General features: G+C 28.3%; 40 protein-coding genes, 3 tRNA genes and 1 pseudogene (1 of these 44 running past the window's edge). 9 read left to right on the top strand and 35 right to left on the bottom strand.

What is annotated here, in order from left to right; all coding sequences use genetic code 11:
• Nucleotides 1-825, bottom strand: the 5' portion of a protein-coding gene (locus FD727_RS00220) for a porin (RefSeq protein ID WP_159938169.1). 315 nt of this gene lie to the left of the window's left edge; only the first 825 of its 1,140 coding nucleotides appear in the window; its start codon is at nucleotides 823-825; its stop codon lies beyond the left edge, outside the window.
• A gap of 388 nt (nucleotides 826-1,213) precedes the next feature.
• The gene (gyrA, locus tag FD727_RS00215) at nucleotides 1,214-3,793 is read right to left on the bottom strand and encodes a DNA topoisomerase (ATP-hydrolyzing) subunit A (protein ID WP_159938168.1); all 2,580 of its coding nucleotides are present in this window, start codon (nucleotides 3,791-3,793) and stop codon (nucleotides 1,214-1,216) included.
• A 740-nt stretch (nucleotides 3,794-4,533) separates the two neighbouring features.
• On the opposite strand from gyrA, the gene nrdA reads away from it, so the two are divergent.
• From nrdA to elaB, 3 genes are all read left to right on the top strand, one after another.
• The gene (nrdA, locus tag FD727_RS00210) at nucleotides 4,534-6,816 is read left to right on the top strand and encodes a class 1a ribonucleoside-diphosphate reductase subunit alpha (protein ID WP_159938167.1); all 2,283 of its coding nucleotides are present in this window, start codon (nucleotides 4,534-4,536) and stop codon (nucleotides 6,814-6,816) included.
• Between the two features lie 91 nt (nucleotides 6,817-6,907).
• Nucleotides 6,908-8,038: a class Ia ribonucleoside-diphosphate reductase subunit beta gene (nrdB, locus tag FD727_RS00205; RefSeq protein WP_159938166.1), complete on the top strand. Its 1,131-nt coding sequence runs from the start codon at nucleotides 6,908-6,910 to the stop codon at nucleotides 8,036-8,038.
• A gap of 288 nt (nucleotides 8,039-8,326) precedes the next feature.
• Nucleotides 8,327-8,647: a stress response protein ElaB gene (gene elaB, locus FD727_RS00200; protein ID WP_159938165.1), complete on the top strand. Its 321-nt coding sequence runs from the start codon at nucleotides 8,327-8,329 to the stop codon at nucleotides 8,645-8,647.
• A gap of 176 nt (nucleotides 8,648-8,823) precedes the next feature.
• Here the strand turns inward: elaB and nuoN are convergent, their stop codons facing one another.
• From nuoN to FD727_RS00080, 24 genes and pseudogenes are all read right to left on the bottom strand, one after another.
• Nucleotides 8,824-10,272: an NADH-quinone oxidoreductase subunit NuoN gene (gene nuoN, locus FD727_RS00195; protein WP_159938164.1), complete on the bottom strand. Its 1,449-nt coding sequence runs from the start codon at nucleotides 10,270-10,272 to the stop codon at nucleotides 8,824-8,826.
• A 22-nt stretch (nucleotides 10,273-10,294) separates the two neighbouring features.
• The gene (gene nuoM, locus FD727_RS00190) at nucleotides 10,295-11,806 is read right to left on the bottom strand and encodes an NADH-quinone oxidoreductase subunit M (RefSeq protein ID WP_159938163.1); all 1,512 of its coding nucleotides are present in this window, start codon (nucleotides 11,804-11,806) and stop codon (nucleotides 10,295-10,297) included.
• 144 nt (nucleotides 11,807-11,950) lie between these two features.
• Nucleotides 11,951-13,807 carry an NADH-quinone oxidoreductase subunit L gene (gene nuoL / locus FD727_RS00185; protein WP_159938162.1) on the bottom strand — a complete coding sequence of 619 codons (1,857 nt, stop codon included), beginning with the start codon at nucleotides 13,805-13,807 and terminating at the stop codon, nucleotides 11,951-11,953.
• Complete coding sequence (gene nuoK, locus FD727_RS00180) at nucleotides 13,804-14,106, bottom strand: NADH-quinone oxidoreductase subunit NuoK (protein ID WP_159938161.1); 303 nt, start codon at nucleotides 14,104-14,106, stop codon at nucleotides 13,804-13,806. The genes nuoL and nuoK overlap by 4 nt, the downstream gene beginning before the upstream one ends.
• 49 nt (nucleotides 14,107-14,155) lie before the next feature.
• Nucleotides 14,156-14,656 carry an NADH-quinone oxidoreductase subunit J gene (nuoJ, locus tag FD727_RS00175; protein WP_159938160.1) on the bottom strand — a complete coding sequence of 167 codons (501 nt, stop codon included), beginning with the start codon at nucleotides 14,654-14,656 and terminating at the stop codon, nucleotides 14,156-14,158.
• A 10-nt stretch (nucleotides 14,657-14,666) separates the two neighbouring features.
• Entirely contained in the window at nucleotides 14,667-15,209 is a 543-nt protein-coding gene (nuoI, locus tag FD727_RS00170; RefSeq protein ID WP_159938159.1) for an NADH-quinone oxidoreductase subunit NuoI, read from the bottom strand.
• Between the two features lie 9 nt (nucleotides 15,210-15,218).
• A complete protein-coding gene (gene nuoH / locus FD727_RS00165) occupies nucleotides 15,219-16,163 on the bottom strand; it encodes an NADH-quinone oxidoreductase subunit NuoH (RefSeq protein WP_159938158.1) in 945 nt (314 codons plus the stop codon).
• 34 nt (nucleotides 16,164-16,197) lie between these two features.
• A complete protein-coding gene (gene nuoG, locus FD727_RS00160; protein WP_159938157.1) occupies nucleotides 16,198-18,912 on the bottom strand; it encodes an NADH-quinone oxidoreductase subunit NuoG in 2,715 nt (904 codons plus the stop codon).
• Between the two features lie 64 nt (nucleotides 18,913-18,976).
• The gene (gene nuoF / locus FD727_RS00155) at nucleotides 18,977-20,335 is read right to left on the bottom strand and encodes an NADH-quinone oxidoreductase subunit NuoF (RefSeq protein WP_370515946.1); all 1,359 of its coding nucleotides are present in this window, start codon (nucleotides 20,333-20,335) and stop codon (nucleotides 18,977-18,979) included.
• The gene (gene nuoE, locus FD727_RS00150) at nucleotides 20,332-20,853 is read right to left on the bottom strand and encodes an NADH-quinone oxidoreductase subunit NuoE (RefSeq protein WP_159938156.1); all 522 of its coding nucleotides are present in this window, start codon (nucleotides 20,851-20,853) and stop codon (nucleotides 20,332-20,334) included. Before nuoE ends, nuoF begins: the two co-directional genes overlap by 4 nt.
• A 2-nt stretch (nucleotides 20,854-20,855) precedes the next feature.
• The gene (nuoC, locus tag FD727_RS00145; RefSeq protein ID WP_159938155.1) at nucleotides 20,856-22,655 is read right to left on the bottom strand and encodes an NADH-quinone oxidoreductase subunit C/D; all 1,800 of its coding nucleotides are present in this window, start codon (nucleotides 22,653-22,655) and stop codon (nucleotides 20,856-20,858) included.
• Between the two features lie 143 nt (nucleotides 22,656-22,798).
• Nucleotides 22,799-23,341, bottom strand: a pseudogene (locus FD727_RS00140) (NADH-quinone oxidoreductase subunit B); the annotation flags it as partial.
• 160 nt (nucleotides 23,342-23,501) lie between these two features.
• Nucleotides 23,502-23,948, bottom strand: coding sequence for an NADH-quinone oxidoreductase subunit A (ndhC, locus tag FD727_RS00135; protein WP_159938153.1), 447 nt, complete (start codon nucleotides 23,946-23,948; stop codon nucleotides 23,502-23,504).
• 752 nt (nucleotides 23,949-24,700) lie between these two features.
• A complete protein-coding gene (locus FD727_RS00130) occupies nucleotides 24,701-25,264 on the bottom strand; it encodes a UbiX family flavin prenyltransferase (protein ID WP_159938152.1) in 564 nt (187 codons plus the stop codon).
• A gap of 150 nt (nucleotides 25,265-25,414) precedes the next feature.
• A complete protein-coding gene (purF, locus tag FD727_RS00125; RefSeq protein ID WP_159938151.1) occupies nucleotides 25,415-26,932 on the bottom strand; it encodes an amidophosphoribosyltransferase in 1,518 nt (505 codons plus the stop codon).
• Between the two features lie 58 nt (nucleotides 26,933-26,990).
• Nucleotides 26,991-27,452: a CvpA family protein gene (locus tag FD727_RS00120; RefSeq protein ID WP_159938150.1), complete on the bottom strand. Its 462-nt coding sequence runs from the start codon at nucleotides 27,450-27,452 to the stop codon at nucleotides 26,991-26,993.
• A 671-nt stretch (nucleotides 27,453-28,123) separates the two neighbouring features.
• Nucleotides 28,124-29,386, bottom strand: coding sequence for a bifunctional tetrahydrofolate synthase/dihydrofolate synthase (folC, locus tag FD727_RS00115; RefSeq protein WP_159938149.1), 1,263 nt, complete (start codon nucleotides 29,384-29,386; stop codon nucleotides 28,124-28,126).
• A gap of 52 nt (nucleotides 29,387-29,438) precedes the next feature.
• Nucleotides 29,439-30,380 carry an acetyl-CoA carboxylase, carboxyltransferase subunit beta gene (gene accD, locus FD727_RS00110; protein ID WP_159938148.1) on the bottom strand — a complete coding sequence of 314 codons (942 nt, stop codon included), beginning with the start codon at nucleotides 30,378-30,380 and terminating at the stop codon, nucleotides 29,439-29,441.
• Nucleotides 30,381-30,581: 201 nt separating this feature from the next.
• The gene (truA, locus tag FD727_RS00105) at nucleotides 30,582-31,391 is read right to left on the bottom strand and encodes a tRNA pseudouridine(38-40) synthase TruA (protein ID WP_159938147.1); all 810 of its coding nucleotides are present in this window, start codon (nucleotides 31,389-31,391) and stop codon (nucleotides 30,582-30,584) included.
• A gap of 247 nt (nucleotides 31,392-31,638) precedes the next feature.
• Nucleotides 31,639-32,778, bottom strand: a complete 1,140-nt coding sequence (locus FD727_RS00100; protein WP_159938146.1) for a DUF3410 domain-containing protein — start codon at nucleotides 32,776-32,778, stop codon at nucleotides 31,639-31,641.
• 464 nt (nucleotides 32,779-33,242) lie between these two features.
• Nucleotides 33,243-34,463 (bottom strand): beta-ketoacyl-ACP synthase I, encoded by a 1,221-nt coding sequence (fabB, locus tag FD727_RS00095; protein ID WP_159938145.1) that lies wholly within the window; start codon nucleotides 34,461-34,463, stop codon nucleotides 33,243-33,245.
• 488 nt (nucleotides 34,464-34,951) lie between these two features.
• On the bottom strand, nucleotides 34,952-36,022 hold the full coding sequence (aroC, locus tag FD727_RS00090; protein ID WP_159938144.1) for a chorismate synthase: 1,071 nt from the start codon (nucleotides 36,020-36,022) through the stop codon (nucleotides 34,952-34,954).
• Nucleotides 36,023-36,083: 61 nt separating this feature from the next.
• The gene (gene prmB / locus FD727_RS00085) at nucleotides 36,084-37,016 is read right to left on the bottom strand and encodes a 50S ribosomal protein L3 N(5)-glutamine methyltransferase (RefSeq protein ID WP_159938143.1); all 933 of its coding nucleotides are present in this window, start codon (nucleotides 37,014-37,016) and stop codon (nucleotides 36,084-36,086) included.
• Between the two features lie 274 nt (nucleotides 37,017-37,290).
• Nucleotides 37,291-38,061, bottom strand: coding sequence for an MlaA family lipoprotein (locus tag FD727_RS00080; protein ID WP_159938142.1), 771 nt, complete (start codon nucleotides 38,059-38,061; stop codon nucleotides 37,291-37,293).
• A 589-nt stretch (nucleotides 38,062-38,650) separates the two neighbouring features.
• On the opposite strand from FD727_RS00080, the gene FD727_RS00075 reads away from it, so the two are divergent.
• Nucleotides 38,651-38,722, top strand: a tRNA-Arg gene (locus tag FD727_RS00075).
• Nucleotides 38,723-38,952: 230 nt separating this feature from the next.
• Here FD727_RS00075 and glk read toward each other — a convergent pair.
• The 4 genes from glk to gltX all read right to left on the bottom strand — a co-directional run bounded on the left by glk (nucleotide 38,953) and on the right by gltX (nucleotide 43,845).
• Nucleotides 38,953-39,918 carry a glucokinase gene (gene glk / locus FD727_RS00070; RefSeq protein WP_159938141.1) on the bottom strand — a complete coding sequence of 322 codons (966 nt, stop codon included), beginning with the start codon at nucleotides 39,916-39,918 and terminating at the stop codon, nucleotides 38,953-38,955.
• Between the two features lie 545 nt (nucleotides 39,919-40,463).
• Nucleotides 40,464-41,705, bottom strand: coding sequence for an Nramp family divalent metal transporter (locus tag FD727_RS00065; protein ID WP_159938140.1), 1,242 nt, complete (start codon nucleotides 41,703-41,705; stop codon nucleotides 40,464-40,466).
• 366 nt (nucleotides 41,706-42,071) lie between these two features.
• A tRNA-Ala gene (locus FD727_RS00060) sits at nucleotides 42,072-42,144 on the bottom strand.
• Between the two features lie 291 nt (nucleotides 42,145-42,435).
• A complete protein-coding gene (gene gltX, locus FD727_RS00055) occupies nucleotides 42,436-43,845 on the bottom strand; it encodes a glutamate--tRNA ligase (protein ID WP_159938139.1) in 1,410 nt (469 codons plus the stop codon).
• Nucleotides 43,846-44,127: 282 nt separating this feature from the next.
• Between gltX and FD727_RS00050 the strand changes: the two genes are divergently transcribed.
• Nucleotides 44,128-44,200, top strand: a tRNA-Val gene (locus FD727_RS00050).
• Between the two features lie 1,281 nt (nucleotides 44,201-45,481).
• Here the strand turns inward: FD727_RS00050 and ligA are convergent.
• On the bottom strand, nucleotides 45,482-47,515 hold the full coding sequence (ligA, locus tag FD727_RS00045) for an NAD-dependent DNA ligase LigA (RefSeq protein ID WP_159938273.1): 2,034 nt from the start codon (nucleotides 47,513-47,515) through the stop codon (nucleotides 45,482-45,484).
• Between the two features lie 1,002 nt (nucleotides 47,516-48,517).
• Here ligA and cysK point away from each other — a divergent pair.
• The 4 genes from cysK (at nucleotide 48,518) to crr (ending at nucleotide 52,443) form a co-directional block, all read left to right on the top strand.
• Nucleotides 48,518-49,471 (top strand): cysteine synthase A, encoded by a 954-nt coding sequence (gene cysK, locus FD727_RS00040; protein WP_159938138.1) that lies wholly within the window; start codon nucleotides 48,518-48,520, stop codon nucleotides 49,469-49,471.
• A gap of 374 nt (nucleotides 49,472-49,845) precedes the next feature.
• Nucleotides 49,846-50,103: an HPr family phosphocarrier protein gene (locus tag FD727_RS00035; RefSeq protein WP_159938137.1), complete on the top strand. Its 258-nt coding sequence runs from the start codon at nucleotides 49,846-49,848 to the stop codon at nucleotides 50,101-50,103.
• Nucleotides 50,104-50,172: 69 nt separating this feature from the next.
• Nucleotides 50,173-51,894, top strand: coding sequence for a phosphoenolpyruvate-protein phosphotransferase PtsI (gene ptsI / locus FD727_RS00030; RefSeq protein ID WP_159938136.1), 1,722 nt, complete (start codon nucleotides 50,173-50,175; stop codon nucleotides 51,892-51,894).
• Nucleotides 51,895-51,939: 45 nt separating this feature from the next.
• Nucleotides 51,940-52,443: a PTS glucose transporter subunit IIA gene (crr, locus tag FD727_RS00025; RefSeq protein WP_159938135.1), complete on the top strand. Its 504-nt coding sequence runs from the start codon at nucleotides 51,940-51,942 to the stop codon at nucleotides 52,441-52,443.
• Nucleotides 52,444-52,792: 349 nt separating this feature from the next.
• Here the strand turns inward: crr and cysA are convergent, their stop codons facing one another.
• Genes cysA through cysP form a run of 4 tightly spaced genes read right to left on the bottom strand, consistent with a single transcriptional unit; the run spans nucleotide 52,793 to nucleotide 56,620 of the window.
• Entirely contained in the window at nucleotides 52,793-53,881 is a 1,089-nt protein-coding gene (gene cysA / locus FD727_RS00020) for a sulfate/thiosulfate ABC transporter ATP-binding protein CysA (RefSeq protein WP_159938134.1), read from the bottom strand.
• A 17-nt stretch (nucleotides 53,882-53,898) separates the two neighbouring features.
• Nucleotides 53,899-54,753 (bottom strand): sulfate/thiosulfate ABC transporter permease CysW, encoded by an 855-nt coding sequence (cysW, locus tag FD727_RS00015; RefSeq protein ID WP_159938133.1) that lies wholly within the window; start codon nucleotides 54,751-54,753, stop codon nucleotides 53,899-53,901.
• Complete coding sequence (gene cysT, locus FD727_RS00010; RefSeq protein WP_159938132.1) at nucleotides 54,753-55,589, bottom strand: sulfate/thiosulfate ABC transporter permease CysT; 837 nt, start codon at nucleotides 55,587-55,589, stop codon at nucleotides 54,753-54,755. The genes cysW and cysT overlap by 1 nt, the downstream gene beginning before the upstream one ends.
• Complete coding sequence (gene cysP, locus FD727_RS00005; protein WP_159938131.1) at nucleotides 55,589-56,620, bottom strand: thiosulfate ABC transporter substrate-binding protein CysP; 1,032 nt, start codon at nucleotides 56,618-56,620, stop codon at nucleotides 55,589-55,591. Before cysP ends, cysT begins: the two co-directional genes overlap by 1 nt.
• Between the last annotated feature and the right edge of the window lie 1,051 nt (nucleotides 56,621-57,671).

Raw genomic sequence — 57,671 nt, 5'->3', positions numbered from 1 at the left:
ACCAAATCTCGTAGCGTTGTAGGAACGAGTATACATGGCGGCTAAATATATATTATTAGCATTATATCTCAGACCTCCTGTATAAGCTTCTGCGCTACTATCATGTCCTACTATTTCTATAGTACGTGGATTATCTCCATTTTGATTATTAGTGCGTTTTGAATGAAACATAGCTGCACCAATTTCAATTCCTGAATCTAGCTTATAAGTAGTACTAAAACCCCAACCATTTCCATTCTCACTTAATACATCACGTCCAGCACTAGAAATTTCACTATAATTAGTATTCTGTCCTTGATGCTGAAAAGCGAAATTCAATCCATTTAATAAACCAAAAAAGTTATTACTACGGTAAGTTGTCATTCTACTTCCACGATGAAACATAAAGTTATCTGCTCCATACGTGTCACCACCGAACCCTGGTAATACATCTGTCCAAGCTGCTATATCATAAGCTATACCATAATTACGTCCATAGTCCAACGAGCTACCATTATTAAATTTAATGCCAGCAAATCCTAAATCCATATGACTATCTTTTGTACTTTCATTTTCAGACGTATTCAGAAGTGCTTTATACTCCCACTGACCATAACCAGTTAATTGATCATTTATTCGACTTTCACCTCTTACACCAAAGCTTAAATTCGAATGGTCATCAGTGATTGTTTCTTTCTGTTTAGCTGAGATATGATAAATTCCATTCACTTTACCATTAATATCTAATTTGTTATCACCTTTATTATATACTTCTACTGCGTTTGTTAAACTTGCAATTAACAAAGCAGGAATAGGAATCATTTTAGAAAAAATGCAAGGTTTCATTTCATTACCTTTATTAATGTAACTTATATGGAATTCCACCGCTGACTGAATGGTTTAAATTCTATCAGCTAACCGGTATTATTTTAAAGTCGTAACCACATATCATAAGAACTATTTATAATAAACTTTTTTTGAGCTATTACTACATATAATATATATTATTAATATCTGATTATATACTTAATTCACAGGAATTCTATGTAATCTCATACAAAATAAGCATATAGTTATCTACATTTATACAATAAATATAAATCCATAATATTCTAATAATTTGATATTTATATATTGAATATAAATCAATATATAACCAATTTAAATAAATTAAGGATAGTGATTATGAATTGTTTTTTATTTTAACGTAAATTTTAAATTATGTTATTCTTAATCATACCCCTATATGACTTTTAATAGCTGCAAAAGCTACTTCGTCTACTGGTTCAGCTACACGCTGTAGACCAACTACATTTTCACCTTCTGTAGTACGAATTAACATTACACCTTGTGTATTACGACCGACCATATTGACTTCTGATACTCTAGTACGCACCAGAGTTCCAGCATTTGTAATCATCATGATTTGATCATTATCAACAACTTGTACCGCACCAACAACAGGTCCATTACGCTTAGTAACTTTAATGGATATTACACCTTGCGTTGCCCGTGATCTAGTAGGATATTCGCTATTAATAGTTCTCTTACCATATCCATTTTTAGTCACAGTAAGTATAGCGCCTTCTTTACGTGGTATAATTAACGAAACAACTTTATCTCCTTTTGCCAATTTTATTCCTCTTACTCCAGCAGCTGACCGACCTACTGTACGAACAGAAGTTTCAGAAAAACGCACTACTTTCCCTGCAGCTGAAAATAACATGGCTTCATTAGTACCATTAGTTAATGCTACACCGATTAATTCATCATCTTCACGTAAATTAATTGCTATAATTCCAATGTTACGTGGACGACTAAATTCATGTAAAGCAGTTTTTTTTACTGTGCCATCGGCAGTAGTCATAAAAATATTAAAACCTTGAGTGTATTTATTTACAGGCAAAATGGCAGTAATGCGTTCGGTAGATTTTAGTGGTAATAAATTAACAATTGGACGACCACGAGCACTCCGACTAGCTTCTGGTAATTGATATACCTTCATCCAATAAAGCTTACCACGACTAGAAAAACAAAGAATAGTATCGTGAGTATTAGCTACAAGCAAGCGATCTATAATATCTTCTTCTTTAATCCTTGCAGCCGATTTTCCTTTACCTCCACGGTGTTGAGCTTCATAGTCAGATAAAGGTTGATATTTAACATATCCTTGATGTGATAAAGTCACTACTACGTCTTCTTGATTAATTAAATCCTCAACATCAATGTCTATATTATTTGCATTAATTTTAGTACGACGTTTATCACCGAATTGATCACGTATTGATTTTAATTCTTCACGAATTAGTTCCATCAGGCAATTACTATCATTTAAGATATGCAATAAATCTACAATTTGATCAACTAACTTTTCATATTCATAAATTAAATTTTCATATTCAAGACTAGTTAATTTTTGTAAACGTAAATCTAAAATAGCTTGAGCTTGTGTTTCAGTTAAATGATATTTATTACCATTATGTATACTCAATCTTTCTTCTAAAGTATCTGGATGTACTAGATTATTAGCATTCATTTTTTTAAAAACTATTGCAATATTTCCAACATTCCATATTTCAGAAAGAAGAAGTGATTTGGCTTCTAATGGAGTTGAAGATTTACGAATTAAATTAATAGTTTTATCCAAATTAATGAGAGCAGTAATTAAACCTTCAAGGATATGAGCACGTTCTCGTGCTTTATGTAGTTCAAAATTAGTTCTACGAGTTACTACTTCTCGACGATGGCATATAAAATATTTTAAAATATCTTTTAATGTCATAATCTTAGGTTGTCCTTGACATAGAGCAACCATATTAATCCCAAATGAAACTTGCAATTGAGTTAAAGAATAAAGTTTGTTTAAAACAACTTCACCAACTGCATCACGCTTTATTTCTATAACAATACGCATACCATCTTTATCAGATTCATCACGTAATGCACTAATACCTTCAACCCGTTTTTCTTTAACTAATTCAGCTATTTTTTCAATTAAACGTGCTTTATTTACTTGATAGGGAATTTCGTGAATAATAATAGTTTCTCGAGCAGTTTTGTTATCAGTGATTACTTTACCACGTGCCCGAATATGAATTTTTCCTCGACCAGTACGATATGCTTCTTCAATACCACTAGATCCATTAATAATTGCCGCGGTAGAAAAATCTGGTCCTGGGATATATTTCATTAGATCAGTGACACTTATATTTTCATCTTCAATATAAGCAAGACATCCGTTAATTACTTCTGTGAGATTGTGGGGTGGAATATTAGTTGCCATGCCGACTGCAATTCCTGAAGAACCGTTAATTAATAAGTTAGGAATCTTTGTTGGTAAAACGGCTGGAATATATTCAGTATTATCATAATTAGCTATAAAATCAACTGTTTCTTTTTCTAAGTCAGCTAATAATTCATGAGCTATTTTCGACATACGTACTTCAGTATAACGCATAGCTGCAGCTGAATCACCATCAATAGAACCAAAGTTACCTTGTCCATCAACTAACATGTAACGCATAGAGAAAGTTTGTGCCATACGTACAAGAGTATCATATACAGCAGAATCACCGTGAGGATGATATTTACCGATCACATCACCCACTATACGGGCAGATTTTTTATATGTTTTATTCCAATCATTGCCTAATTCATGCATAGCAAAAAGTACGCGCCGATGAACTGGTTTTAGACCATCGCGTACATCAGGTAAAGCACGTCCAACAATGACAGACATAGCATAATCTAGATAAGAATTTTTCAGTTCTTCTTCAAGATTAATGAGTTTAATTTCTTTTGCAAGATTGCTCATGGAGCCGCTTTTCCATCTACAATTAACATTCAAAGCATAAAAGTATAACATATTTCTTTTGAACAATGAATGTAAAGAAGAATAGTTTTAAACTAAATAATTATTTTATCTCAATCAGTCTTTTAAAATAAAAAAATAACGTTATATTAATAATAAATTTCCATTTATACAATTTAAACATCAATTACTTAATTTTTTAAAATTCTACTAAAAAGATATTTAATTCTAGTTTAATCGAAAATTCATTTAATTTAAATATTAATAATGAGCCAAGACGCTAAATTTTAAAATTTTAATATATATTTCTTATTAGAAATTAGTATGAGTATTACAAGAAATAATTTATTTATTATAATAGAATATAAATTATATTAGATTCAATTTATAATTAATTTTAATATCGATAAATGCACAATTCTCTATATACAATATGTATTAATCCTAAATAGTAATAATAATGTATATTTAAATTTATTAAAAATAAAATAAAAATAAATATATATTATTAACAAATTATCAACTGATTTTAAAGGTCTACAGTTATAAAATAATTATATTATTTAATGTTTAAATAGTATTGATACAATTAATTATGTTGCATATTAGAATAATAATTATTTATTATCTCGTTGAATTAACGTTCAATTTTATTAAAAATGATTATAAATTAAATAGTTACATATAAATATATATTATATAACATATATATGAATTTAAATACATGAAGGTAAAAATGTAATATGAATCATCGTTTACTTGTTACTAAACGTGATAGTCGTCAAGAATATCTTGATCTTGATAAAATTCACCGAGTTTTAGATTGGGCAGCACAAGGATTAAACAATGTTTCAATATCTCAAGTTGAGTTACGTTCTCATATTCAATTTTATAATGGAATTAAAACTTCAGATATTCATGAGACCATTATCAAAGCTGCTGCAGATTTGATTTCGCATGAAGCCTCTGATTATCAATATTTAGCAGCTCGTCTTGCTATTTTTCATTTACGTAAAAAAGCATATGGTCAGTTTGAACCTCCTAAATTATATGATCAAGTTATAAAGATGGTTAAAATAGGAAAATATGATTGTCATCTTTTAAAGGATTATAATAATAAAGAATTTGAATTAATGGATAGTTTTATCGATCATTGGCGTGATATGAATTTCTCCTATGCGGCTGTAAAGCAACTTGAAGGAAAATATTTAGTGCAAAATCGTATTAATGGAAAAATTTATGAAAGTGCACAGTTTCTATATATTTTAATAGCGGCTTGTTTATTTTCACGATATCCAAAAAACACTCGTATGAATTACATTAAACGTTTTTATGATGCTATTTCTACTTTTAAAATATCCTTACCAACACCTATCATGTCTGGTGTACGTACACCTACTCGTCAGTTTAGTTCTTGTGTCCTCATTGAATGCGCTGATAGTCTAAATTCTATCAATGCTACTGCTAGTGCTATTGTAAAATACGTTTCTCAACGTGCTGGAATCGGTATTAATGCTGGCCGTATTCGTGCATTAGGTAGTCCTATACGTGGTGGAGAAGCTTTTCATACTGGATGTATCCCGTTTTATAAATATTTTCAAACTGCAGTGAAATCATGTTCTCAAGGGGGAGTAAGAGGTGGTGCAGCAACATTATTTTATCCAATATGGCATCTAGAAGTTGAAAGTTTACTTGTATTAAAGAATAATCGAGGAGTTGAAGATAACCGTGTGCGTCATATAGATTATGGTGTACAAATTAATAAATTAATGTATACCAGGTTATTAAATGCAGGAAATATTACATTATTTAGTCCTTCTGATGTATTGAATTTATATGATGCTTTTTTTTCCGATCAAGAAAGATTTGATTTTTTATATGCTAAATACGAAAAAAATTCTCATATTCGTAAACATACTTTGAAAGCTATCGATTTATTTTCACTTTTGATGCAAGAGCGCAATTCTACAGGACGTATTTATATACAAAACGTTGATCATTGTAATACACATAGTGCATTTAATTCTAATATTGCACCAATACGACAATCTAATTTATGTTTAGAAATTACCTTACCTACTAAACCAATAGAAAATATTAATGATGCTAACGGTGAAGTTTCTTTATGTACATTATCGGCGTTTAACCTTGGAGTTATCAACTGCCCTGATGATCTAGAAGAATTATCAGATCTCATAGTACGTGCACTAGATGCCTTGCTTGATTATCAAGATTATCCAATTCCCTCTGCTAAGCGGAGTGCTATAAATCGACGCACACTAGGCATAGGAATTATAAATTTTGCTTATTTTTTAGCTAAAAATGGAGTTCGTTACTCTGATGGAAGTGCTAATAATTTAACACATAAAACTTTTGAAGCTATTCAGTACTATTTACTCAAAGCATCAAATAATTTAGCAAGAGAACAAGGTGCTTGTACATTATTTAATGAAACAAGTTATTTTCAAGGAATTTTACCAATTGATACATATAAAAAAGATCTAGACGACATATGTAAAGAACCATTGCATTTAGATTGGGAAAATTTAAGAGAACAAATTAAAATATATGGGCTACGCAATTCTACAGTTTCTGCATTAATGCCTTCTGAAACTTCATCACAGATTTCGAATGCTACTAATGGTATTGAACCACCACGTGGTTTTATTAGTATCAAAGCCTCAAAAGATGGAATTCTACGGCAAGTAGTTCCAGAATATGAACGTCTTAAAGATAAATATGAACTATTATGGGATATACCGTCAAATAACGGTTATTTACAACTAGTGGGTCTAATGCAAAAATTTGTTGATCAAGCTATTTCATCTAACACTAATTATGATCCAAATCGCTTTACTAATGGGAAAGTACCGATGAAACAATTATTGAAAGATATACTAACTGCATATAAATTTGGAATAAAAACCTTGTATTACCAGAATACACGTGATGGTGCAGAGGATACACAAAATGATTTAACTATTCCAATCCATGAGAATTGCGAAAGTGGAGCGTGTAAAATCTAATTAAAATCATAATGAATAATATAATGTTATTATTATACTTCTCTTGTTAAAGTCAAAAGAATATTTTTACATATGTGCATTTGGATATAGCATGAATTATACTACTTTTTCACAAAATAAAAATAATCAACTTGAAGAACCAATGTTCTTTGGTCAACCAGTTAATATTTCCCGTTTTGACCAGCAAAAATATTATATTTTTGAAAAACTAATCGAAAAACAACTTTCCTTTTTTTGGCGACCTGAAGAAATTGATATTTCTCGTGACCGTATTGATTATCAATCGTTACCAGAACATGAAAAACATATTTTTATTAGTAATTTAAAATATCAAACTTTACTCGATTCAATTCAAGGTCGTAGTCCCAATATTGCATTATTGCCATTAATCTCTATTCCAGAATTAGAAACTTGGGTTGAGACCTGGTCTTTTTCTGAAACGATTCACTCACGTTCTTATACTCATATAATTCGTAATATTGTAAATAATCCATCATTAATATTTGAGGATATTGTTGCTCATGAGCAAATTTTAGCACGTTCTCAAGATATTTCTAAATATTATGATGATTTAATTGAAATGACTAGTTATTGGCATTTATTAGGTGAAGGTACACATCAGGTAAAAAATAAACTTATTAAGATTGATCTAAAAACATTGAAAAAAAAACTTTATATATGTTTGATGAGTGTGAATGCACTAGAAGCCATTCGTTTTTATGTTAGTTTTGCTTGTTCTTTTGCTTTTGCTGAACGTAAACTCATGGAGGGTAATGCTAAAATTATTCGCTTAATTGCGCGTGACGAAGCGTTGCATCTTACAGGCACCCAGCATATGTTAAATTTAATGCGTACTGGTGAAGATGACCCAGAAATGAAACAAATTGCTCTTGAATGCCATAATGAATGTTTTGAGCTTTTTAAAAAAGCAGCTGAACAAGAAAAAAAATGGGCCGAATATCTTTTTAGCGCTGGTTCAATGATTGGATTAAACAAAGATATTTTATGTCAATATATTGAATATATTACTAATCTTAGGATGCAAGCTGTGGACTTAAATTTACCATTTCATATGCGTTCTAATCCCATTCCATGGATTAATTCGTGGCTAATCTCAGATAATTTACAAGTTGCATCACAAGAAGCAGAAGTAAGTTCATATTTAGTGGGTCAAATTGATTCTGAGTTAAGTCAAGCTGACTTTAAAGATTTTCAATTATAAAATAATATTAACTTTAATATAATTTTGCATAATATATTTTTATATATTTAAAATATATAAGGTTATATATGATGATTTGTGATATTTATTCAGTATAAATAAAATTTATATAGTATTCGTTTATTTAGCAACACTGCTATAATATATGATAGAACTGATATATATTTATATGTTGGTTCTATTAACAAAATTAGATTATTAATTCTTAAGAATTAATAATTTCAAAAAACTTAATTTCCTACTATTATTAATTAATAATTTAAATAATGCATATGGAGGAATATTTAGGTGTCATCTACAAACCAATTTGAAAATCATTCAGATACTCGCCTTGATGAAGATCTAGCTCTATTAACAAAAACTTTAGAAGAGGTGCTAAAATCCTCGGGTGATCCAAATGATCAAAAATATATAGAGCTAAAAAATAAGGCCGAACAAGCATTAGAAGAAGTAAAATCTCGTGTGAGTCAAGCATCTGATAGTTGCTATTATCGAGCAAAACAAGTTGCCTATCGTGCCGATGATTACATCCATGAAAAACCTTGGCAAGGTGTTGGTATTGGTATAACTGTTGGTTTATTTATTGGTTTATTTTTAGCTAAACACTGAGTAATTTCGGGCGCGATATGCTTATGCTTTTCGTGCCCATATAATAAAACTTATACTTAAGTTATAAAAATTCTGTTTATAAATGATAACAATAAATAGTCTTAGTAATTTGTAAAATAATTATAATAAAGCATATACAAATTTATGTAATAGATTATAAATCTATATATATATATTTATATTAACTTTATTAAATTAATTAATGGATTAGGATATATTCCTAATAATATTATTAAAAGAGTAGAAATATATATTAAGATTTTAGGCAATAAATAAATTGTGTTACTAATAGTATTGTTACATATGTATAACTTAGAAGAAGTTCGATATAAGCAAATAATTATACGTAAATAATAATATAAACCAATAGCACTACCTATTACTACAGCAGCAGTAAGCCACCATAAATGTGTGTTAATAGTAGCAATAAGAATATAAAATTTGCCAATGAATCCTAATGTAATTGGGAGACCAGCGAGTGAAAACATCATTATAGTCATAATTATGGATAAAATAGGACGAGACCAAAATAAACCACGATATGAATTAAGTGAATCTACATCTAATAATCCATGATATATACTGGACATCAAACTAATGATACCAAATGCACCAATATTTGCTAATAAATAACTAACTAAATATATATTGCTAGTTTCTGATGGAGCATATTTGAGTTTTTCAGTTAGCAATGTTATCATAATATAGCCAAAATGAGATATAGAAGAATAACCAAGCAAACGTTTAATGTTCGTTTGTAGAAGAGCCATTAAGTTACCAAATAATATAGAAACGAACGAAATAATACTTAAAATTATGAATATAACTTCATTATTAATGATTGGCGACTTTGTAAACAAATGCATCATTATGCCAAAAACAGCAATTTTATTAGCTGTAGTGAGAAATACTAAAGCAGGAGTTGCTGTACCTTGATAAACATCAGGTGTCCAAATATGAAACGGTACTAATGATAATTTAAATCCAAAAGCAATAATCATCATACCTAAACCAATTAATAGTAAAGGTTGTAGATTTTTATCTATATGTTTACCAAAATCTAATAAACTCAAGCTACCAGTATCTGTATAAATTAAACCTATACCAAATATTAAAAAAGAAGAAGCTACAGCAGATAAAATCATATATTTTAAAGTTGCTTCTAATGAGTATTTTTGAGACAAAATATAACCAATCAAACCAAATAACGGTATTGAAATTAATTCAATACCAATAAATAATGCTATAAAATGATTAGAATTTACTAAAACAGTTGCTCCTATAGAAGCAACTAATACTAATAGATAGAATTCATCTTTATTATTGCTTGTAAAATTAGTTAACCAAGGATAAGCAAAAATACACGTTGCTATACTTGATAACATTATAAGCATAACATAAAATACTGATTGATGTTCAATATGGAACAGTAAAGTTACATCAATTGGACTAACTTTTTGAACAAACCATAATGAAAATAAAGCAAATATAAAACCAGTTATTGTTAATGTCGCACTAATACAGTGATTTCGTCTTAATGAAATAGATAGCATCACAAGTATTACTGTTAAACTAATAATTATTATAGGCAATAAAGCGATGAATTCTTGGGTATTAATTACCATGAAATTAAGCCCTTGTGATGCTTTAAGTTGAAACAATAAGATAATGTTGTATATTGCTAATAGCAGCATATGACGTATTTAATACAGGTTGTGGATACAATCCTAGAATAACAACTAAAAATGCTAATATACTCATTGTTATGAGTTCACGAACAGACATTTTAATTAAGTGTTTTTTAAATTTTGCTGTGTTGTAGAAAACACGTTGAATCATATTCAAAGAATAAATAGCGGCAAATATTAATGCAAAACTAATAATTATTATAGTAAGTGGAAATCTTTTAAAACTACCCATAAGAATCATAAATTCACCTATAAAATTACCAGTTCCTGGTAAACCTAAGCTCGCACATGCAAAAAAAAGTGAAAAACCTGGAAGCCACTTAATACATGACCATAATCCACCCATGTGATTCATATCCCGTGTCTTTAATCTTTCATATAATTGTCCACATAAAATAAACAACGCAGCAGCTGAAATGCCATGTGCAATCATATGGATTACAGCACCCTGTAATGCTAATCGACTGCCATTATAAATGGCAATAAGTATAAATCCCATATGTGAAATTGAAGCATAAGCAATAACACGTTTAATATCTTTTTGAGAAAAAGCCATCCAAGCACCATAAAAAATATTAATACATCCTAACCATATAGCAATATAAGCAAAATCCATAGATGCATGAGGAAAAAATGGAAGGATAAAACGTAATAAACCGTAAGCTGCTGTCTTAATTAAAATGCCAGCAAGATCAACAGAACCTCCGGTAGGAGCTTGACTATGTGCATCAGGTAACCAACCGTGTAATGGCACAATTGGCATTTTTACTGCAAAAGCAATAAAAAAACCTAACATTAATAAATATTCGACTGTATGAGACATCGGAGTATTTAGCAAATTTTCATACTTAAACGTCCAAACTCCAGTTGCATTATAATGTAAACATACCATTGATATAATGGCTACTAACATCATTAAACCTGAACTTTGAGTGTAGATAAAAAATTTATTAGCTGCAGCAATGCATGTTCTACCATTTAATGACTTATGTCCCCAAAGAGCAATAAGAAAATACATCGGAATTAACATAGATTCCCAAAAAAAGAAAAATAAAAATATATCAATAGCAAGAAATACTCCAATAACACTACCAAGAATCCAAAGTAAATTGAGATAAAAAAAACCCGGATATTTTTCTATTTCTTTCCAAGAACATAGTACAGCCATTAATCCAAGTAAAGCAGTTAGAACAATCATTAATACTGATAAACCATCTATGGCCAAATAAACATTAATACCAAATTGTGGAATCCATGGCATAAAAAAGGTTGATTGCCATTTAGGAGCACTAGTTGTGATAATATTAGTCAATGAATAATCGCCGTATAACCATAGTTGCAAACTAATAATTAACGTAATTAATGTAGTGATTAAAGCTATCCATCGTGAACTTTTAATATTAAAACAATCTAGTAAACAACATAACAAACCACCAACAAATAAGTTAATAATTAAACAGGGTAGTAACATGGCGTTTTGTTTACCTCTTTTATTTTATATGTCCTCTTTATTTTTCGTATATCTAACATTAGTTATTTTATAACATTTCAAATTTCAATGTATTTAAAACTAATTTAGTTTAAATGTTTTAAATGTTTTCTAAAAGAGTGTTCGTTATATTAAACCTAAAAATAATATTAATGATAATATAATTATAGCTCCTATGCTCATTGAAGCCACATACCATCGTAGATAACCATTTATACTTATCACCAACAATTTGCTAATATTACATACTAGTAATACTGGTAAATTAATTAATAAATTAAGAGGATCATGTTTTAATAAGCAAGCAACATAGAGATAAGTTTTAACAAAAACCTGATGATACAAGTAATCAAAACCCCAATATTTAAAACTACATATTTTAAAGTATTGTCCTAAAATATTATTTGTAAAATATGTAAGTAACCAACTTTTACCTAACCATAACATAGAAGAAATCATTATTCCTAATAATATTACTATACTTGAAACAACTTCTAGAATGATTTTATGGTTTCCGTCTAATTCTTTTTGTAATGGAAAAACATCATGTAAAGATGGTTTAATAAGTGCACCAATGAAAGTAGAAAATATTATTAATATAATTAATGGTAAATGGTGTGTGATATGTTTTGAAGGAGTATATGCATTTATTTGTGATTTACCGTGAAAAATGATAAATATCATTCTAAATGTATACAGTGATGAAAGAAATGTACCCAATAATCCAATAATCATTAAATTAATATGATTATTTGCTAATAGTGAACATAAGATTTGATCTTTACTATAAAATCCTGCTGTAAGTATAGGAACAGCTGCTAATGCAGATCCTCCCGCTAAAAAGCAAAGATATATCAAAGGAATTTTCTTACGTAATCCGCCCATTTTAAAAATATTTTGTTCATGATGACATGATAAAATGAGTGAACCTGAAGCAAGAAACAATAATGCTTTGAAAAAAGCGTGTGTCATTAAATGATAAATGGCCGCATTCCATGCTTTTACTCCTAATGCTAGAAACATGTAGCCAATTTGGCTCATAGTTGAGTAAGCAAGAATACGTTTAATATCCGTTTGTACTAATGCTGAAAAAGCTGCCAATATAAGTGTAATTGCACCAATTATAGCAACCAAGTTTAAAACTAATGGTGTTAATAAAAAAAGAAAATGAGTACGAGCTATTAAATAAACACCTGCAGTAACCATAGTAGCAGCGTGAATAAGAGCAGAAACTGGAGCAGGACCAACCATAGCATCAGCTAACCAAGTATGCAGTGGCAATTGTGCAGATTTACCTACAGCACCACCTAATATCATTAATGTTATCCAATTTAAAATATAATCATGAGTATGGTTATTAAAATATAAGGGTACTATTTCTAATAATTTATTAAAATTCAATGTATGAAATTCATTATATATGAGAAATATACCTATAGCTAATAATACATCACCAATACGAGTCATAATAAAGGCTTTTATTGCTGCTATATTATTTTGATGCTTACTATAGTAAAAACCAATTAACATGTAAGAACAGATACCAACACCTTCCCATCCAAGATACATTAATATAAAGTTATCAGATAATACTAGCACTATCATATTAGCGATAAAAAGATTAGTGTATGCAAAAAAACGAGAATAACCATTATCTCCACGCATATACCACGAAGCAAAAATATGAACCAAAAATCCAACAATAACTACTATTGATAACATTGTAAGCGCTAGACTATCTAGCATAAAATTTACTTTTATGGTAAAATCATCTACCTTAATCCAGGTCCATAATGCTGGTAAAAAAGCTATATGTTTATAAACTTGAAATTGTAAAATAGCAAAAATTGTTGTAATCGTCGTTAAACCAATTGAACTTATACCCACTATAGAAGATAAATTATCTGACCAACGACCATGAGAAAATGCTAATATTAGATAACCTAATAGTGGAAATAATACCGTTAAATAGATAAAAGTCATCCATGCATCTCACTTGCTGTATCAACATCTAGCGTTTGCCGAAAATGATAAAATTTTAACAAAATAATAAGACCAATACTCGCTTCTACCGCTGCTACACTAATGGTAATAATATACATTATTTGTCCATCAACTTGTCTGAAATAGCTACTTACTATTACTATAAGTAATGATGCAGAATTTAGCATAATCTCGATACCAGCTAGTATAAACATCAAGTTTCGACGTAATATTAAACAACTTAATCCTAAAATAAAGAGCACAGTAGATAAGATAAGACCGTGTTGTAAAGGAACCATACTTACTCCTATTTTTTTATTTTTAATAATATATTAACATAATCTCTTTTTAAAATTTATCTTTAGTATCTCCACTTCCTAGATGTAAAACAACAACTAAACCAATTAATAACAATATAGATATGAGCTCAACTGCTAATATATAAGGACTAAATAGAGCAATACCTATTGATTTCGTATCAATAACAAAACTACTTATTAAGTGATAACTACTTAATTTAATGGCATAAATTATAAGTGATAATAGTAAAAATGAAATAATAATGGATCCTATACATACAGATGATTTTAACCACTGTAGTTCTTGCTTTTGAATATTTTTTACATTTAGTATCATAATTATAAAGATAAACAAGACCATGATAGCACCAGCATAAATAATGATTTCTATTGCACCAGCAAAATAAGCACCTAAAGAAAAGAAAATACCAGCAATAGACAATAATGAAGCCATTAAATATAGTAATGCATGTATTGGGTTAGTATGTATAATAAAACGTATTGTTGTTAACACTGCTACTATTCCACAAAAATAAAAGATAAATTCCATGCTCAGTACCTCAAGGTAATAGAGTTTTAATATCAACAGAATTATTATCTTTTTTAAGATCGTGTTTCTTTTTAAGCTTATCAGGTGTATTGGTTATATGATAAAAATCATATCCCACGTATTTACCTTGTCCAGAAATTAATAAATCTTCTTTTTCATAAACTAAATCTTGACGTTTAAATTCAGCTAATTCAAAATCTGAAGTTAACTGAATTGCAGCAGTTGGACAAGCTTCTTCACACATCCCACAAAATATACAACGTGAAAAATTAATACGAAAAAACTCTGGATACCAACTTCCATCTAAATTCTCAGCTTTTTGTAATGCAATGCAACTTACAGGACAAGCTACTGCACAAAGATTACATGCAACACAACGTTCTTTACCGTCCGGATTACGTGTGAGTACAATACGTCCACGGTAACGTGGAGGTAAGTACACTAAATCTTCTGGATACAGTTGTGTTTCTCGTTTAGCAAAAGCATGCATTCCTGTTATCCAAATACTGCGTATGATTGTAGCACAACCCACAAAAAGATCTTTTAAAGTCATTTAAACCTCTTATGACGATCTATATAAAATAACTGCTGCAGTTACTAATAAATTCAATAGTGTTAAAGGTAAGCAAACTTGCCAACCGAATGATAGTACTTGATCATAGCGTGGACGTGGTAAAGAAGCACGGACTAAAACAAATATTAACATAAAAAATATAATCTTTAATATAAACCACATAATTGATGGCAAAAATGGACCATACCATCCTCCTAAGAACATCGTTACAATTAGTGCTGATACAGTAATCATTGCTACATATTCACCTATAAAAAATAATCCAAATTTTATACCAGAATATTCAATATGATAGCCATCAGCTAATTCCTGTTCCGCTTCTGGTTGATCAAAAGGATGACGATGGCATATTGCAAATCCTGCAATAGAAAAGGTTAAAAATCCAAAAAATTGAGGGATTATATTCCATAAATGTACTTGATTAACAACAATATCTTTTAAGTTAAATGAACCAGCTTTTGCTACTACGCCCATCAATGATAGACCAAGAAATACTTCATAACTTAGTGTTTGTACCGCAGCACGCATCATACCTAATAAGGAATATTTATTATTACTCGACCAACCGGCAAGTAATATAGCGTATACAGCTAAACCAGCCATCATTAAGAAAAAAAGTACACCAATATTTAAGTCTATTATTACTGAATAGTATGAAATTGGTATTATAGAAAAAATTAATAAAAATAAAACAAAGGAAATTATAGGTGCGATTATGAAAATAAAACGATCGGAAAAAATTGGAACCCAATCTTCTTTAAATAAAATTTTAATCATATCTGCAATTACTTGTAATATACCTCCCCAACCTACCCGATTCGGTCCATAGCGATTTTGCCATAATGCGAGTAAACGACGTTCCGCAAAGCTCATAAAAGCTCCACAAAACACAATCAATAATACCATAACAATAGATTTAAGATTATTGGACATAATATTAAATAGTAACTAAGTAATTAGATTAATTTTATAATATTTTGATTTCTGCTCCTGATAAACATGTCGGAATACCTGGCATACCAAGAGTTAAACCTAATAAACCACTATGCAATAATGAAGAAAGATGTACGGGCAATCTTAGCTTTTCTCCTTTACAAATCAATTCAATTATAGAACCATTCTTTAAACCCATTTTTTTTGCATCTAAAGAATTTATTACCACATTTGTTGGTGACATTGACATAATCTTTTGAAAAATAGGTGATCTTTGACTCATCTCTTCACTGCCAAATAATCTATAGTAAGGTGCAACATGCCATTGATTTACAGCTGAAAAATATGGAGGAATATTAGTAAACCAAGGCAAAGACATATGATTAATTTCAAATAAACGTATACCTGGATCACCATTATGCAGTTTTCCACCTATTTCCTCTTGAAATTTATTCCAAGCCTGTGGTGAATTCCATCCTGGTGACCAAACAAATGGAATTTGTGAATTATTTTCATTTGGCTGATTACTACCTTCCATTGAAAATGCAAACATGGTATCTTTATCTTGTGGTTGACGAGGTTCATGTACATTAATATGAGCACGTGCTGCAGTACGACCACTTGCACGATGTGGTAAACGTGCTAATTTTTGGCCATGAATACGAAATTTAGCATTTGGTGCAGCATCTTTAATTTTTTTTAGATGAGGTAGATGAACAATTACAGAATCAATAACTTCATCTAAACAAGTCCAATGAATTAAACAATTATTTACTACCCCATATAAAGCATGTAACCATCTCCAACCTTCTAATACTATTATACTATTATCATAATAAGAAGGGTCGTAAACCTGGAAAAATCGCTGAGCACGCCCTTCATAATTAATTAGAGTACCATCACCTTCAGCAAAAGTAGAACTAGAAAATACTAAGTTCGCTTTTTTCAGGGTCTGTGTCTGTTGATGATCTATTACAATGATATTATCTATATTTTCTAACGCAATATTTACCTTAGTTTGAGTAGCATATCTATAAAGATCATTTTCAAGTACAATAAGTGTATCAGCTTCTTTTTTAGTAATTTGTTTAAGTGCGCTATCTAATGATAGACCACCTATCAATCCTAAACCAATACTATTAGCTTCAGGTACTAATAGTGTAATACCAACATTAATATTTTTTACTTTTAAAGCTTTTGCAATATTTGCTGAGGCTTCAATCAATGAACTGCTACCAGAATGCATACCAGAAATAATAAGAGGTTTCTTAGCTGTAGTTAATGCTTTTACAATACTATTAATTTTAATAACTAGTTCTTTATCAAAATTATCAACTGGTGGCGCATTATTATCTAATTTATTAGCGATTGCAAAACCTAAACGAGCCTGATTTTCTACTGGTGCATAATAAGTCCACGTTGCAATATCATCTAATCGTGTTTCATCAACGTTAGTAATAAAAAGAGGATATTTAGCATTTTGACCAATATTAAGAATGGCTGATGATTGCCAATCAGCTATTTTGTTAATAACTGACATTTCGCGTGCCTTAGCTTTTACTGCTTGACGTATAGATAACGCTATACGAGCAGCTACTTGCGTAACATCTTCACCCAGTACTAATATGACATCATAAGTTTCAATTTCTCGTAGAGAAGGGGTATAAATCCCACTATTTTTGAGAATTTGTATTATTAAATTAAGACAATTTTGTTCATCTGCTGAAATACCAATTGAGAAATTTTCCTTACCTACTAATTCTCGTAATGCAAAATTACTTTCAATACTAGCACGTGGTGAACCAATACCAATAATTCTCTTAGACTGTCGTAAAATATCTGCAGCTGTACTTACAATCTGTTCTGCAGTTAATTTAATACGATTAATTCCGTTAATTTTTTGAGGATAACGTGGTCGATCTTTACGATTTACGTAACCATATCCAAATCGACCACGATCACATAAGAAATAATAATTAACACTACCATTATAGCGATTTTCAATGCGCCGTAGTTCTCCATAACGCTCACCAGCACTAATATTACAACCTACACAACAGTGATGACAAATGCTTGGAGCAAATTGCATATCCCACTTTCGATTGTAGTGTTCAGAATGAGTTTTATCAGTAAAAACTCCTGTTGGACAAATTTCAACAAGATTACCAGAAAATTCGTTTTCTAACATTCCATCTTTCAAACGACCAAAATATATATTATCATGTGCTCCATACACACCTAAATCTTTACCATCTGCATAATCTTTATAATATCGCACACAGCGATAACAAACTATACAACGATTCATTGCATGAGAAATAAATGGACCAAGATCTTGATTATGATATATTTTTTTATTAAATCGATAACGACGTAAATTATGACTTGTCATTACAGTCATATCTTGTAAATGACAATGTCCACCTTCTTCACATATTGGACAATCATGTGGATGGTTAATCATTAACCATTCTATTACGCTTGCACGGAATTCTTTTGCTTCTTTATCATTGATAGAAATTAATGTATTATTTAATACCGGTGTCATACAAGACATAATTATACGTCCGCGTTTATCTTGAATACTTTCAAATTGCTTAACTGCACATTGACGACAAGCTCCTACACTTCCTAACGCTGGATGCCAACAAAAATAAGGAATATTAAGATCCATAGATAAACAAGCTTGTAACAGGTTATCTGCCGCATTAACATTATATTCTTTACCATCTACATAAATCATAACCATAGCAACTTTCATTCCGTAAACAAATCTTATTTAAAGACGAATGTTCAAAATATTTATTTAATTATTATAGTAATTTCGATATATTTGGTTGAATTCCGGTAATTATTAAATTATTATTCAATGTTTGTTCAGAAATGCCAGCTTCAAATTCTTTACGAAAATATTTAATAGCGCTCTGCAATGGTTCTATAGCTCCTAAAGCATGGGCACAGAAACTTTTACCTGGTCCAAGTTGACGACAAAGATGTTCTAATAGTTCAATATCACCCACTTGTCCGTGTTTTTGTTCTAATGCAGATAGTATTTTTACGCTCCATGGTAAACCATCACGACATGGAGTACACCAACCACATGACTCACGAGCAAAAAATAATTCTAAGTTTCGTACTAATGAAACCATATTAATTTTATGATCAACTGCTATAGCTAAAGCTGTACCTAGTCGACTACCAGCATCATTAATACTAGAAAATTCCATTGGTAAATCAAGATGAGATTCAGTTAAAAAATCTGTTCCAGCTCCGCCTGGTTGCCAAGCTTTTAATTTTAAACCACTGAGCATTCCTCCAGCATAATCTTGAAGAAGTTCACGAGCAGTTACGCCAAATGGTAATTCCCATACTCCTGGATTATTTATCCTTCCAGAAAAACCCATCATTTTCGTACCAGTATCTTTGCTTTTAGAAAGATTTTTATACCAATCTACACCATGTAAAAAGATAGCTGGTATATTTGATAAAGTTTCAACATTATTTATACAAGTTGGTTTACCCCAGAGACCAGCAATAGCTGGAAATGGCGGTTTAGAACGTGGATTAGGTCGACGACCTTCCAATGAATTAATTAACGCAGTTTCTTCTCCACAAATGTAGCGACCAGCGCCAGTATGCAAAAATATTTCTAAATTAAAATCTGTATTTAAAATATGCTTACCCAGCAAACCAACACTTTCAGCTTCATTAATAGCACGGCGTAAATTCATCGATGCTTCAATGTATTCGCCACGTATAAAAATATAACTACGATAAGCTTTTAATGCGTATGCGCTAATTAATATACCTTCTATTAATTGATGGGGCATTTGTTCCATAAGAAGGCGATCTTTATAAGTGCCTGGTTCCATTTCATCTGCATTACACAATAAATAACACATATTTATAGATTCATTTGAGTTATTTTGTGCCATCAAACTCCACTTTAAGCCAGTGGGAAAACCAGCTCCCCCGCGACCTTTGAGACCTGAATCTTTTACTATCTTAATTACTTCTTGCTGGGTCATACCTTTTAATACTTTTTGCGCACCAATATAACCACCCTTACTACGATATTCATTAATCCATACTGGCTGATTATCACTTCGTAAACGCCAAGTTAAAGGATGAGTTTCTTCAGCACGTATAAACTGTATTTGTTTAATAATCATTTATACCGTTCTAGTAAATTCATAATAGATTTAGATTGTAGACGAACATGAGTATCTTCATTAATCATCATGGCTGGACCTTTATCACATAAACCTAAACAACTAATTGGTAATAGTGTAAAACAACCATCAGAAGTAGTTTGACCTGAAGTAATTTTTAAATTATTTTCTAATATGGTCTGAATATCCTGATACCCATTAATATAGCATACAATGCTATCGCAGTAACGAATTACATTACGTCCCACGGGGGTACGGTAAATTTGACTATAAAAAGTTGCTACACCCTCTACATCAGTAGCAGGAATATTTAAAATTTCAGCAATAGCATCAATAGCATCATCTGATATCCAACCACGTTGCTTTTGCACAATCTTTAAAGCTTCAATTGAAACGGCGCGTGTATCTTCATAATGTTTTTTTTCATTTTCGATAAAGCAATATTCTATCTCATTAAGTCTAAATTTTTCTCTAAAAACTACTGACGCTGATTGGGTTATGTTTTTTTTAACATCCATAGTTATCTATCCACATCTGACATTACAAAATCAATACTGCCAAGATATACAATTAAGTCTGATACTAAACTACCACTAATTACAGATGGAATTTGTTGAAGATGAGGAAAACTTGGGGTACGTACACGAGTACGATAACTCATAGTACTACCATCACTAGTTAAATAATAGCTATTAATTCCTTTTGTTGCTTCAATCATTTGAAAAGATTCATTAGGTGGTATTACTGGTCCCCAAGATACTTGTAAAAAATGAGTAATTAATGTCTCAATATGTTGAAGAGTTCGTTCTTTAGGAGGAGGAGTTGTTAAAGGATGTTCTGCTTTAAACGGACCTTCAGGCATATTTTTCATACACTGTTCTAGAATATTTAATGATTGCCATATTTCTTCCATTTTCAATTGCACTCTTGTATATGCATCACTAATACCTGAGCCAATAGGTATCTCAAAATTAAAGTTTTCATAGCCTGAATAAGGACGCCATTTACGTACATCGAAATCTAAACCAGTAGCACGTAAACCAGCACCTGTTATACCCCAAGCTAGTGCTTCATCTATATTATAAGCTGCTACACCTTTAGAGCGATTTATAAGTATTTTATTAGATAAGGCTACTTTATTGTATTCTTTTAGACGTTTAGGCATCCAATTAAGCAATTGACAAAGTAGGCTATCCCAACCTTCTGGAAGATCATGAGCTACTCCGCCAATACGAAACCATGCTGGATGCATACGAGCACCTGTTATTGCTTCAATAATATCATAAATTTTTTGACGGTCTGTAAAAGCAAGAAATACAGGAGTCATAGCTCCAATATCTTGAATAAAAGTAGAAATATAAAGCAAATGACTATTAATACGAAATAATTCAGATAACATTATGCGAATCACTTTAACTCTATCTGGTACAACAATACCAGCTAGTTTTTCTACAGCTAATAAATAAGGCAGTTCATTTATACAACCACCAAGATATTCGATACGATCTGTGTAAGGAATATAACTATGCCATGATTGACGTTCACCCATTTTTTCAGCGCCACGGTGATGATATCCTATATCTGGCACACAGTTGATTATCTCTTCACCATTTAATTGTAAAATTATACGAAAGGCACCGTGTGCTGAAGGATGATTTGGTCCAAAATTAAGAAACATAAAATCTTCATTAAATGAAGCACGCTTCATACCCCAATCTTCTGGTTTAAAAACTAATGCATTCATTTCCAAAGATTCTTTTTGTTTAGTTAATATGAAATTATCAAATTCAGTGGCACGAGCTGGATAATCTTTACGAAGAGGATATCCTTCCCAAGTTTGTGGCATAAGAATACGTATTAAATGCGGATGGTTCTCAAAATAAATTCCAAACATTTCCCAAGTTTCGCGTTCATACCAATTAGCATTTGCGAATATTTTAGTAATAGTTGGAACATTGAGATCATTTTCGAATAATGCTACTTTAAGCATAATATCATGATTACGTTCCACCGATAATAAGTGATAAAAAATAGAAAAATCTGCTGGTGGTAAACCTACACGATGCATTCGTAATCTTTCATCCATCCCATGTAAATCATAAAGCATATTATATGATTTTGGTAATTTATATAAAAAATTAATTACTTCTAAGATTATTTTACGCTTTATCCATATAACTGGTATTCCAATATGAGTTTTTTGAACGATAAAATTATCTAAAGTAAAATTATTATATAGCTCACTAAGCACTAAATTATCTAAATTATTCAAATTTTTTTGAGAAAATTGATCATTATTTTGCTTATTTAAATATATCATATGTTGATCGCTATATTTTAATACGATTCTGAAAATTAAACATTATTAAGATAATTCATACAGTAGATTTTATGAATTATATTCACCTATATAAAGTTATAATGACTAGGATTGTTTGAAAAAATTATTAATTTATGAATCATTTAAATTTTATCTGGAGTTCGTAAATTTCTCACAGAAATACGTTCACCACGTTTTTTTTCACGCTCAGATTGTATATCAGTATTACGATGAATATTTTGGTTACCAACAATCCAGGATAGCGGACGACGTTCATTTCCAATAAGTTTACGTAATAAGAGTAAAGCTTGTATATAAGCTTCTGGCCGCGGTGGACATCCTGGAATATAAACATCAACTGGTAAAAATTTATCTACACCTTGTACCACTGAATAAATATCGTACATACCACCTGAATTAGCACAGGCACCCATTGAAATCACCCATTTTGGTTCTAACATTTGGTCATATAGACGTTTAATAATTGGTGCCATCTTAATAAATGGAGTTCCAGCAATTATCATTAAATCAGATTGACGTGGAGAAGCCCTCATTACTTCTGAGCCAAAACGTGCTACATCATGTACAGCTGTAAATGCAGTTGTCATTTCAACATAACAACATGAAAGCCCAAAATTATATGGCCATAGAGAATTTTTACGACCCCAATTAACTACATTATGCAGATAATTTTTAAGTTTGACCATATAAATATTGTGGAAACTAGCATTTTCTGATAAATCATCTGTATTTTCATTTTTTTTGATAGATATATAATCATTATTATTTTTACTTAAGTTTACGGGTGTTAGCGTATAATCCATTTTATTTCCTCTTTTTAAATATTTAGTAAGGATTATTACGATAATAAAAGTCGTCGACTAGATTTGAATTAACCATTATATTTTTACGTGATGGAGTCCAATTCATTGCACCAATGCGCACTAAATAAAATAAACTTAATAATAATACAGCAATAAAAATCGTTGCTTCGATAAATCCATTCCAGCCATTATTTCGTATAGATATCGCCCATGCATATAAGTATGATGTTTCAACATCAAAAATTACGAAAAAAATTGCAATCAAATAAAATTTAGCAGCAAAACGAATATGTGTGTCACCTGTACTTTGAATACCAGATTCAAATGGAGTGTTTTTGCTGTGTTGTGCAGATGAGCGGCCTCCTAATAACCAACCACATGTTAACATAATTATACATACGCTAATTGTTGTAATAACAAAAACGATAAATGCTGAATATTGAGAATCAATTAGTATTTTTGTAAACATAAATTTTATGACTTATTAAATAGAATTTATTAACATATATTATAGAAATAATAATAAGATGTCGATTTAAGAGTAATAATAAATTTTAATACATAATTTTATGTAAATAAAATTTATATAGATATTTTATCTAGTATTAACATACTATATATTAACTAATTAAATTTTAATTATATTATGACAACTTATCCTCTATATGAAAATTAATCTATTGTAATCTAAGTAGATAATTAAAAATACAAAATGTATAGTTTTATAACTAAAATAGTCACTTTATAATTAATATACAAGTTAATTATATGAATGTTAAATAAGTAATTTTAATACATTTTAAATTCATTTAACTTTAAGTTGTTTTAGGTGTTCTATCTATATATATTATATATGTCATGCTTACATAAAGCAGTTTATATATCTTAAATGATAAATTAATTTGTTAAATTTGCATAAATTCAATATAAAATTTAATAATTTTATTTTATTTAATAATTCTAATTATCAAATTATAAGCAATTTAAAATAAGTTAAAATATTTTAATTGTTGCATTGATAAATCTTAGGAGGGGAACGGGAACAAATAAATATTGTTTTAATGGATTATATTAAACTTATCTTTTATATAAGATATAATATTAAGTTAACAAATATATATATATATATCATTATACATCATTGATTATAATGCTTTTGCCATAATCATATTTAGCCTTAATTATTATTGAATATCAGAATATTGATGTAACTAAAATTACTTAATTCCATCGATTAAATAAATCTTTAGGTAGATTAATATCAAATTGATCAATTATGCGATTAATCGTCTGATCTATCAAATCTTGAATAGTTTGGGGATGATGATAAAATGCAGACACTGGAGGCATAATAATAGCTCCCATTTGAACTGCATTAATCATCATATGTAAATGACCCAGATGCAAAGGTGTTTCACGTACACAAAGTACTAATTTGCGTTGCTCTTTCAATACTACATCAGCAGCACGAGTTAATATATTATCACTATAACTATGTACTATACCTGAAAGAGTTTTAATCGAACAGGGTAAGATGATCATACCCAACGTTTTAAAAGAACCAGAAGAAATATTAGCAGCAATATTATCTATATTATGTATTACATTAGCTAACTTCTCTACTTCATATACACTATAATTGGTTTCTAAAGCTAAGGTTTGACGAGCAGAATAACTCATAACTAAATGAGTTTCTATGTCTTCTACTGATTGTAAAACACGCAGTAAATTAATTCCATAGATAATTCCGCTAGCTCCAGATATACCAATAATTAGTCTTTTCATGTTTTGATTTTTATGTATTTAAGTTATTTAAAATATTATTAGCATAGTAAAAATTACTGTAGAATAAATTATTTATCATGTATTTAAGATAAAGAAATGACGTCTAATAAACTAAATATTTTATATTTTAATAAATTTTTTAAATATCATTTATCCTTCATTATGTAATTCTAAGTTTTCTGTTACATTTTGATTAGCTATAAATTTGTTACCTTCGTTACGTAATACATGTATATGGTGAAGATATTTTTCATCTATATCTTCAGTAACATAAATACCGTTGAATACAGAACATTCAAATTGTTTAATATCAGGATTTTGTTCTCGTACAGCTTCTATCAAATCTTCGAGTGATTGAAAAATCAAAGCATCAGCTTTAATGATCTCACAAATTTCTTTTACATCACGATCATATGCTATTAATTCTGTGACACTGGGCATATCAATACCATAAACGTTTGGAAAACGAATTTCTGGTGCAGCAGATGCTAAATAAACATTTTTTGCACCTGCTTCACGCGCCATTTCAATGATTTGTTCAGATGTTGTTCCACGAACAATAGAATCATCTACCAATAATACATTTTTATTATAAAATTCTGCAGAATTAGTATTGAGTTTATGCCTTATAGCGTTCACTCGTACTTGTCTACCCGACATAATAAAAGTACGACCTACATAACGGTTTTTTACAAATCCTTGACGATAAGGTTTATTAAGAATACGAGCAATTTCCAATGCAATATCTGTAGATGTTTCTGGGATCGGAATAACTACATCAATATCTAAATGTTTCCATTCACGAGCAATTTTTAATCCTAACTTAACACCCATTTGTACTCGGGCACTATAAACCGAAATTTTATCCAGAACTGAATCAGGACGAGCAAAATAAACATATTCAAATAAACATGGATTGCTCTTTGAATTTGCTGCACACTGACAGGTTAACAACTGTCCTTTTTCTGTAATGTATACTGTTTCACCAGATTTTACATCACGAATTAAGTCAAAACCTAGCATATCCAATGCTACACTTTCTGAAGCTACCATGTATTCTTTACGCCCATCAGCTATTTTACGTTTACCAAGAACTAATGGACGAATACCGTGTGGATCACGAAATGCTATCATACCATGTCCAATAATCATTGCTACTACTGCATAAGCCCCTTTAACTTGTTGGTGTACTTCTGTTACTGCAGCAAAAATATTATGAGGTTCTAATCGATATTGCTGAAAACGATCCAATTCCTGTGCAAATATATTTAATAATACTTCAGAATCTGAAGTTGTATTAATATGACGACGACCTACCTTGAATAAATGTTTACGTAATTCTTGTGCATTAGTGATATTACCATTATGCGCTAGAGTAATACCATAGGGGGAGTTGACATAAAATGGTTGTGCTTCTGATGCACTAGAACTACCAGCAGTAGGATACCTTACATGCCCAATTCCTATATTACCTTTTAATTGTTGCATGTGACGCACTTTAAAAACATCTTTTACTAAACCATTAGCTTTACGCAGACGAAAGCAATTCAGTGCATCGATAGTACAAATACCAGCAGCATCTTGCCCACGATGTTGCAGCATTGTTAAAGCATCATAAATTGCATGATTCACTGGCATAAAACCCATTATACCAACAATACCACACATTTAATTATTTCCTTAAATACCTGCAATTATATGACTAAAATAAAATTTTCAATTGATTTTAATTAAAATAATTAGAAATCCACTTAATAATATAATTAAATTCAGGAATAAGTCTAGATTGTTTCCAATCTAAGTTTTCAGGAAAATTAGTAAATCTAATAAAAAAGAAAATAATTGCAGAAACAACTAAGATACCTTGTAATAAACCAAAACAAATTCCAAAAATCTTATTAAGCATTAATAAATTACTTTCTCTTATTAAAGAATTAACAATATAGTTCAACATAGTTCCTATAATTAAGGTTGCAATAAATAATACTATAATAGCAATTATATTTCGTACACGTTCATTATTAAATATAGTTAGCATAATTGCAAAATATGAATAGTAATTTATAGTAATAAAAAACATAGCTCCCCAAGTAATAAGAGATAAAGCATCTTGGATAAATCCTCGAATAAAACCCATTAAGGATAAGAGGCTAATTATTGTAATGATAATATAATCTATCCAATTCATAAATTATTCCAAATAATATTTTTTATTTTATGATCTTTATAATAAATATTTGATTTTTATCTTAAAAATTAATATCATTAAATCTAACTAATAATGAAGATATTAAATATTTCGATCAATAAAACTAACAAAACTACATAATGAACGTAATTAATTGTTTATTTTTTAGCATATGATTTTATGTTTTTAACAAAAATATTTAAATTGTTTAATTTAGATAAATTACTATAGATATTTAAAATATCCAGTCAAATATAACTAAAAATATCTATTTATAGATATATAGTGAATTTTTATATTTTAAACATATTAAAGTTAATTAATTACATATAAATATCGTTTCTAATTGTAATATGAGTTTGAATATTTATTTAACTTAGAGCTTGTAAAAAATTACTAAAGAAACAATATTTATATATTGTTAGAACCAACATTGCTCAATACTTGAATATTAATTATTCAATAATAGTTTAAATATTTCAATACATAAGATATGTATATTAATTTTAATTAAATATTCATGATAAATTCTATTATACCATCTAAAAACTCAATTAATAATTCAAACTAAATGCAATAATTACAATTCTATTTTTAATTTTATATCAAAAAATTAAAAACAAATATAAAATATAATATAGATTATATTTTATATTTATTTTTTACTCTTTTTATTTATTATAATTCACTAACATTATAACCTGAGATACAGTATAAAAAGAGCCACATACTATGATTGTATCATCTTGAGTAGCATATGAATATGCAGCTTCCCATGCAGCTTTAACATTATTAAATGTCCTACTATTATTAGAAATATTGAAACTCATTAGTTCTTCAGCTAATGCTCCTCGTGGACAAGTAAGAGAAGCATAATACCAATAATCTACTTGTGATTCTAAAGCTACTAAAGTACCTTTAATATCTTTATCTAACAACATACCTATAACAGCATGTATTTGACCTTTTTTAACCTCTTTAGCTAAACGTGTTGCTAAATAATAAGCAGCATGCGGATTATGTGCAACATCTAAAATTACACGTGGACTCATACTAATAGTTTGGAATCTACCAGATAATGTTATTAAAGGTAACTGTTGACGAATAATGCTTTCATTTATCTTTAAACCTGAAATACGTAATGCAGCAAGAGCTGTTGCTGCATTTGATAGAGGAATTTGCGGGATTGGTAAAGAATATAATGTTCCATGTTGATCTTGGAACATCCACTTATCTTCAGTTTGTTTCCATCTCCAATCGTAATTTAATTGATGTAACCAAGCTCCTATCTCTTTAGCTACATCAGCAATAGTAGATGGCGCATCATCTTCTCCAACAATAGCTGCTTTATTGTATCTAAATATACCTGCTTTTTCGCGTCCTATACTGTTTCTATCTGGTCCAAGCCAAGAAATATGATCTAAAGCAATATTAGTAATTATAGATATATCAGGATCAATAATATTAGTTGCATCCAAACGTCCTCCTAAACCTACTTCTAAAATTACAATATCTAAATGAGCTTTACAAAATAAATTTAATGCAGATAATGTGCCAAACTCAAAATAAGTTAATAAAATATCATCGCGGCCATCTTCTATAAAAGCAAAACTATCACTATGTAAAGATTCATTAAGTTCTATACCTTGTATTCGTACACGTTCGGTATATTTGAGTAAATGTGGAGAACTATAAACACCTACGCGATAACCTGCTTCTATTAACAATATTTCTAACATACGACACGTAGTACCTTTACCATTAGTTCCAGCAACGGTAAAAATAAAAGATGCAGGTTTTAATAACTTTAGTTTTAAAGCAATATACTGAACACGATTTAAATTCAGTTCGATTTCTTTATCATATAAACTTTCAATGTAAGAAAGCCAAATATCTAAAGAAGATGTTCTGTTAGGACAATGCGAAATCGTCATGTATTATTTATATGAATATATATGATATATAATAAAAATTAAAGATTTGTTACTAAAATTTTCCTTTGCTTATTAAGCCTTCAAATAAAGTGTTGCTATTTTGTGATTCACATGAATTAAAATGTTCAGTATTTTGCAATGGGGCGGGTAAACCCATTAATTTTGCCAATAAATTCGCTAATTTAAAGCGCATATCTGGTCGTCTGATTATCATATCAATCGCACCTCTTTCAATCAAAAATTCACTACGTTGAAATCCCGGTGGTAATTTCTCTCGTACAGTTTGTTCAATAATACGTGGACCTGCAAATCCAATCAATGCTTTTGGTTCTGCAACAGTAAGATCACCTAGCATGGCTAAACTAGCTGAAACACCGCCCATCGTTGGATCAGTAAGTACCGAAATATACGGTAAACCATGTCTTTGTAAATTTGCTAAAGCGGCGCTAGTTTTTGCCATTTGCATTAAAGATATTAATGCTTCTTGCATACGAGCACCACCGCTGGCAGAAAAACAAATTAAAGGACATGAGTCTTTCAGAGCTTGTTCAACAGCAAGTATAAAACGTGCACCTACTACGGAGCCCATTGAACCGCCCATAAATGAAAATTCAAATGCAGTAGCTACTACAGGTATTGCATAAAGTCGACCCTTCATTACTACTAATGCATCTTTTTCACCTGTTTCTTTTTGAGCTGATGTTAAACGGTCCTTATATTTTTTTAAATCACGAAATTTAAAGATATCCTTTGGTTCTAGTTCACTACCTAATTCTGTCAAAGAACCTTCATCTAATAAACGATACAGGCGATTACGGGCATGCATATGCATATGATAATCACATTTTGGGCAAACTTCAAAATTTTTTTCTAATTCAGCTCGATATAACACTTGACTACAATGTTCACATTTAGTCCAAATGCCTTTAGGAATATTAACTTTCCGTAAAGAATTTACATTTCTTTTGTTTAATATTCGTTCAATCCAACTCATCGATCACCTTTTATGTAATTAAATAGTTATAAACTATATAAGATCCTAGAATAATGTTTATATATTTATATATGAACAAGATAAATATTCATATATTTTACAATATTATGTGTTGTTGCATTAATTAATATTAAAATCTACTGACATAAAATATGTAATTTATTTACTATCAATACTCTTCTATAATTTGATAATTCATAATTAATCAATAAAAAATAATGGTCCCATATTCGTTTTAGGCAATGAAAAACATCTTGGATACTCTACCGAAACGAGATATAAACCATTAGCTTTTGCTGTTACTGAAGCTAATGTGCGATCTTTTGCAGCAAGTAATATAGCTATCCAATCTTCTGATTGATTAGAACATCCAACTTGTATTAAACTACCAACAATATTACGTACCATATGATGTACAAAAGCATTAGCTTTAATGTCAAACATTACATATGGACCTTGTCTTATAATATTTAAATACATTATATTACGCCATGGGGTAGATGATTGACATTGTATAGCACGAAATGATGTGAAATCATGCTCTCCTATTAAACATCGACTAGCACGTAGCATTTTTTCTATATTTAATAAATGGTAAAAATGTGTTAAACCATGATTTAAAATTGCTGGACGTTGTGGATTATTATAAATAATATAGCGGTAACGACGAGCTTTTGCACTAAAGCGAGAATGAAATAAATCTGGGACAGGTTGAGCCCAACGTATTGAAATATCATAAGGTAGATTAGAATTTATCCCTAATGTCCATGCATTATTAGTGCGATATGAAGTAGTAGTAAAATGAACTACTTGACCAGTACTATGTACTCCTGAATCTGTACGTCCAGCACAGAATAAATTAATGTCATGATTGGCTATTTTTGATACTGCTTTACTTAAAGTTTCTTGAATGCTATTCTTCGATCCCTTTTGAGATTGCCAACCATAGTAACGAGTACCATCGTATTCTACGCCTAATGCTAATTTTAAAGTTTTAATATTATTAACCATATTCTAAAAATATGCTTGTATGGAAATAAACACTTAATAAATTAAATTTAAAAACTATTATAATCAGATAGTTTATTCTATATTTTCAATATTGTATTTGTATATAACTTTTGATATTAACAATAAATAAATTTGAATAATTTTTAACGATATTTATTTATTAGCTAAATAGCTAATTAAAATAATCTTACAAATGTTTTGTTTGATTTATAGATTTGTAAAATTATTCAATATAATTTAGTATTCTTTAATAAGACTGTAATTTTGTGCAAAAACCAAGATTTTTTAGTATATATGTTGTGTCAATATCATTACATATAATTTGTAGAGAGGACCATTCACGACGTTCCTGATAAGTTTTACGTAAATAGTCAAAGCCAGTCGGACTTGTAGCTACTTTTCGTAACATCATATCATCATAACTTATATCATATATTAAGGTAGATAACTTTTTTAAGTTAGATTGATTTAGTTTGCCTGGAAATTTAATTTCACTAAGATTTTTAGATGGTAATAGTTTTTCTAAAACTATTTTTGGAGTATAATGGATAAATTTACACCAAGCTTCAAATATTTGAATTGTACCTCGTAATTTACCTTCAACTGTGTAACCAGCAATATGTGGAGTAGCAATATCAATCTTGTTTAATAAATTTGGTAATAAATTTGGTTCATTTTCCCATACATCCAATATGATTGTAAGATCTTTACGTATATTTAAAACTTTTAATAATGCACTATTATCTACTACTGGTCCACGCGAAGTATTAATTAATATTGTATTTGGTTGTAATTTCATAAGAAGATTAAAATTAGCTAAATGCCAGCTTCTATATAAGCCATTTTTTAATAAAGATGTATGAAAAGTAACAATATTAGATCGTGATACTAATTCGTCTAAAGTAGTAAAATCCTCTTCATTATAGTTACCATATTTTGTACGTAAAGGATCACATAATAAAGTTTTTACACCCAAAACTTTTAATCTATTATATAAATGATTACCTATATTACCAACTCCTATAATACCAACTGTACGATCAAATAAATTAAAATTATCACGTTCGGCAATAAATAATAATGCACAAATAACATACTCAACTACTGCAATAGCATTACAACCTGGTGCTGCACAAAATGTAATTCCTGCTTTAGATAAAGACACATAGTCAATATGATCAGTACCAGAAGTAGCTGTTCCAACAAATTTTACTGATGTATTAGCTAACATTTTAGCATTAATATTAGTAAGAGAACGTACCATTAATCCATTTGCGTTTTTTAGTTTATCTATGGGTATCTGTCGCCCTGAAATTATCATCACTTCACCAGTTTGACTAAATAGCTCGAGAGCATGCGGCATATTTTCATCAACTAAAATTTTCACTACTTTGGATCCTATTTAATTTAATTATTAAAAATTAATAAAAAGTTAACTATAAGAAAATATTAATAATAGTAATTAATATAATATTTAATATATAATATCATTATATTATGTATTATTATTAATAATATAAATGTTAATATTAAACATTTAATATCATTTACGTACGTATAAATATATATTATTTGTATAATTCACTTAATATAATTAAAAAATGCATTAATATAATTAAATAATTATTTATTTAATTATATTTAATAAACATTAATACTATATTTATACCAATAAAACTTAATTTTATGACATATAAAATTAAGTGTTTAATTTTTCTAAATAATATAAACTAAATTATTAAAATTACTAAAACATTACTCTTTTTTTTAAAAAGAAAATGTTTGTTTGTATAGATGTTTGTAATTATATTTTTTGAAAGTCAATAAAATAGATATTAAAAATATAAATTTTTATATTTCATATTTGCTCATTGCTAAAGTAGCATTGGTCCCACCAAAGCCAAAACTATTTGACATTACTGTGCTCAATGTTTTTTCAAGAGTTTGAGTAACAATTTTCATATCTTTAGCAGCACTATCTATCTTTTCCACATTAATACTTGGTGCGATAAAATTATATTTTAACATTAATAATGCATAAATAGCTTCCTGAACTCCAGCTGCTCCCAACGAATGACCAGTCATAGCTTTAGTTGCAGAAATATAAGGAATATTATTACCAAAAACTGTTTTAATTGCACTTAATTCTCTTAAATCTCCAATTTGAGTAGATGTACCATGAGTATTAATATAATCAATTGGATGATGCAATCTATGCATGGCCATTTTCATACAACGTACTGCACCTTCACCTGAAGGTACAACCATATCACTACCATCTGATGTTGCACCAAAACCTACTATTTCTGCATAAATATGTGCATTCCGTGCTATTGCATGTTTTAGTTCTTCTACTACTACTATTCCACCTCCACCTGCAATAACAAAACCATCACGATTAGCATCATAAGGTCGTGATGCTCTTTCTGGTGTTTGGTTATATTTAGTTGAAAGCGCTCCCATTGCATCAAATTCACAAGCCATTTCCCAACTAAGTTCTTCACCACCACCTGCAAATACTATATCTTGTTTATTTAGCTGAATTTGTTCTACAGCATTACCAATACAATGCGCAGAAGTAGCGCACGCTGAACTAATAGAATAATTTACACCATAAATTTTAAAAGGTGTAGCTAAACATGCTGATACACCTGATGCCATTGCTTTAGTTACTATATATGGGCCAATACCTTTTAAACCACGAGGTCCACGCATTGCATCAGCACCAAATACTTGATAACGAGGAGAACCACCACCTGAACCAACAATTAATCCTACACGAGGATTAGTTTGATATTGTTCAGAAGTTAAACCAGAATCTTGTATAGCCTGAATCATAGATAGATATGCATAAATTGATGCATCGCTCATAAAACGTATAATTTTACGTTCTATAAGTTTATTAGTATCTAATTTTATATTACCCCATATGTGACTACGCATACCAATTGCTTTCATTTCTTCAGAAAAAGAAACACCAGAACGTCCTTTACGCAAAGAACTTAAAACTTCTTGCTGATTATTACCAATACTAGAAATTATACCTATACCGGTAATTACGGCACGTTTCATTTAATAGTCCTTAATTCCATTAAATGTTTAATTTTTGAATGAAGATAAAATAGTGGTTTATAGTTAAAATATGAATAATCTATAAAAATCATTTTATATAATAAAATATTCGTTTATTAAACATGCTAGATTTTAAATCTAATGTAGATTATTGATACTATCATTAAAATTCATAAGGTAGATTTATTAATTAAGATTATAGAGAATTCGCTTTGAGCAAAATAAATTTTTGCTTAATTTAAAAAAAAATAAAATTTATTTAAATTTTATTTGATTAATTGTTTTGAAAACTTATGTATATAAAGTTGCTAAAATATTAATAGATAAAAATCTATGTATACTTACATATAAAATAAATAAATAATTTATAATTACATTATATAATATAAAATATATAGTCAGATGTAAATTTATTATTAATTTTATTTGGTAAGATATTTAGTTAACATTTTAAAATGTAATTATCTAATTTAATTACGATAATTAAGTCATAAAATTTTAATTTCACCACATTGTGCTCTATACCTTAAAAGATGATCCATTAAAATAATTGCCATCATTGCTTCAGCTATGGGTACTGCTCGAATTCCAACACAAGGGTCATGGCGCCCTTTAGTAATTATTTCTATTTCTTTACCATCACGAGTAATAGTTTCACCAGGAACAGAAATACTTGATGTAGGTTTCATTGCTATATTCACAGTAATGATTTCACCATTACTGATTCCACCTAATATTCCACCAGCACGATTACTTTTAAAACCATCAGCATTAATTTCATCCCGATGTTCACTACCGCGTTGTTTGATAACTTTAAAACCATCTCCAATTTCAACGCCTTTTACAGCATTAATGCTCATGAGAGCATGAGCTAAATCAGCATCAAGTCGATCAAACACTGGTTCACCTAATCCTGAAGGTATATTATTTGCTATTACAGTAATTTTAGCACCAATGGAATCACCTTCTTTTTTTAGTTTTCTAATAAGTTTATCTAATTCATCTAACTTTGAATCATCTGGACAAAAGAATGGATTACTTTCCACACATTTCCAATCCTTAAATTCACAACTTATTGTACCCATCTGAGCCAAATACCCTCGTATTCCAATACCATATTGTTGTAAATATTTTCTAGCTATTGCACCAGCTGCCACACGCATAGCTGTTTCACGTGCTGAAGAACGTCCTCCTCCACGATAATCACGTATACCATATTTTTGTTCATATGTATAATCTGCATGCCCAGGGCGAAATATATCTTTAATAGAACTATAATCTTGCGATTGTTGATCAGTATTATTAATTAATAAACCAATAGAAGTACCAGTAGTCTTACCATCAAATATACCTGATAAAATTTTGATTTGGTCTAATTCTTGTCTCTCAGTAGTATATTTCGACATTCCTGGCCGACGTCGATTTAAATCATGCTGAATATCATGTTCATTAAGTATCATACCAGGTGGTACTCCATCAACTATACAGCCTATGGCAATACCATGAGATTCGCCAAAAGTAGTTACCCTAAAACATTGACCTATACTATTTCCAGACATATAAATTACCTTATAAATTTTAATTCAAATATAATTTAAATATTCTGCATTATTCTAGATGTTAATCTCTATAAAAACAAAAATGGTGTTGTGCTGAAATAATGTTGTCTCGAGTTAACATAAACATTCCGTGATTATTCTTATTAAACTCTAACCACATAAAAGGAATATCTGAATATTGATTAATCATATGCACCATACTATTTCCTACTTCACAAATCAATACACCATTATCTGTAAGATAGTCAGATGCACAGGCTAAGATACGACGTATAAGTTTTAATCCATCACTTCCAGCAACTAATCCTAATTCTGGTTCATATAGATATTCTTTTGGCAGATTATTCATATCTTCAGTATCTACATATGGTGGATTAGTAACTATTAAGTTATATTTTACTTGCGGTAAATGACGGAATAAATCTGATTTGATAGGTATTACTTGATTCATTAATCCATGTCTTTCAATATTTATTTCTGCTACCGCTAATGCATTACCAGAGATGTCTACTGCATCAATTTCAGAATCTGAGAAAGCATGTGCACAAGCAATAGCAATACAACCGCTACCTGTACACATATCTAAAATATAATGTGGTTTTTCAGTTATTAAACCCGCAAATCGCTTTTCGATGAGTTTTCCAATTAATGAACGTGGTATTAGAACACGTTCATCAACATAAAATTCATGTCTACAAAACCAAGCTTTATTAGTAATATATGCTACTGGGATTCGCTCAGTTACTCGACGAATAACACGCTCTACAATTAAATTACGTTCACTATTAGTTAAACGAGCATGACGAATGTTTTTAGGAGTGTTTAATGGTAACCAAAGAGTAGGTAAAATTAGTTGAACTGCTTCATCCCAAGGATTATCTGTTCCATGTCCATACCATAAATTTGCTGCATAAAAACAACTTACAGCCCAGCGTAACATATCTTCAATAGTAGAAAGATCGTTTATTGCTTCATCAACTAAAATTTTATCCACATTATTCTCCAAAACCCACCTAGTTAATCAACTAATAATTCATTTCCTTATTTTAAATAGAGTTAATATTTTATTAAATCCAATAAATTTAAATCTTTAAAACGATAAAATCTAATATTATTAGATAAAAAGTTTCCCAAATGTAATTATAAATATAATAAAATTATTTGTCTTAATTATATATAAAATGATATTTCATAATTTTATTTTATATCTATATAAATTAGATAAGATCAAATCTATATTTAATTATTCAATCAGCTTTAAGCTAAATTTATTCAACATTATCAATATCTTTTAAATCATTTTCTATAGCACTAATATTTGCATTTTCATTTATTTTTAATTTTCCACCATTATTAATAAAATTATGATATTGAAAATAAGCATTACGTACAAAATTATACGGATCTTGCTGGTGACGTAAAATAATATCAGAATCTAATAATTGAGCACGTATTTCTACACTTTTCAGAATCCACTTTCCAATTGACATAGGCCATGTTAAAAAGCTTAGAATAGGATAGAACATATCAATCAAATCTCCTCCATCTTCTCGTAATGTAAAACTTCCATAGCCAGGAACCTCAATATATGGTCCATATTCAATACCATATTGCCCTAATGTACTACCAAAATGATGCAAATCGTCATGTGTTAATTCCGGATTTGCTTTTAAAGCTACATCAACAATACCGGCAAAACCTAATGTGGAGTTTAGAAAAAAGCGTGTAAAATTAATCATTGCTCGACGAGATTGACCAGTCAGAAAAGCATTGACCATATTTGCTGGTTCATCTAAGTTATTTAAAAAATTATTTAATCCCATACGTACTCTTATAGGTAGATAATAACGCCAACACATCGCTACAGGTTGTAAAATATATGGATCTAGTATATTATAATTAAAATTGAATATTTTACGATTAAAAGCTTCTAATGGATCGCTACGTTGCATTGATTCTACTTTGTTAGTCTGCTTTAAATTAGTACATCCGAATAATAGTGTACTAACTAACGCTAGGCTAATTAAGCAGTTATTCATTGTTCTCTCTCCGTATATAAAATATAGCATTTCAATCTAAAATTAATGAACTTTTAAAAATTCATAAAATAATGATAAGTTACATCATGTATTAGAATTTAATTCTTTATAATATTATTAATTATATAATTGCTTTTTTATTTACATAAAAATTTAAATTAAAATATATCCGAATATGTAAATATAGTTATATATGGCTAATTGATTGAGTCAATAGTATTATCTATAAACAAATATTTAATATATTAGTTTAAATAAAATAAATATTTTTATTTATTAAATATGTAAATATAATTAAAATACATATTGTATTACATGTATTTTACATACACATGATGTATATATACTAAAAATAATTATTATAACTATTATAGTATCAATTAGAAATTGTATTCTTAATATGATTTATAAAGACAAATGAATTAATTATTTTTATTTTTTAGAAAAATAAAAATAATTAATAAAGATAAAAGTTAGTTTTGTAAATATGTTGTAATAAAAATTTATATGATATAGCACTTATATAATTATTATAGATAAAATTAAATTTTAATAAATAAATATTATTACATTCGATGATATATAAACTGTCCCTTTAGTTAAATGGACATAACGAACTCCTCCTAAGGGTTAATTACAGGTTCGATTCCTGTAGGGGACATTAATTCGATTTAAATTTATCTAAATTACGCACTAATTGAAGACGAATATATAAAATAAACATTTTTATAAAAATTATGGATATAAATTTATTATATGAATATAGTTCTCTGTATTTCCGTTTAGAAAAATTCTACTTTTAATAAATAAAATTTATATTTAAATCGTAATATTAAAAGCAAATCAAATATAATGCACTTGGATAGTAAGATACGATGATACTAAATGTTTTTACAACATATAACCCATCATCTGCCGTATATAAACTCCAGCTCCCAGTAAACCAGGCCTATCATGCATAATCATATATACAGGAATATCGATTAGATAATTACGAAATCGACCTTTATCTTCAAAAGCAGCCCTAAAACCTGATGCTTTAAAAAATTCTAGAAAACGTGGTACGATGCCTCCTGCAATGTATACCCCTCCAAAAGTACCAAGATTTAATGCTAAATTTCCACCAAAACGACCCATGATAATACAAAAAAGAGTTAAAGCTCGTCTACAATCTATACAACTAGATTCAAGAGCTCGTTCAGTAACATCTTTTGGTCTAAGAAAAATAGGTTCTCGATGATTTGATTTTACAATAGCACGATATAAATTAACTAAACCAGCACCAGAAAGCACACGTTCAGCCGAAACATGTCCCATTTCGTTACGTAGTATATTTAGAATATCAGATTCTTCTTGACTATTAGGCGCAAAATCTACATGACCTCCTTCACCTGCAAAACTAACCCATCTTTTGTCTATTTGTACTAAATAGCTAACTCCTAATCCAGTTCCTGCACCATAGATTGCAATTGGTTTATTTTTTATCGGTAATTTTCCACCAAATTGAATTATATCGTTTTTAGTAAGCATTGGAATAGCCATAGAAATTGCAGTAAAATCATTGATAATTTCAAGATGTGATAATCCTAAGTTTTCTTTCATTTGCTGTATAGAAAATGCCCATTTACGATTCGTCATTTCTATCCAATCGTGTTTAATAGGACAAGCAATAGCTATACAACTATTTATAATATTCAGCTGCTGTTTATTTAAATATTCTTTAATGACTAATTCTAGATTAGCGTATTCCGCTGTCAGAAATGTTTTTACTTGAGATATAATGCCGCTATTTATTTCACATAATGCCAATCTGGTATTAGTTCCACCTACATCACCTACTAAAGCGTATCTTGTCATTCTCTTGCTGCTCCACTTAAATTTATTACTAATGGTAGAACAATAGCAAAAACTATTATTAAGATACTAATTAATAAATAAGCAACTAGTCTTAAACTCAAGATAAGCATGTGATATTAGCTTTAATCAGATTGATACCTATCATTTTGATGATATATATCTTCATAGTTTTATTCTAGTAATATATTTATATATATCAGTTATGTAATTGACTTTTATATATAAATTAAATTTTATTTATTAATAATTAACTTCAAAAAATTAGCTTAGCTATTATAGCTAATAAAATTATTAATTCTAATATTATTTATGATTAATAATAAATAGTTAAATGTATTAATTATATTACTTTATAAAATAATTTGGAGTTATGAAATTAATTTACATGCTATAAGATATAATCTTTATTATTAGAGCTTTTAAATGTTCTTTAAACCAAAATTCTTATATTTTAATATTAGTTAAAAGTACTAATTATCTAGTTTTAAAAGTTATAATTAATTAAATGATAATTTATATATTTATAAGATGAATATACGGTAAAATTACCAACTAAACAATTCTCCTGCTAATAAATACAGATTAAGAACTACTACTAATATTACAATTACATGACCGGTATTTTGAATTATTCGTGAATTTACAAATTTATCGCCCATAATATCAGGATTACCAGTAAATAATAACAAAGGAACTAATGCTAGTGCAATACCAAAACTCAAGATTTCTTGACTTATTAGTAAGATATTTGTAGGGTCTAAACCAATCCAAATAACGAAAAAGGAAGGTAACATAGTAATAATACGTCGTAACCAAATAGGAATTTGTAATCTAATAAATCCTTGCATTACTACTTGACCAGCAAGAGTACCCACAACAGTAGATGATAAACCTGCAATTACTAAGCTTAAACCAAAAACTAACGCTGCAGCATGACTTAATAATGGCTGTAATGTTAAGTAAGCGTCATTTAAATCAATAATCTTAGTATGTCCATTCAAATGAAAAACAGCTGCAGCCATTGACATTATGGCAAGGTTTACAAAACCTGCAATAGTCATTGCAATTACTACATCTAATTTAGTAGATGAATAAATTTGTTCTTTATTATCACTATTACCATTTTGTGTTAGTGCTGAATGTAAATAAATTACATGTGGCATAATCGTTGCACCTAATACACCTGCAGCAAGAAATACAGCACCGAAGTTAGGCAATGATGGCAATATCATTCCTATAATTAATTCACTCGCTTTTGGTTGAGAAAAAAATAGTTCAACAATATAAGCAGCAGTAACAAATAATAATAAACTACCAATAACAATTTCTAATGGTTTTTGTCCATGATTTTGTAACATTAGAATTTGAAAAGTAGCTATTGCAGTTAATATTGTTCCTTGTAAAAGCGATATACCTAGTAATATTTTAAAACCAAGTGCTGCTCCGATAAATTCAGCAAGATCTGTAGCCATGGCAATGATTTCTGCTTGTACCCAGTAAAACCATACTACAGGACGTGGAAAGCTATCACGAATATGTTCTGCAAGATTTTTTCCTGTAGCAATACCTAACTTAGCAGACATTAACTGAATCAACATAGCCATGCAATTAGACCATACAACTACCCATAATAAATTATAACCGTAAGCGGCACCTGCTTGAATATTAGTGGCAAAATTACCTGGATCAATATAACCAATGGCGGCAATGAAAGCTGGTCCTAATAAAGTAAGTTTAATTTTTCTTGCTCCGCGAGCAGCACGTGCAACGTTGCAACCTTCTAACATATTTTTGACCTTATTTTAAATATTCATTAATGCTCATTAAATTTTTTACATTTTGAAATATTTATTTTTTTGTTACTAAATAGACCCTACTATAATATATAGTATTTGCTATATATAAAGTTATAAAAAGAAATTATTTAAATTTGTATACAATTTTACATATGCACTATATTTTTATTGTATAATGTTCTAAAAAAATTATGTTCATTTTTAGTATCTCTAATTTAATTATTCTTAAGTTTAAATTTATATTAACTAAACAATAATTTTACCCATTAATGATTTACTAGTACTAAATATAAATTAGTATTTGCTAATTTCTTATATATATTAATGAGGTTATTCTAGAAGATAAGAAAAATAACATGGAGCTAAGCGGAATTGAACCGCTGACCTCTTGTATGCCATACAAGTGCTCTGCCAGTTGAGCTATAGCCCCTCTCCGATTATAAAATAATCAATCTTTATTTTACATAATATCCTGTTATATGTCAATTAATTTTAGATTGTTATTAAATTTATGAAGCGTAAATTTAATAAACTTTAAATAATTTTATTTAATATACTTATTAAGTATTAAATACTATATAATTAAATATGGTTTACATAAAATATATAAATTAAACTTATTCTTTTAATGTTTGATTTTAAATAACATTTAATTTTATTAAATAAAATAACAATCTATAAAAATATATAAAAATAATTTTTTTAAGAATTTAAATTCAACTTAAAGTTTATCTATAAATTTTAGAGCTTGATTAATACGTGCAATACTACGCTTACGCCCAATAGTTTCTATAATGATATCCAATGATAGTGATTTACATTGACCGGTAAGAGCAACACGAAGTGCTATACCTAATATATTCATGCTGAAATTTAAATTATCAACAGTATCTTGTATAACGTTACGTATGTTTTCTATAATCCATTGATTATCCTCAATAACAGCTAATTTATTACGTATTAATTCTAATGGAGATCTAATATTTGGACGCAAATATTTTTTTGCAACTTCTATATTAAAGATATCAAATTCTTCATAAAAATATTTATAAGATATAGCAATTTCTAATAGAGTTTGAGAACGTTTTCGTACTAAAGTAATTAATTTGGATAAATTTGGTCCATTATTAATATTTATTTTTTGTTTTCTGGTATGCCTTTGTAACTCTTGTTCAATATAATTTAGTGGTAAATTATTAATGTAATATTGATTAAGCCATTTTAATTTTTTAATATTTAGTTTACTAGCAGATTTACTAACTGTATTAAAATTAAAAAGTGCAATCATTTCAGATAGACTGAATATTTCCTGATTACCATGTGACCAACCTAAACGTACTAAATAATTAAGAAACGCTTCAGATAAATAACCATCATCGCGATACTGCATTACATCTATTGCATTACAGCGTTTTGAAAGTTTTTTCCCATCACTATCTAAAATTACTGAAAGATGGGCATAAGTAGGAATTTTAGCACCAATAGCTTTTAATATATTGATTTGTCGTGGTGTATTATTAATATGTTCTTCACCACGAATAACATGAGTAATACCCATATCCCAATCATCTATTACTACGCAAAAATTATAAGTCGGTGAACCGTCAGTACGACAAATTATTAAATCGTCCAATTCTTGATTACTAAATTCAATCAATCCACGAATTTGATCATAAAAAGCTACTGTTCCATTTTGAGGATTATTAAATCGTACTACATAAGGTTTATCTATATTATTGGAATATATCTTATTACGACAAAATCCATCATAACGTGGTTTTTCTCGTTTATTAATCTGTATATTACGTAAGATATCTAAACGTTCTTTAGAGCAATAGCATTTATAAGCAGTTCCAGCTTTTAACATATCATTAATAACTTCACAATAACGATTAGTACGTTGACTTTGATAATATGGTCCTTCATCCCAGTTTAGTCCTAACCACTTCATACTATCTATAATTGATGAAATACTATTTAAAGTAGATCGTTCTGAATCAGTATCTTCAATACGTAAAATAAATTTTCCTTTATTATGGCGAGAATAAAGCCAGGAATAAAGTGCAGTACGTGCACTTCCTATGTGTAGATAACCAGTTGGACTAGGAGCAAATCTTGTTTTAATTTCCATGCATTATTCCCTTAAATATAGACATACAATTATATTAAATAATAAGAAATTTTTTTAATATATTCAAGATACTATGTATCTAAATTACTAGATATCAATAAAGTAACTATATTATTTGATATATCAATATAATTTCTACTAGAAATATATAAGCTTAAAACTATTGACTCCTTTTAATAAGGAAGTATAATCTTTTATAATTATAAAACGGTAGGCATCTTAACTTATAAAGTATAATTTAATCATAGAATTGTTCTATGTATGCTATGTCATCAAATATATAGGTGATTAGCTCAGCTGGTAGAGCATCTCCCTTACAAGGAGAGGGTCGGCGGTTCGAATCCGCCATTACCTACATCATTTATTTTATGATGTATAAATTTAAAATTTATATAAATAAAATCTATATTCTTGTGGTTAAATTAATTTAATATACAGTCCAATTACAACAAACTAGCGCCTATATATTTTCAGTATATCTAATTCTTAGTATCCATGTTAATTACACTATAAGTTATTATTTAATTTCGATTAACAGTTAATCTGTTAACAATCAGTAACTAATAAATTAATAAACTAAAAATATTAAAATAGTTTATTTCAATAAAATTTTAGAATTTGATTCTGTTATCATATAATTAATAATTACAATAACATTAGCTAGTTGTTTGCTAGATAGTAACAACTTTATTATTTATTCATATTTATTAAATTTAATAGTTATTGCTATTTTATTTTTTATGTGTAGAGTTTTTCTTATAGAAAAATTATCTGAATTACTCATGATCTATAATCATAACTTTGGAATATGTGCAGTAAATACATAGTATTTGTCATACTGGATGTCCTTTTAATCAATTGGAATCCTATTACTAATAGTGAAAATTTATATAGGTTTTATCTCTTTTACTAACAATTGTGAAATCATCTATGGCTTTTACTTTGATGGCAGGAAGCAAAGTAATTGCTGAAATTGTAGTTCTTCTACATTTAATTTACTTGGTATTTTATTTTACTTATGCTAATAAATCTAATTATAAATCAATATCAAGATATATTAAATAATAATTTAGAACATAGCATAAAATGCTAATATAATTATTTGTTGCATTTATGATCGATTATTTATCGGGTATATGTACTAATAACTAGATGATAAAATATAAAAAATTATCAATAAAATAGATGAAATTCCAATTATGTTAGTAATTTATAATATATTTAGTGATGCACTACTAAATGTAATTTGATAATATTTAAACATTCATAGTTTATCATTGATTTTAGTATGAATTTTTGTTTATTTTCATAAATTACTTAATAACCATAGAATTTTAACATTGTTTAGATTTCATCATGATTACGAATTAGTGCTAATGTTTTTGATTTAAAAAAATAATCAACTTGTACTTATGATGAATATCCTATTTTCTATTAACTTAGTACTAGCAACGTTATTGTCTCTAATAATCTTCCATCAGTTTCAACTAATAGTTGATTCGTTTATTGTTCAACTGTATATGAGAAATATGATAATTAATAAATTTAATTTATTAATCGATATAATAATTGAATTTATTTTGAATTTATATAAATATTTTTGAAAATATTATTTTAATTAGGTTATTCATATATTTTATTTTGTTATATATTTTTTAAATATCAATATCATTTCTTGTTCATTTATTATTGAAATACCTAATTCTTGTGCTTTTATTAGTTTATTGTTAGATTTATTACCAATAATTAATAAGTCAGTTTTTTTAGATAACGTGCTGTTTATTTTAGCTCCTAATGTTATTAAATGTGTTTTGACATCATTACGATTCATTTGCGATAATATTCCACTTAATACTATTTTTTTACCAAAAAATGGATTATTTAACTGATTATTATTAATAATATCTGTTTCTAAGAAATCTATACCTATATTTTTAGTTAGATCTTGAATGAGAAGACGATTAATTTGTTGATTCATAAAATGATGAATATGCTCTGCTGCAACTTTTCCAATGTTTGGTATCATCATTAATTCACTAATGCTAGCATTCATTAGTTTTTCCAATTTACCAAAATATTTAGCTAAATTAGTAGCTGTTGATTCTCCTACTTCTCGAATACCTAGTGCATATAAAAAATGCGGTAAAGTAGTAATTTTAGAATGATCTAATGTATTAATTATTTTTTGGGATGTTTTATAACCTATATTTTCTAATGTTTTAAGTTGATTTATTGTTAAACGGAATAAATCTGCTGCCGTTTTAACATATTCTTTATCAACCAACTGATCAATAATTTTATCTCCTATCCCTTTAATATTCATAGCACGACGAGATATAAAATGCTTGAGAGCTTCTTTAAGCTGTGCTTTACATGTTGTTATGTTACCAGAACAACGAATTATTGATTGTCCTTCTATATTTTTAAGTTCTGAACCACAGGCTGGACAATAATTAGGTAATGTAATCTTCCTTGTATTTTTAGATCTTTCGGATAATATTATATGGACTATTTTAGGAATTACATCTCCAATCCGACGGATAACTACTTTATCTCCGATATGTAGTCCAAGACGTATAATTTCATTAAAGTTGTATAATGTAGTTTTACTAACTATAACCCCTGCAATTTTTACTGGTTGTAGATAAGCAATTGGAGTAATTATACCTGTACGACCAATTTGAAAATTAACATCTATAACAAATGTTGTTTGTTCCTGTGCAGGGAATTTAAATGCTATTGCCCAACGTGGAGCTCGCGATGAAAAACCTAATTTTTTTTGGAATTCTTGTGAATTAACTTTAATTACTATACCATCAATATCAAATTTAAGTTTAGAACGTTTATATTGTATATGCCAATAAAATGCAAATATTTCATTAATATTATCTGTTAGTAAGATATGCTCGTTAACTGGTAATCCCCAGCTTTTTATTTGTTGAAGACATTGCCAATGACTAATTGGCATTTCTCCTCCTTCTATTAGACCTATTCCATAGCAAAAAAAATTAAGTGAACGTTTAGATGTAACAAGAGGATCAATATGCCTTAACGAGCCAGCTGCTGCATTACGTGGATTAGAAAATAATTTACTTTTTGTACGTCGAGCTTCGGAATTTAATTTCTCAAAACTTTTTTTGCTCATAAATACTTCACCACGTACTTCAATTCTCTGAGGGATATTATTGCCTTGTAAATTTAGCGGAATATCACAAATAGTGCATATATTAGCTGTAATATTTTCACCTTTAAGTCCATCACCACGAGTTGATCCATATATTAGTGTTTTATTTTCATATACAAGACTAACAGCAACTCCATCTAATTTAAGTTCACAGCAATATATGATTGGATCTATATGATCCAAATCATCTTGCACTCGTTTATTAAAAGCTAAAAATCCAAGTTCATCAAAAGTATTGTCAAGTGACAACATAGGTATTTGATGATAAATTTGATCAAAAATAGCGATTGGCTTATTTCCCACTCTTTGTGTTGGAGAATCGGAAGAGATCATTTCTGGATATGCATTTTCTAATTTTTGTAATTGAAACATTAATTCATCGTATTCTACATCAGGAAGTTCTGATGTATTATTTGTATAATACAGATGTTCATGATAACGTAATTTAGTTTTTAGTTTGTTAATTTTTTTTTGAATTGATTTTATCATATTGCATTTATCTAATTATATTTTTATTAATTATTGAAAAATTCAAACATAACCAATTGATATTAAAATTTTTCCTTAAAAGGAAAGTTTTTGTATTAAAACTTATTTAAGTATAGTACTTAAATTGATTTATATAAAACTATATAATTATATAATTTTATTAATATCAGGTTATTAATAATCAATCTTATTAAGATTATAGACTGAATAATAATATTATAAAATATATATTTATTTAGAGAATTTAAAGTATAAACACTTAATAAGTTTGGTTGAAATACTTAAATTAAACTAGATGAACTGAATTAATTGGTTATTATATAGATTAAAATAAATATATTATAAATATATCTATTTGTTTTAAAACGTTACTGCTTATATTGATTAAATAATTTATAAATAAATTTTATTTCTATAATTATCTTAATATATATTCATGCAATTATTAATTGAATATTTAAGCAATATTAATTGATTTTAAATGATATATTTCTTTTAATAAGTTATATATAACCTATTATTTAGCTTTATTTATAGTTAATAGTAACTTTAGATATGATAAGCTTAAGTTACTATTAACTATCTAATTTTGTTAAAATATATTCATCATATATATTATTTTATATAGGATATATTACTAAAATTTAATAATTATATTAGATAATATTTATAGAATAAATTGTTATCTAAATTCAATATATATTTAATTTCTAATTAAATGTATATTGAATTTAGATAACATAAACTTTTATTTGTATAAAATATTATGTAGATTTCTATATTAATTAGATTAATTTAATATTAGTTATATATATATATAATATATTTATATTTATGATTATTCAATATACTATAAATATAATTAATTATTTTAATAATCAATAAAACATAAACTTCGATTTTATTTATATATATTCACCTGTATAAATATATATATATAAATTTTAAAAATAATTACACATTAATATTTATTTATATTTATCTATCTAAGGATAAGTCATGAGTAATATTTATTCCGATAATTCTTTAACAATTGGGCATACACCTTTAGTTCGTCTTAACCGCATAGGAAAGGGACGTATTTTAGTAAAAATTGAATCACGTAATCCAAGTTTTAGCGTTAAATGCCGTATCGGTGCTAACATGATCTGGGATGCAGAAAAACGTGGAATTTTAAGAACGGAACTTGAATTAATTGAACCTACTAGTGGTAATACTGGTATTGCTTTAGCTTATGTAGCAGCAGCTCGTGGTTATAAATTAACATTAACAATGCCAGAAACAATGTCACTTGAGCGACGTAAGTTATTAAAAGCGCTGGGAGCAAATTTAATATTAACGGAAGGTGCAACAGGTATGACAGGAGCTATCAAGAAAGCCGAAGAAATTATAACTACAGATTCAAATAGATATGTATTATTACAACAATTTAGTAATCCAGCTAATCCAGAAATTCATCAAAAAACAACTGGTCCAGAAATTTGGAAAGATACAGATGGTAAATTTGATGTATTTATAGCTGGTGTAGGTACTGGAGGAACTTTAACTGGAGTTAGTCACTATATTAAAAATATTAAAAATAAAAAAGATTTAATTACTGTAGCAGTAGAACCTACAGATTCAGCAGTTATATCTCAAACTTTAGCAGGAGAAAAAATCAAACCTGGTTCACATAAGATTCAAGGTATTGGAGCTGGTTTTATACCAAAGAATTTAGATTTAAATCTGGTAGATCATGTTGTCACTATTACTAATAATAAAGCTATTGATATTGCTCGTTTGCTAATGAAAGAGGAAGGTATTTTAGCAGGCATATCTTCAGGTGCTGCAGTTGCAGCTGCACTAACCTTACAAAAGGAAAGAAAATTCATAAATAAAGATATGGTAGTAATATTACCTTCCTCCGGAGAACGTTATTTAAGTACAGATTTATTTAAAGATTTATCTGACTAAAGATAATATAATTGTTAATTATATGTCTATAATTAACAATTATATCCGTATTAATAAGAATTAATAAATTTTTAATTTTAAATTAATTTAATTATAACTAATGTTATTTTTTATGCATTAATTATTTTATTTATCATTTTAAAATATGAAAATTTAAATAAATTAAAAAACATTAATTAATTAATGCTAAAAAATAACATCATGACTTCATTAATTAAGTATATAATAGATTTTATATTAAATTAATTTTAATTTATTACAAAAAATGATATAAGTAATTTACTATGTTTTATGCGTAGCAATATAAACAGTAATAGTTTCTAACAGTTTAGATAATAACTTAGATTTAAAGTTACAGTTTCAATGAGCTAAAAATGTTTCAGCAAAAAATTACGATTACCACACCTAATGGCCTTCATACGCGACCTGCAGCTCAATTTGTAAAAGAAGCTAGAATTTTTAATTCTGAAATTAAAGTAATTTCTAATGGAAATTCTGCCAATGCAAAAAGTTTGTTTAAACTACAAACTTTAATATTAACTGAAGGTACAATTATTACTTTATGTGCTGAAGGTGAAGATGAACAAGAAGCAATAAAACATTTAGTAAGATTAATGGCTAAATTAAAATAATTTTTCTGAATTTCAATTAAATCATTACTCCTATTGAAGTAAAAGTTAATTTTATTAAGAGGTAAATTTATGCTTTCAGGCATTTTAGCCTCACCAGGAATTGCTTGTGGTAAAGCATTTTTATTAAAAGAAGAAAAAATTGTTATTAATAATCAAAAAATTACTAATAGTCAAGTTAAATTAGAGATTTGTCGTTTTTTTAAAGGAAGAGATCATACAGTTCAACAGCTACAAATTATTAAATACAAAGTTGAGAAAAAGTTAGGCGAAGAAAAGGCTAATATCTTTGATGGTTATATTATTTTACTTGAAGATAAAGAATTAGAAAAAGAAGTAATCGATTTAATAAAAATCGAACATATGACAGCAGATACTGCTGTATATTCTATAATTAATGAACAAGTTAAAACATTAGAAAAACTAAGTGATTCATATTTAAAAGAACGAGCTATTGATGTTCGTGATATTGGTAAACGTTTATTACAGAATATCTTAGGTTTGCAGATTATTGATCTAACTTTAATTACTAAAGAGTCCATTCTAATAGCGAAAGATCTGACAGCAGCAGAAATTTCTCAACTTAATCGACAAAAAGTATTAGGTTTTATTACAGATTTAGGTAGTTATGCTTCACACACTTCTATTATAGCACGTTCTTTGGAAATACCAGCTATCGTAGCAACAGGGAATATAACTTCAATTGTAAAAAAAAATGATTTTTTAATTTTAGATGCGTTAAATAATAAAATTTATATTAATCCTAATCATATAATTCAAAAACAATTAAAATCTCTTCAAAAAAAACATATTTATAAAAAATATAAATTAGGAAATTTGAAAGATTTACCCTCAATTACGTTAGATGGTCATCGAGTTAAATTATGCGCTAACATTAGTAAGATGCAAAATATAATGAATGCAAAACGTAATGGTGCTGAAGGTATAGGATTGTATCGTACTGAATTTTTATTTATGAACTGTACTACTATGCCAAACGAAGAAAAACAATTTACATCCTATCAAGCTATTGCAGAATCAATAGGTTCACAATCATTAATTATTCGCACTTTGGATATTGGTGGTGATAAAAATTTATCATACATGGATCTCCCACAAGAAACAAATCCATTTCTTGGTTGGCGAGGCATTCGTATTTCTATGAAGAGAAAAGATATCTTATATACTCAGTTACGTGCTATTTTACGTGCTTCTTCATTTGGTAAATTACGCATTATGTTTCCAATGATTATTTCAGTTGAAGAAGTACGTAATCTTAAAAATGATATAGAAATATTAAAAAAACAATTATATCAAGAAAATAAACTTTTTGATAATACAATTGAAATAGGAATTATGATTGAAACACCAGCATCAGCATTAATTGCACATCATTTAGCAAAAGAAGTCGATTTCTTCAGTATTGGTACGAATGATCTTACTCAATATACTTTAGCGGTGGATCGTAATAATGATTTGATTGCACATCTTTATAACGCTATGACACCATCTGTTCTTATTCTAATTAAGAAAGTAATTGAGGCATCACATGCAGAAGGTAAATGGACTAGCATGTGCGGTGAGCTTGCAGGAGATGAACGTGCTACACTATTATTGTTGGGTATGGGTCTAGATGAATTTAGCATGAATGCTGTTTCAATTCCAATTATAAAAAATATTATTCGTCATGCTAATTATGAAGATGCGAAGGTATTAGCAGAACAGGCTCTAGCTCAACCTACAGCGGAAGATTTAATGAAGTTAGTAAATAGATTTAATACAAAAAAGGTTTAGCTAATTTATAAGTCATGGGTTTTTAATGACTGCTAGGAGAAGAACATGGGTCTGTTTTCTAAAATTTTTGGCGATAAATCAGAAAATATGTTAGGAACAATTGATATTGTTGCTCCTGTTTCAGGAAAAATTGTAAACATTGAAGAAGTACCTGATGTAGTATTTGCTGAAAAAATAGTCGGTGATGGTATTGCAATTAAACCAATTGGAAACAAATTGGCTGCACCAATTGATGGAACTATTGATAAAATTTTTGAAACTAATCATGCTTTTTCAATCGAATCTGATGATGGTATTCAATTATTTGTTCATTTCGGTATTGATACAGTTGAGCTAAAAGGAGAAGGTTTTAAGCGAATTCTTAAAGAAGGTCAAAAAGTAAAAAAAGGTGATGTAATAATTGAATTTGATTTACCTTTACTTGAAAAAAAAGCAAAATCTACATTAACTCCAGTGGTAGTTTCAAATATGGATGAAATTAAGAGTATGACCAAGTTTGTCGGTTATGCGACATTAGGAGAAACTGTAATTATTCGCGTTAAAAAATAAATAATCAATTAATAGATAATAGGACGGCACCAATAGTATTAATAGTTCGTGTGCCGTTTTTAGAAATTAAAATCATTAAATTGAAAAGGATTTCAATTTAACTTAGTGTGAATAATCTAAATTAAGATATCTTAATTTAAGATAATGTTAAACAACATATTTTAAATATGAAACAATTTTTATTTTTTAAAAATTCTTTCATATATTAATATAAAATTTATAAAAAATTATTGTTTAACATTTATAATCTAATTTTATAAAACTAGAATAAAAGATAAAGTGTAATTGTTTAATTAATCATGTAATAATTGAATTATTATGAATATTACATCTTGATTTAAATATACTTTTAAGTATTTGTAGTAAAAACAATAGGATAAATAGAACAATTACCGTGATAAAGTCGTGCTTGACGTAAGCCAATAAATAACAATTCACCTTGAATAGGTGAAATATCTTTTTCATTATATAATAATGAAAAAGATTTATTATGCCAACCATTAGGTTGCACAGTTAATTGCCAAAAATAACCACGTGGTCTTGTATCCAATACTTGTACAGGTAAAGGTGTTTCAGGTTTACTTTCTTTAGAAATATCAATTTCCCAAGGACGTAAAAGTAATTCCACATTACCTTGATAAACTGGCGTATAATTTAATGGCCAGCAATATGTCTCAATACAACATTCTGAACCATATATAGTTCCTTCAAAGCGATTTACTTCTCCAAGAAATTCTAGAACAAAACGGTTTGCTGGAATATGCCATACATCATTTGGAATACCAACCTGTTCGATAGTTCCTTGATTCATTACTACAATGATATTAGCTATTTCCATTGCTTCTTCTTGATCATGAGTAACAAATACACTAGTAAATTTTAATTCTTCGTGAAGTTGACGTAACCAACGTCTTAATTCTTTACGTACCTGTGCATCTAATGCACCAAATGGTTCATCAAGTAATAAAATTTGTGGTTCTACCGCTAATGCGCGTGCTAATGCCACACGTTGTTTTTGACCTCCAGAAAGCTGTGATGGAAAACGTTGTGCTAAATGTATTAATTGAACCATCTCCAATAGACGTATTACACGTTGTTTGATTTCCTTCATATGAGGTCGCTTATGACGAGGAAGAATTTTTAATCCAAAACCAATATTGTCAAATACCGTCATATGTCGAAAAAGTGCATAATTCTGAAATACAAAACCTACTTGACGATCACGTGCATGTAGATAGCTGACATTTTTTCCATGAAAATAAATTTGACCACTATCTTGATACTCTAATCCAGCAATAATACGTAATAATGTAGTTTTACCAGAACCTGATGGACCTAATAAAGCCATCATTTGACTAGAAGGAATATTTAAGGATATGTTTTTTAACACTGAAATACATCCAAATACTTTATTAATTTGTTTGATCTCAATACTCATATCTGTTTTCTCTCCTATCAGCATCTCTGTTGTTGCTTTAAACGCCACTGTATTAAATTTTTTATAAATAAGGTTGCAATTGCCATCATTGCTAATAATGAAGCTGCTGTAAATGATCCTACAGTATTATAATCCTGATGTAGTAATTCAACTTGAAGTGGTAAGGTGTAAGTTTCACCACGAATTGATCCAGATACCACTGAAGCGGCACCAAATTCACCAATTGCACGAGCGTTAGTTAATACAATACCGTAGAATAACGCCCATCTAATATTTGGGAATGTAACTTTCCAAAACATTTGCCATCCAGAAGCACCTAACAAAATTGCTGCTTCATCTTCATAATTTCCTTGACTAATCATTATTGGTACTAGTTCGCGAACTATAAAAGGACAAGTAACAAAAATAGTCGCTAATATTATACCAGGCCATGAAAACATAATTTTGATATTATACATATCAAGCCAACTACCAATAGGACCGTTAATTCCCCACAATAATAGATACATTAAACCTGCTACAACAGGAGATACAGCAAAAGGAATATCAAATAAAGTTAATAAAAATTGACGACCAAAAAATTGAAAGCGTGTTACCAACCAAGCTAATAGCATACCAAATAGTGAGTTAATGGGAACAGTAATTAAAGATACTAAAATTGTTAACCAAATAGCATGAAGCATTTCAGTATTTTTTAAATTATTAATAATAATAATTAACCCATGATGGAATGCTTCAAAAAAAATTGAAATCATTGGAATTAGTAATAATAAGATGGAAAATAGATTACCAATAATTATTAATGAAAACTGAATCCATTTTATTTGGTTATGTTTAGTCAAAAGTTGCTTTAGTTTGGATATCTTATTCATTAAGAGCCTCCTATACGTTTACCAAAGCTACTTTGTAACATATTAATAATAAAAAGTAATATCAATGAAACCATTAAAATTACTGAAGCAATAGCACTAGCTGCTGGATAATCAAATTCTTGTAATTTTACGAAAATCATCAATGATGTTACTTCTGTTTTCCATGCAATATTACCTGCTATAAAAATAACAGCACCAAATTCTCCAAGACTACGTGTAAATGATAAGGCAATCCCCGTAAATAGTGATGGTGTAATTTCAGGTAATATAACTCGATAAAAACATTGCCAAGATGTTGCTCCTAAAGTTCCTGCTACTTCTTCATATTCAGGTGCTAAATCTTCTAACACTGGTTGTACAGTGCGGATTACAAATGGTATGCTGGTGAAGATCATAGCTATTGTAATCCCTAACCAAGTATAAGATATTTTGATACCAAAATGTGCTAACCATCGTCCATACCAACCGTTTACGGAGAATAATGCTGATAAAGTTAATCCAGCTACTGCTGTTGGTAATGCAAATGGTAAATCTATTAAGCTATCGATTAAAATTCTTCCGAAAAAACGATAACGCGTGATAATCCAAACTATTAGCATACCAAATATTCCATTAAAAATGGATGCAACACTTGCTGATAAAATTGTAACTTTATATGCAGCAATAAGCTGAGGATTAGTTATTATTTGCCAATATTGTGTAAAAGTGATGTGTGATAATTGTAATAATAATGTACTAATAGGTAATAATAATATTAAACAAATAAATAACAAACTAGTTCCAAGACTTAAAGTAAAACCTGGTAAAACTCGATTTTTTAATGATATAATCACCATTAATTACGTCCTTTTGCTAGTAGTGTTTCTAACTCACCGCCAACAGAAAAATGAGTTTTCATTACATTATTCCAACTTCCAAAAGTATCGTTGATATTGAACAGTATGATTTGCGGAAAATAAGCTTTTTTTATGCTCATTAAATATGAATTATTTACACGATAATGAAAATGTATCATGATCTTTTGCGCTTCAGGAGTATATAAATAATTTAGATAAGCTTTAGCAACTTTGCTTGTACCATTATGTTTAATATTTTTATCTATCCAAGCTACTGGAAATTCTGCTTTAATATTTGTTTTAGGAACAATAATTTCATATTTTTCTTTATCGTATTGGTTATAAATATTATTTACTTCTGATTCAAAACTAATTAATACATCACCTAAACCACGTTCGATAAAGGTAGTTGTGGCTCCCCGTCCTCCTGTATCAAACACTTCAATATTTTTGAGTAATTTTGTCATAAAGGTTTTAGTTTTAATTTTATTGTTAGCATTTAACATATCAGTAGCTCCCCAAGCAGCAAGATAAGCATATCTTCCGTTACCGGATGTTTTTGGATTGGATAAAATTATCTTTATATTATTATTCACTAGGTCTGACCAATCATAAATTTTTTTTGGATTACCCTTACGTACTAAAAATGCCATAGTAGAATAAAATGGTGAACTATTATTTGGTAAACGAGTTTGCCAATAATTTGGAATTAAATTTCCTTTATCATGTAATATTTGTACATCACTAAATTGATTATAAGTGACTACATCAGCACGTAAACCTTGTAAAAGAGCCAATGCTTGTTTTGAAGAACCTGCATGTGATTGCTTAATAATTAATTTATCATTCGGATGGCTTATATTCCATTGTTGTTGAAAAGGAGAATTTAAAGATATAAATAATTCACGACTAATATCATAAGAACTATTGAGTAATTCTGTTGCTTGTAATGAATATATAGTCATAACTAATAAGATTTTAATATTGTTACTTAGTAATTTAAGACATTTATTAGAGAATGAAAATTTCATAACACACCTGAAAAGATGATTAAACTAAACCATTAGATAGTATTAGTGTATTTATAACTTTAAAGGAATTAATAACTATTTTATATATTATTTAGGGATTTTAAATTTCAAAATACACGAAATTTTAAAACAATATTTGCATTATTATAAATTAGAATACATATTAACTAATTTTTCGTTTAAAATAGTAAATATTTATTAAATTAATATATTTTGATTTAATACACTTAAACAGTAGAGATTTAACTGTGGTGTTAATATAAATAAAAGTAATTGTTTATATTATTTAGTATTCGACTTCAATATATATTAAATAATAAATAGTTATTATATGTATATACATATAATAATAGTTGTAATATTCTAACATCAACTTTGTTGAGTTAACTTAATTTTATTAAAATAAATGATATTTATCGTAAAAATTAATTTTATCTTTTATAGGATAAATTATCTTAGTAACTAAATATAGTTGATATATACAAAAAGCAAATATTATTCTAAAATAAATTAGAACAAAAAATATTTAACTTTTTTGAAAGTAATTGATGTAAAATAAAATATATATTTACATATAAAATATATATATATTACTTAGGTATATATTTATTATTTTAAAAACATTTATTATATATAATATATAATAAATGTTTTTAAAATAATAAATATATCAATCGTGATTAATGTTAATACATTATTATTGTTGTTGATAAGTTTAATCTTAACTTAACTTTATGATAGTTAATATTAAAAGTTATACTATTATAGTATATATAGTTAACTAACGATTGAAATAAATAAAGAATTTTAATAATAAAATATTCGTTAAATTTTATTGATTAGTTTTAATAAACTAAATAATAAGAAAATATATTTATAAATAGATAAATTCTAACCTTTTATTAAAAATAAAAGAACTTAAAATCAGCTCATTTAAAAATATATAAAATATATTAACTTGTAATCTTTAGTGTTTTCTATTTACTAAAATTATTAATAATTAATTGATATTATGTTATTGATATAAAATACACTATTAAAGTAAATATAA

It is taken from the genome of Pantoea sp. Mhis (assembly GCF_009830015.1).
The sequence above is the reverse complement of the archived record's forward strand: the minus strand, read 5'-3'. Positions and strand labels throughout refer to the sequence as shown.

Bases quoted from the DNA above. Each gene is read 5' to 3' on its own strand.
- gyrA (WP_159938168.1), bottom strand. From the start codon at position 3,793: ATGAGCAATCTTGCAAAAGAAATTAAACTCATTAATCTTGAAGAAGAA.
- nrdA (WP_159938167.1), top strand. From the start codon at position 4,534: ATGAATCATCGTTTACTTGTTACTAAACGTGATAGTCGTCAAGAATAT.
- nrdB (WP_159938166.1), top strand. From the start codon at position 6,908: ATGAATTATACTACTTTTTCACAAAATAAAAATAATCAACTTGAAGAA.
- nuoN (WP_159938164.1), bottom strand. From the start codon at position 10,272: ATGGTAATTAATACCCAAGAATTCATCGCTTTATTGCCTATAATAATT.
- nuoM (WP_159938163.1), bottom strand. From the start codon at position 11,806: ATGTTACTACCCTGTTTAATTATTAACTTATTTGTTGGTGGTTTGTTA.
- nuoL (WP_159938162.1), bottom strand. From the start codon at position 13,807: ATGACTTTTATCTATTTAACGGTATTATTTCCACTATTAGGTTATCTA.
- nuoK (WP_159938161.1), bottom strand. From the start codon at position 14,106: ATGGTTCCTTTACAACACGGTCTTATCTTATCTACTGTGCTCTTTATT.
- nuoJ (WP_159938160.1), bottom strand. From the start codon at position 14,656: ATGGAATTTATCTTTTATTTTTGTGGAATAGTAGCAGTGTTAACAACA.
- nuoI (WP_159938159.1), bottom strand. From the start codon at position 15,209: ATGACTTTAAAAGATCTTTTTGTGGGTTGTGCTACAATCATACGCAGT.
- nuoH (WP_159938158.1), bottom strand. From the start codon at position 16,163: ATGTCCAATAATCTTAAATCTATTGTTATGGTATTATTGATTGTGTTT.
- nuoG (WP_159938157.1), bottom strand. From the start codon at position 18,912: ATGGTTATGATTTATGTAGATGGTAAAGAATATAATGTTAATGCGGCA.
- nuoF (WP_370515946.1), bottom strand. From the start codon at position 20,335: ATGATTATTAAACAAATACAGTTTATACGTGCTGAAGAAACTCATCCT.
- nuoE (WP_159938156.1), bottom strand. From the start codon at position 20,853: ATGGATGTTAAAAAAAACATAACCCAATCAGCGTCAGTAGTTTTTAGA.
- nuoC (WP_159938155.1), bottom strand. From the start codon at position 22,655: ATGATATATTTAAATAAGCAAAATAATGATCAATTTTCTCAAAAAAAT.
- ndhC (WP_159938153.1), bottom strand. From the start codon at position 23,948: ATGTTTACAAAAATACTAATTGATTCTCAATATTCAGCATTTATCGTT.
- FD727_RS00130 (WP_159938152.1), bottom strand. From the start codon at position 25,264: ATGAAAAGACTAATTATTGGTATATCTGGAGCTAGCGGAATTATCTAT.
- purF (WP_159938151.1), bottom strand. From the start codon at position 26,932: ATGTGTGGTATTGTTGGTATAATGGGTTTTATGCCAGTGAATCATGCA.
- FD727_RS00120 (WP_159938150.1), bottom strand. From the start codon at position 27,452: ATGAATTGGATAGATTATATTATCATTACAATAATTAGCCTCTTATCC.
- folC (WP_159938149.1), bottom strand. From the start codon at position 29,386: ATGACGATTTCGCATTGTCCTAACAGAACATCTTCTTTAGATATTTGG.
- accD (WP_159938148.1), bottom strand. From the start codon at position 30,380: ATGAGTTGGATTGAACGAATATTAAACAAAAGAAATGTAAATTCTTTA.
- truA (WP_159938147.1), bottom strand. From the start codon at position 31,391: ATGGTTAATAATATTAAAACTTTAAAATTAGCATTAGGCGTAGAATAC.
- fabB (WP_159938145.1), bottom strand. From the start codon at position 34,463: ATGAAACGTGCCGTAATTACCGGTATAGGTATAATTTCTAGTATTGGT.
- aroC (WP_159938144.1), bottom strand. From the start codon at position 36,022: ATGTCTGGAAATAGTATAGGTCAATGTTTTAGGGTAACTACTTTTGGC.
- FD727_RS00080 (WP_159938142.1), bottom strand. From the start codon at position 38,061: ATGAATAACTGCTTAATTAGCCTAGCGTTAGTTAGTACACTATTATTC.
- glk (WP_159938141.1), bottom strand. From the start codon at position 39,918: ATGACAAGATACGCTTTAGTAGGTGATGTAGGTGGAACTAATACCAGA.
- FD727_RS00065 (WP_159938140.1), bottom strand. From the start codon at position 41,705: ATGTTAGAAGGTTGCAACGTTGCACGTGCTGCTCGCGGAGCAAGAAAA.
- gltX (WP_159938139.1), bottom strand. From the start codon at position 43,845: ATGGAAATTAAAACAAGATTTGCTCCTAGTCCAACTGGTTATCTACAC.
- cysK (WP_159938138.1), top strand. From the start codon at position 48,518: ATGAGTAATATTTATTCCGATAATTCTTTAACAATTGGGCATACACCT.
- FD727_RS00035 (WP_159938137.1), top strand. From the start codon at position 49,846: ATGTTTCAGCAAAAAATTACGATTACCACACCTAATGGCCTTCATACG.
- ptsI (WP_159938136.1), top strand. From the start codon at position 50,173: ATGCTTTCAGGCATTTTAGCCTCACCAGGAATTGCTTGTGGTAAAGCA.
- crr (WP_159938135.1), top strand. From the start codon at position 51,940: ATGGGTCTGTTTTCTAAAATTTTTGGCGATAAATCAGAAAATATGTTA.
- cysA (WP_159938134.1), bottom strand. From the start codon at position 53,881: ATGAGTATTGAGATCAAACAAATTAATAAAGTATTTGGATGTATTTCA.
- cysW (WP_159938133.1), bottom strand. From the start codon at position 54,753: ATGAATAAGATATCCAAACTAAAGCAACTTTTGACTAAACATAACCAA.
- cysT (WP_159938132.1), bottom strand. From the start codon at position 55,589: ATGGTGATTATATCATTAAAAAATCGAGTTTTACCAGGTTTTACTTTA.
- cysP (WP_159938131.1), bottom strand. From the start codon at position 56,620: ATGAAATTTTCATTCTCTAATAAATGTCTTAAATTACTAAGTAACAAT.